Origin of the sequence: Xanthomonas sp. DAR33341 (assembly GCF_003992815.1) — a bacterium.
Classification (GTDB): Bacteria; Pseudomonadota; Gammaproteobacteria; order Xanthomonadales; family Xanthomonadaceae; genus Xanthomonas; species Xanthomonas cissicola.
This window is the reverse complement of sequence record NZ_QEYV01000042.1, coordinates 1-55996: the sequence shown is the minus strand read 5'-3', so window position 1 is coordinate 55996 and position 55996 is coordinate 1. Positions and strand designations below refer to the sequence as shown.

Here is a 55996-nt window from a genome sequence, read left to right as displayed (position 1 = left end):
CCGGGGCTTTGCCGATAACACCAGCGCAGGAGCGCACCTGGGCGCGACGTGGCGTTTATCGGCAGAGCCTCGTCGCGCCCGGGTGCGCTCCTACGACTGGCGCTGCGCTACAGCGCGCGGGTGACCTGCCCGCACAAGCCGATCTCTGCCAGCACCGCCTGGGCCTGGCTGAGATGCACGTCGGCCACGCAGACCTGCAGCACGCCGAAGGCGGGCAGCTCGCCGGCACCGCCCAGCAGCGATTCACCGAAGACGAACGCGGTGATGCCGGCATCTTCCAGAGCGTGCTTGGCCAGATGCGCATCGATGAGGTGACTGGCGCGGTAGGCGATCTGCATCTCAGCCGCGCGCTGCGCGTTCGCGCTGCGCGCCGTTGCGCCAGTCGCGTAGCGCCGGCAACGCGTCCAGCGCCGCCAGATAATCGCCGGCCGCTTCGAACAGCGGCACACCGTAGCTGAAAAAGCGCAGCGCCACCGGCGCGAACATCGCATCGACGATGCCGAAGTCGCCACACAGGAATTGCCCGGCGCGACCGTGTTCGGCACGCAGGCTGGCCCACAGCGCCTGGACGCGGGCGATGTCGCGCTCGGCGGCCGCGTCCCATTGCGCCGGGCCTGGCGTGCGGGCCAGATTCATCGGCAGTTGGCTGCGCAGGGCTGCAAAACCGGAATGCATTTCCGCCGCGGCAGCGCGTGCCTGCGCGCGTACGGCCAGGTCGGCCGGCCAGCCGCGGCCGGCCAGCCAACGCTCGTTGATGTACTCGCAGATCGCCAGCGAATCCCACACATGCAAGGCGTCGTCCCAGAGCACCGGCACCTGGCGGGTCGGCGAATACCCGGCTATGCGCGCCTGGAATTCGGGCGTCGCAAGCGGCAGCGCGACTTCCTCGAACGGCACCTTGAAGTGTCGCAACAGCAGCCACGGCCGCAACGACCAGGAAGACAAGGTCTTGTCGCCGATCACCAGACGGGGCAGTGGCATCGCAGGAGCGCTCCAACGGGGTCGGCGCAGCGTACGCGTCACGGCCGATGCCCGCCAGCCATGCCCGGCCGCAAGGCACGCCTTGTCCTGCAGCGCGCGCGCAAGGCAGCGCTTGCGGACCAAGCGCGTGAATGAGGCCAAGCCTGACCTGAAAGAGGGCCTTGTACCGTGGTTGCTGCGCACTGGGCGCCGACCGCCTGCTCGCCAGGCCCGCCTGCGCCGCCTGGCGCGCCTGGGTTGCATCGTGACGGCTGGCAGCGACCGAACCATGCATCGCCGGCGCAGCCTGCAGAGGCTATCCGGCACCCAGGCCACGCCGAAACCACTGGCCCCACGCCGCCCCTCCGCACCCCGCGCCTACCCCTAACCGGTGCCACCGCCTAAACTTGCGGTTTACCTATTGCTGATGCGCGCATGTCCGAGACCCTAGCCACCGACGCCACCGCCCCGGCGGAGAAGAAAGACTTCATCCGCCAGATCGTCCGCGAGGATCTGGCCAGCGGCAAGCACACGGTCATCCGCACCCGCTTCCCGCCCGAGCCCAACGGCTACCTGCATATTGGCCATGCCAAGGCGATCTGCCTGGATTTCGGCCTGGCCGCCGAGTTCGGCGGGCTGTGCAACCTGCGCCTGGACGATACCAACCCGGCCAAGGAAGACCCCGAGTTCGTGGTGGCCATCCAGGACGACGTGCGCTGGCTGGGCTATGACTGGGCGCAGCTGCGCCACGCCTCGGATTATTTCCAGGTGTATTACCTGGCCGCGCAGAAGCTGATCCGCGATGGTCATGCCTTCGTGTGCGATCTCTCCGCAGAACAGGTGCGCCAATACCGTGGCACGCTGACCGAACCCGGCCGCAATTCGCCGTTCCGCGAGCGCAGCGTCGAAGAAAACCTGGACCTGTTCGCGCGCATGCGTGCCGGCGAATTCCCCGACGGCGCGCGTACGCTGCGCGCCAAGATCGACATGGCCAGCGGCAATATCAACCTGCGCGACCCGGCGCTGTACCGCATCAAGCATGTGGAGCATCAGAACACCGGCAACGCCTGGCCGATCTACCCGATGTACGACTTCGCGCATTCGCTCGGCGATGCGGTGGAAGGCATCACCCACTCGCTGTGCACGCTGGAATTTGAAGACCACCGCCCGCTGTACGACTGGTGCGTGGACAAGGTGGACCTGGTCGGCCATCCGGAACTGCTGCAGCCGCTGCTGGACAAGGGCCTGCCGCGCGAAGCGGCCAAGCCGCGTCAGATCGAGTTTTCGCGCCTCAACATCAACTACACGGTGATGAGCAAGCGCAAGCTCACCGCGCTGGTGGAAGAGCAGCTGGTGGACGGTTGGGACGACCCGCGCATGTACACGCTGCAGGGCCTGCGCCGGCGTGGCTATACGCCGGCGGCGATGCGCCTGTTCGTGGACCGCGTGGGCATCAGCAAGCAGAACTCGCTGATCGATTTCTCGGTGCTGGAAGGTTGCCTGCGCGAGGATCTGGACGCAGCGGCGCCGCGCCGTATGGCCGTGATCGACCCGCTCAAGCTGGTGCTGACCAACCTGCCGGAAGGCCACACCGAAACGCTGCAGTTTTCCAACCACCCCAAGGACGACAGCTTCGGCACACGCGAGGTGCCGTTTGCGCGCGAGCTGTGGATCGAGCGCGAGGATTTCGCCGAGGTTCCGCCAAAGGGCTGGAAGCGCCTGGTGCCGGGCGGCGAAATCCGCTTGCGCGGCGCGGGCATTGCGCGCGTGGACGAGGTGATCAAGAACGCTGACGGCGAGATCGTCGAACTGCGCGGCTGGCTGGATCCGGAATCGCGCCCGGGCATGGAAGGCGCCAACCGCAAGGTCAAGGGCACCATCCACTGGGTCAGCGCGGCACACGCGGTGGAAGCGGAAATCCGCCTGTACGACCGCCTGTTTTCGGTGGAGAAGCCTGACGACGAGTCCGAGGGCAAGACCTACCGCGATTACCTGAACCCCGAGTCCAAGCGCAACGTGCGCGGGTACGTAGAGCCGAGCGCTGCGATGGCAGCGCCCGAGCAGGCGTTCCAGTTCGAACGCACCGGTTACTTCGTTGCCGACCGTCGCGACCATAGCGCAGCCACACCGGTTTTCAATCGCAGCGTGACCTTGCGCGACACATGGGCCAAGTAACCGCGCAGGACAGCGGCGCCCTTGCAAGGCGGGCGTCGCTGCTACCGAGATCGGGCGGCGGGTGCGCGGCTGCAGAGGCGGCATCTGCGTCATCACGCCCCTTCTCCGCCGCAGCGCCGATGCGTCGCACACTGCCAGTCACGCCGTGGATCGCTCCAGACCATCACGGTTTTGGCGGTGGTGCACGCACTGCGAAGACATCCCACTGCATTGCACCGTGCCATCGTTCCCACGCGGCGCTGTGCGCGTGGCCGACGACATCACAGCCGCTGGAACAGCGCACCGCTGCGGCGTCCCGGTGTTGCATACATCTGCAGCGCTCGTCTTGATCAACTCCCTGCCGCACGGCACGCTGCAATGCACGCCCTGAGGAACAGCACGATGCGTGAACGCTTGATGGTGGGTGTCGCCTGCGGAATCGGTGCGGGTGCGCTGTGGGGGCTGGTGTTTCTGGCACCGCAATTGCTGGGCGCTTTTACGCCGCTGCAATTGGCGGTGGCGCGGTATCTCTCGTATGGCGTGGTGGCGGCCTTGCTGCTGGCGCCACGCGCGCGGCAGACCGCTGGCCGGCTGGGCGCTGCCGAATGGTGGGCACTGGTGCGTTTGAGCCTGATGGGGAATCTGGTTTATTACGTGCTGCTTGGCAGCGCCGTGCAGTGGGCGGGCAGCGCGGCAACTGCGTTGATCATCGGGCTGTTGCCGGTGGTGGTCACCGTGATCGGGACGCGTGCCGCCGGTGCGGTGCAATTGCGACGTCTGGCCGCGCCCTGCGTGCTGTGCGTGATCGGCGTGACATTGGTGGCACTGGACACCGTGCAGGACGACTCCGGCCAGCAGGCGAACGATCGCCTGACGCGGATCGCCGGCCTGCTGTGCGCGGCGGGTGCGCTGGTGTCGTGGTCGGCCTATTCGATCGCCAACGCACGCTGGTTGCGGCGGCGCCCGGATCTGTCCGGGGGCGACTGGTCGCTGCTGACCGGCGTGGTGACCGGCGCACTGGCGTTGTTGCTGGCGCCGGCGGCCCTCATCGGCAGTGCAGCGCATGCACCGCTCGAGTGGGCCAGTTTCTGGGGCGTGTCGCTGTTGCTGGGCATCCTGGCCTCGATCATCGGCAACGCGCTGTGGAATCGTGCCAGCCGCGTGCTGCCGCTGACCCTGGTCGGGCAGATGATCGTGTTCGAGACGGTGTTTGCGCTGCTGTACGGCTTCGCCTGGGAAATGCGCCTGCCTACGCCACTGGAGCTGGCCGCCATCGCCTGCCTGCTGGTCGGCGTGCTGTGGTGCGCAGCACTGCATGCGGAAGCGAAATGACCTCGGCACCTGATGCGCGCATCGGCCTAGATTGCAGGCTGTGTCAGCCAGCGATGCCGCCATGTGCCTCCCACCACCATGCTTACGCCCACCTGCAAACACATGGCGCAGCGCGGTGTTTTCGCTGTCGATCGGCCTGACGGCCTGCTCGCCGCAGCAGCCCGTCTCGAACGCGGCGACCCCGGCCGAGGTGTTCTGTACGCTTCTTCCGGGTCGGCCAGATGACGATCTACCCAGCGATCGCCGCGACGAAAGCATGCAGCAACTGGATGTTGCCACGCGCTGCCACCGGGCACTGCGCAGACGGCGTTGACTACACCAAGAGCGGCTACCAAAACCTCGCGAGCAGCCGTCAGCTGGGGGTGGACGGCGCGGAGCAACCGAAGTGTACGGGTGGCGCATGCCGACCCGAGCAGCGGACGCGCCCGCCTAGCGGCTGCACAGTAGTCTTGTTAGCTGCTCCAAGGCTGCAGGTGTTTCGGTCACACGCCACGCCGTCGCTAGCGTCATCAGCCGCAACGCGCGCAAGACCTGGATCGCGTGATGGTCGTAACTGATCCAGCGCGCGCCACATCCGCGCATCCGGGGCTTACCATGGCCGCTCACCTATTCTGATCGGAGCGGCCGCATGTCGCGTCTTTTGTCCCGGTGTCTGAACATGCTATTGCTGCTGGCCTGTCTTGGGTCGACTGGCTGCGTGGCCGCACCACCGGCCGATACCGCCGCGCCGCCTCCGGCAACCGGCTCGACAAGCGGCCCGGCAGCCGGCAAAGCGGTCATCGTCACCACCACCTGCCGCACCGATGCCGATTGCACGGTGAAGAACGTCGGCAACTGTTGCGGTGCGTTTCCAGCCTGCGTCAACGTCAACAGCGCCACCGATCCCAAAGGCGTACTGGCGCAATGCCAGGCTGGCGGCATGATGAGCGTGTGCGGCTTCCGCGAGATCAGCGCCTGCCAGTGCGTCGCCGGCCAATGTGCCGCAAAGGACGCGCAGGCCGATACACTGCGCCCCGCCACTCCCCCTACAGAAACGGTCCACTGATGCTTCACGCGCACGTCCACCTCACCCTGCCCGACTGGATCCACGCGCATGTCGACGACAGCCGCGCCTATCCCGGCGATGAGGACAAGGTGGCCCTGGCGATCGAGCTGTCACGGATGAATGTGCGCGAAAGCAGCGGCGGCCCGTTCGGCGCGGTGGTGTTCGGCCCGGACCACCGCATCATTGCCGCCGCAGTGAACCGTGTGGTGCCGCAGACCACCTCGCTGGCGCATGCCGAAAACATGGCTTACATGCTCGCGCAACAGCGCTTGCAGACACCGCGTTTGAACGATGTGCTGTCGCCGGTGACGCTGGCTACCTCCGCGCAGCCGTGCTGCCAGTGCTACGGCGCCACCGTGTGGGCCGGCATCGACCGCCTGCTGATCGGCGCGCGCGCCGACGACGTGATGGCGCTGACGCAATTCGACGAAGGCCCATTGCCGGCCGACTGGGTGGGTGAACTGAGCCGCCGCGGCATCGAGGTGGTGCGCGACGTACTGCGCGACCAGGCGTGTGCAGTGCTGCGCAACTACGGCGAGGGCGGCGGTGACCATTACTGATGTCGCGGGCGCAGCGGGCGCCCTGCAGGTGCAGCGATGAGCGGCCTGCTGTGTTACTGCCGGCAGGGTTTCGAACCTGAGCTGGCCGCAGAATTGAGTGTGCGCGCCGCATTCGTCGGCATTGCCGGCTATGCGCGCACCCAACGCAACGACGGCTATGTATTGTTCGTCTGCGACGAAGCCGCGCAACTTGCAGCAAAACTGCAGTGGCGCGAGTTGATCTTCGCCCGGCAGAAGCTGGTGGTGATTGCCGAGCTGAAAGGTATCGACCCCAAGGACCGCATCACGCCGATCCTGGCCGCGTTGGACGGGCAGCAGCGCTTTGGCGATCTGTGGGTGGAACACCCGGATTCGGACGCGGGCAAGCCGCTGGCGGGCCTGGCGCGCAGCTTCGGCAATGCGCTGCGCCCGGCTCTGCGCAAGGCCGGCCTGCTCACCGACAAGCCGCAGCCGCGCCAACCTCGGTTGCACGTCTGTTTTCTCGACGGCGACCACGCCTTGCTTGCGGTGGCCGACCGCGCCGACAGCGCCCCGTGGCCACTGGGCATTCCACGCCTGAAATTGCTGCCGGAAGCGCCCTCGCGCTCTGCCCTCAAGCTCGACGAAGCCTTGCTGACGCTGCTCACGCCCGAAGAACGCGATGCACTGGTCAAGCCGGGCATGCGTGCGGCCGATCTGGGCGCTGCGCCCGGCGGCTGGACCTGGGTACTGACGCGGCAGCACGTGCACGTCACCAGCGTGGACAACGGCCCGCTGCGCGAGCATGTGCTGGAGACCGGGCTGGTGGAACACCTGCGTGCCGACGGCTTTCACTGGAAGCCCACGCAACCGCTGGACTGGATGGTCTGCGACATGGTCGAGCAACCGCGCCGCGTGGCCGAACGCATGGCGACCTGGGTGCGCGAAGGTTGGTGCCGCAACACCATCTTCAACCTCAAGCTACCGATGAAAAAGCGCTGGGACGAGACCCGTCTGTGCCTGGACCTGTTCGAGCAACAGGCCGAGAGATCATTGAGCGTGCGCGCCAAGCAGCTGTATCACGATCGCGAGGAGATCACGGTGCTGGCGATGCGGGATTGAGCTGAATCGGAATTCGGAAAAGGGTGGGACTGGGACGGAGAGTCATCAAGAGTGCTTCGATCATGCGATCGATCGGCGATGCAGTCCGCCGTGCGCTGGGCACCTGTTCTCGAATAAGAGCGGCTAACAAAACGTAGCGAGCAGCTGTCAGGTGGGCGCGGACGGCGCGCTCAGAACCGGAGTGTACGAGTGGTACATGCCGATTCCGAGCACCGGCCACGCCCGCCTGGCGGCTGCGCGGTCGTTTTGTTAGTCGCTCTAAGCCTGACTGAAGCATTTCACTCGCATAGCCGGCGCTCGTGGTCAGCCACGAGCGCGCAGCAGCGCTCACCAAGCAATGCAACGCGTCCGCACTGCATCGTGCAGCCTACGCTGAGCCAGCCCACTGCTCAGCGCATGCAGCGCCCGCACTCCGCCAATCGGCGGAGCCGGCCACCCTTACAGCACGATGCGCTTGCTGCCCTCGCGCGCCGAGCGATAGATCGCATCGACGATACGGATGTCGCGCAGGCCTTCTTCGCCCGGCGCACGTAATGGTGTGCCGTTCATGATCGCCAGCGCGTCTTCGTCCATCTGCAGCGCCTGCTGATGCGGCACCTTGGCGTCGAACACGCGTCCATCGCTGGCCTTGCCGGTCACGCCCTGATAGCTCTGGAACGGCGACAATTCGTACCAACCGCGCTCGCATTCGGCACGCAGCACATTCATGTTCTTGCCGAAGCTGGTCTTGCACTCGGCCCGGACCGCATTGGGAAACTCCAGGGTGAAGTCCATGTGCTCGTCGACTTCATCGAACAGATCGGGTCGGTCGGTCCAGCGTTTGGCGGTCACCGCCAGCGGCTCGGCACCCACGGTGTAGCGCGCGGCATTGAGCGGATACACGCCCATGTCGTACATCGCGCCACCACCGAACTGCGAACGCAACCGCCATGGGCGGTCGGCCTTGGCAGTGCCTTGATAACCGTTGTACCCGGCCTCGGCACGCACGCGTTGCATCGCACCGAACGGTTTTTCGCTGGCCATCGCAATCACGCGCCGCGTGTTTGGCTCATGCTGCATGCGGTAGCCGATCGTCAGCGCCACCTTGTTGCGTTTGCAGGCAGCAATCATCGCCTCGCATTCACCGGCATGCATCGCCATCGGCTTTTCGCACCACACGTGCTTGCCTGCGGCAGCCGCACGCAAGGTCAGCGGCGCATGCAGATGCGTGGGCGTGACGATGTACACCACATCGATGTCGTCGTTGTCGGCGATGCGATCGAAGTTCTCGTAGCTGTAGACATTGCGGTCGGCGATGCCGTACTTGGACTGCCACTGCGGAATCTTCGACGGCGTGCCGGTGACGATACCGGCGAGCTTGCAATGCTTGGTCAGCGCCAGACCGGGCGCGAGCTGTTCGCTGGCATAACTACCCAACCCGACCAACGCGACATTGAGCGGTTTTCCGGGCTTTTTCTTCGGCACTGCCCACGTCGGTGCAGCGAGCAGGATGCCTGCACCGCCAAAGGCGGCAAGCAAGCGGCGACGTGTGATCGATTCCACGGACATGCAAACCTCCTTAGCGAGTGTGGGCATACTGCTCGCGCACCTTACTTGATCGGGTGTGATCACCGCCATGGTGGCGCTGCACGTTCTGGCACACTGCTGGCGATCACTCAGGAGCATTGCGCATGACCGTCGTTGCCCATCTTGGCCGTTTGCCGCTGGCGCTGCTGTTGTCCAGTTCGCTCGCCATCGCTGCCGACAAACCGTTCGTTGCGCGCGATCTGATCGGCGATGGCGCATTCACGCACAATGCCGAAGGCCCGGCGACTGGTCCGGATGGCGCGCTGTACGCGGTGAACCTGGGCAAGGACGGCACCATCGCGCGCATTGCGCTGCAGGCGGACGGCAGCGCACCTGCCGAGGTGTTCGTCACCTTGCCCGAGGGAAGCACCGGCAATGGCATCCGCTTTCGCGACGGCACCATGTATGTCGCCGATTACACCGGCCACAAGATCCTGCAGGTCAACATGCAGACGCGCGCGGTGAGTACGTTCGCGGCGTTGCCCGAGGCAGATGGCCCCAACGATCTGGCGCTGGCGCCCGATGGCAGCTTCTACGCCAGCGATCCGAACTGGAAGGACAATAGCGGGCGCTTGTGGCACATCGGTCGCAACGGCGGGGTGCGGCTGCTGGAAGCAGGGATGACCACACCCAACGGCCTGGACGTCAGCCCCGACGGCAAACAGCTGTATGTCAACGAAAGTATGTCGCGCAAGGTGTGGGTCTACGACCGCGGCAGCGACGGCGGCCTGCGCAACAAACGGCTGCTGATCAGCTTTCCCGATTTCGGCATGGACGGCATGCGCTGCGATGCCGACGGCAATCTGTACATCGCCCGCTACGATGCCGGGAAAATTGCAGTGGTGTCGCCGCAGGGCAAGCTGCTGCGCACGGTTGCATTGAAGGGGCGCAAGGCCAGCAACGTGGCCTTCGGCGGCGCAGACGGAAAGCAGGTGTTCGTCACCTTGCAGGACCGTGGCGCAGTTGAAACGTTCAGGTCCGATCGTCGCGGGCGCGAAACCGGACATTGAAACTGGCGTGTGCGTCGCATTGGTTCTCAGGCCGCGCAACAGCGTGATGGCATCCTGCAGGTCACCTGTGGAGGACTCCCCATGCAACCGATCGAATTGAAGGACGCGGCCGCCTTCGGCAGCGAATTTCTGCGCCTAACCCTGTTGCAGGGGTTTCAGTCGCTGACCAAGCGTGACCTGGAATTGCTGATCTTCGTGCTGCTCGAACGCGATGGCGCCATCTCGCGCAACAGCTCCAACGCAGCGGTCGCTTTGCAGTTGCGGGTGACCTCGGCCAAGGTCAAGGCATTGCGGCGCGATGGCTATGCGCGTTGGCGCTCGCTGGTGCCCGAAGAGGGCGACGCCGCGATGCAGCGGATCGTTGCCAACGTGCTCACCGAAGACAATCTGCGCTCCGGCGCAAAACACGTCAGCGAACGCAGCCGCAAGGAAGGCTTTTTGGCGGTGCGCATCGAACATCCCGACGACGCGCAACAGTTCGAACAAGCCATTCTCGATGTCGGTGCGCTGCCGGTGTACGAACGCAATCGCGAAGTGGTCGCGGTGCGCTTCGACACGCTGCTGAAAATCGCCGAGCGCTGGGGCTACCTGCAACCGGATCCGCAAGCCACCGTTCGCGCATTGCAGAAGCTCACGCCCACCGCAGAAGAGGTGTCGGATCTGCTCAAGAAGGACATCGCGCAGCTGCGCTGGGACGACGTGCGTCGCGCACTCAACAGCCTGGGTGCCAAGGCGGTGACGAGCACGGCGGAGGGCGGCCTGAAGGGGCTGCTGAAGATCGTGTTCCCCTTCATCCCCGGCTGAGTGGCGCTCACCAGAGCACTGCGCGATGCGCTGCGCAGTGCTCGCTCAGGGCCACGACGCAACATCGCGACAAGGCATGTTCGCCCGCTGTGACCTTCGAAAAACGCATCCCGTCGCCAAGCGCCGCGCCATCGTCACGCACAGCGCGAGGCCGCCAGGCTCTATGCTTGTGGACTGTTCCGCATCAGGGGGATCTGATGACCACTCGCCGTATTGCCACACTCGTCTCCACGCTGTCGCTATTGCTCTGCACTGCCGCACAGGCGCAACAGGCGCCCACGCCTGCCAGCAGCATGCCGCTGATCGACGTGCCCAGTGCCATCCGCACCCAGCCGCTCTCCAGTGGCGAGGTCACCCATCAAACCGAACTGGAGCGCCCGCGCGGCCAATCCAGCGTGATCGTGCGTTCGATCCAGCCCAGCAGCGTGGTCGGCAGCTATCGCATCGATTTTGAGGCCATGGATACCGATGGCGATGGGCGCATCAGCCGTGCAGAGGCGCAGGCCAACCCTGCCCTGGCCGATGAATTCGACGCGCTCGACACCCGTCACAGCGGTTACCTGACCCGCGAACAGCTCGCCGGCTGGCTGATTCGCTGATCGTCGTATGGCAGGCGCGGCTGCACTACGCAACCGCGTACTGCGCTTCGCGTCATGCCATCGCACCCTCTTGCAGGGCCCGCTTGGGTCGGCTAGATTGTATTTAACGGATACAATCTGGACGGACCGATGACTGCTCGCCTTTCACTTGCCGCCGACCTTGGCTACCAGCTGCAACTGGCCGCCCTGGCCTCCAGCCACGCCGCGCGCCAGGAATTGGCCGAGCTACAGCTCACCCCGGCGCGTGTGACCGCGTTGATCCACATCCGCGACCAACCCGGCTGCGACCAGACCGAGCTAGGCAACCGTCTGCTGGTCAACCGCGCCGCCGGCATGAAGATCGCCAATGCGCTGGCCGAGCAAGGCCTGATCGAACGCCTGGCCGGCCGCGACCGTCGCAGCAAGGGCCTGTACCTGACCGACTCGGGCGAGCGCACGCTGCTGGTTGCACAGGGCTGCCTGGCGCGCGCAGGCGAACGCACCTGCACCGGCCTGCAGGCCAGCGAACAACAGACCCTGCTGCGCCTGCTCTGCAAGTTGAACGCCAGCGCTGCACTGGAGCGCGCCGCCGCGCCAGATAGCGCGTTGGCCGAAGCTTTCTGAGCCCATCGACACATCAGCACTCTCACGACTCGAAGGAGACGCCGCTTGAACGAGCATGACGTGGTATCGGTTCGCATCGAAAACCGCATCGCCTGGGTGAAGTTCGCTCGCCCCGACAAGCGCAATGCGATGAGCCCGGCGCTCAACCGCCGCATGATGGACGTGCTGGACGAACTGGAATTCGACGACAACGTCGGCGTGCTGGTGCTCGGCGGCGAAGGCACCGCCTGGTCGGCGGGCATGGACCTGAAGGAATATTTCCGCGAAACCGAAGCGCAGGGCCTGCGCGGCGTGCGGCGCTCGCAGCGTGAATCGTATGGCTGGTTCCGTCGCCTGCGCTGGTATCAGAAGCCGACCATCGCCATGGTCAACGGGTGGTGCTTCGGTGGCGGCTTCGGCCCGCTGTTCGCCTGCGACCTGGCGATTGCCGCCGATGAGGCGCAGTTCGGCCTGTCGGAAATCAACTGGGGCATCCTGCCCGGTGGTGGCGTCACCAAGGTCGCGGTGGAACTGCTGTCGATGCGCGATGCGATGTGGATGACGCTGACCGGCGAAATGGTGGATGGCAAGAAGGCGGCCGAGTGGCGCCTGGTCAACGAAAGCGTGCCCCTGGAACGCCTGGAAGCCCGCACCCGCGAGGTGGCCGAACTGCTGCTGCGCAAGAACCCGGTCGCGCTCAAGTACGCCAAGGATGCGGTGCGCCGCGTCGGCACCATGACTTACGACGAAGCCGAAGATTACCTGGTACGCATGCAGGAAGCGGCCAACTCGTTCGACAACAACGCCCGCAAGGAAGGCATTCGTCAGTTCATCGACGAGAAGAGCTACAAGCCCGGCCTGGGCGAGTACGACCTCAGCAAACACAGCGCGTAAGCGCGTCCTACGGCGTCCGAAGCGGTGCGCGGTGTGCGTGCATCGCTGGCGCTGCCAGTGGTTTTCTGCACCGAGGAGGGAGTATGGAAGCCTTGTCCGAAACGCTGCGCGGGATCGCCGCAAGGGGTCCACTGGGCCTGTTTATCGATGGGCAATGGCGCGCAAGCACCGGCGATCGCACCGTCGATGTGATCGCGCCGCACACCGAAGAACGGCTGCGGCGCTACACCGAACCCTCGCACGCAGATACCGAAGCGGCCATCGCCGCTGCACGCAGCGCATTCGACAACGGCCCCTGGCCGCAGCTCTCCCCGCAAGAGCGTAGCGTAGTGCTCAAGCGGGTGGCCGACCACTTGCGCGCACGCATGCCGGAGTTGGCCGAAGCATGGACGGGCCAGGTGGGCGCCACCCTCGGCTTCAGCAAGCGCGCGTCGCAGCAGGCGCCGGATCTATTCGATTACTACGCCGATCTGATTGCCACCCATGCATTCGTCCAACCGCGTGTGCGCCCCAGCGGTGGCCGCGTGCATGTGGTGCAGGAGCCGGTTGGCGTGGTCGCCGCAATCACGCCCTGGAACGCGCCACTGGTATTGCTGTGCTACAAGGTCGCCGCCGCACTGGCTGCCGGTTGCACGGTGGTGGCCAAGCCCTCGCCGGAAACGCCGATCGATGCCTATATCCTGGCCGAGTGCATCAGCGCCGCAGGCGTGCCCGATGGCGTGTTCAACCTGCTCCCCGCCGGCCGCGAGGTGGGCGAGCAATTGATCCGCCACCCGCACGTCGACAAGGTCAGCTTCACCGGCTCCACCCAGGCCGGCCGCTCGATCGGCATCGCCTGCGCCGAGCGCCTGGCACGGGTTGGCCTGGAGCTGGGCGGCAAATCGGCCGCAATCGTGCTTGAAGATGCCGACCTCGCGAAGATGCTGCCCACCTTGGTGCCTTACTCCATGCCGATCGCCGGACAGGTGTGCTTCTCATTGACGCGCGTCCTGGTGCCGACGCAGCGCCGCGAAGAAATCCTGCAGGCGTATTGCACGGCACTGAGCGCAGTGAAACTGGGCGACCCGTTTGCGGCAGACACCGGCATGGGCCCGTTGGCCTTGGGCCGCCAGCTCGAACGTGTGCAGTCCTACATCGCCAAAGGCAAGGCCGAGGGCGCACGCCTGGTCATGGGTGGTAGCCGTCCGGCACACCTGTCGCGCGGCTTCTTTGTCGAACCGACGGTGTTTGCCGAGGTGATGCCCGACATGGCCATTGCGCGCGAGGAAATCTTCGGACCGGTGGTGAGCTTCATCGACTACCACGACGAAGCCGACCTCATCGCCAAGGCCAATGCCAGCGACTACGGTTTGCACGGCACCATCTACAGCGAAGACGCCGAACGCGCCTATCGCATCGCGCGCCGCGTGCGCAGCGGCAGTCATGCGATCAACGGCATGTGGGTAGATATCAGCATGCCATTCGGAGGCTTCAAGCACTCGGGCATCGGCCGCGAAGGCGGTATCGAAGGCCTGCATGCCTTCCTCGAAACCAGAACCCTCTACCTGAGCTAGCGCACAGCCGATAGAACGCGCCCATGCCTGCGTGCTGGCATGGACATCGCCACCCGAGTGCGCACTGCTTGCCTGCTGTTCGCCGGCGTACGTGTGGCTGCACCCTGCATTCGCGCACCACGTTCTCCGCGCGGTCTAAACCTTTCGCACCCAGCCGCCGCACTCACACCCAGTCACTTCCCACTCTCCCAGAAGACCGTGCCATGGCCATGCCGACCGACTCGATCGCTTTCCACGCCCGTCTCTCGCCGCAACAGTTTGCCGCACGCGACCTAGTGCTGAGCCTCGAATGGACCTACGCCGAACTGGACGCGTTGGTGGGCCGCCTGGCGGCCTTGTTGCGCCGGCGTGGCTGCGTCGATGGAGAGCGGCTCGCGGTGCTGGCGCGCAATTCGGTGTGGCAGGTGGCCCTGCACTTTGCCTGCGGGCGGGTCGGCGCGATCTATGTCCCGCTCAACTGGCGCTTGAGCGCCAGCGAGCTCGATGCGCTGCTGCAACGCGCCGAGCCGCGTGTGTTGCTGGGCGACGATGTCGCGGCCGCTCGCACGGACATGGACGCCCTGGCGGACTTCATCGCCAGTGCCGATGCACTGGAGCCCGCCGACACGCCATCGATTCCGCCGGATCGTGTGAGCCTGATCCTGTTTACCTCCGGCACCTCAGGTCAGCCCAAGGGCGTGATGCTGAGCGAGCAAAATCTGCAGCACGCCGCGCATAACTTCGGCGTCACCACGCGCGTGGACGCACGCAGCAGCTTTCTGTGCGAAGCGCCAATGTTTCACATCATCGGGCTGGTCACCAATGTGCGCTCGGCGCTGGCGGTGGGCGGCTCGATCCAGGTGTCCAATGGCTTCGAGCCCAAACGCTCGTTGGGCTGGCTCGCCGATCCATCGCTGGGAATCACGCATTACGTCGGCGTGCCGCAGATGATGCAGGCATTTCGCAATCAGCCCGGCTTCGATGCGGCAGCGCTGCGCCATCTCACCGCATTGGTCAGCGGCGGTGCGCCGCACGCCAGCGACGATCTGCTTGGCTGGCTGGACGATGGCATCCCGATGGTCTGCGGCTTCGGCATGAGCGAAGCGGGCACGGTGTTCGGCATGTCGGTGAACTGCGATGTGATCCGCAACAAGCTGGGCGCGGCCGGCATCGCAACGCCGTCGGTGCAGACGCGCGTGGTCGATGACGAGGGCAACGACTGCCCGGCGGGCGTTCCCGGTGAACTGCTCTTGCGCGGCCCCAACCTCAGCCCCGGTTACTGGCGCGACCCGCAGGCAAGCGCCGAGGTGCTCGATGGGCAGGGCTGGTTCCGCACCGGCGATATCGTGCAGCGCGATGCCGACGGCTTCTTCTGGGTCGTCGACCGCAAGAAGGACATGTTCATTTCCGGCGGCGAGAACGTGTATCCGGCAGAGATCGAAGCCTTGCTCGCAGACCATCCGGACATCCGCGAGTGCGCAGTGGTCGGCCTGGCCGACCCGCAATGGGGCGAGGTGGGCTACCTGGCGATCGTGCCCGCCGCTGCGGCACCGGACCTGGAGGAGATCCTCAATTATCTGACCACCCGGCTGGCCAAGTACAAGGTGCCCAAGCATCTGCGGTTGGTGGACGCACTGCCGCGCACGGCAACCGGCAAATTGCAGAAAGCGCGCTTGAGGGACACCTTGGCCAGTGACACCTGATGTGCCATCGCATCCGGCGCGAATGCGCACCGCCAAGGGCACAACGGGCAGCCTGGGCTGCCCGTTGCTCTGGCGCGGCGCACGATCCACTGTCTGCAGCCGCGCTCGACATCCGTTGAGCGTTGAGGCAGCTCAGCAGGAATCGCGAAGCGCCGTGCGTTGCGCCGGCCTTACGCGATCACGCAGACGCATCCAGCAACACATCGTCTTCGCCAACGCGGTCGTCCACCCACACCGCGCCTTGTTCGGCCATGAGGGCGAGCTGGTGCTCCAGCTCGCGCATCAGCAAGCGCACGCCGGGCTTGTGCATTGCGCTCCCATCGCGATAGATCACTCCGCCTGCGCGCGCCTGCGAGGGTTGCTGCAACTGGAAGGCACGCAACTCGCCGCGTGCGATGTCGCCGGCCACCATCATGCTCGGCATCACCGCAATGCTGTCGGTACCGAGCAGGATTTCGCGTGTGAAGCTGGCCGAGCTGGAACGCAACTGGTCGCGCGTTGCAAGTCCGTGTTCGCGCATGACCTGCGCCACGTCGCGTTCGACATGCTGGCTCAAGGTCGGCAGCACCTGCCGGTAGGCCACCGCCTCGGCAATGCGCACCGGCCCATTCGCGAACAGCGGGTGGTCGCTGCGCGCCACCAGCGCAATCGGGTCCTGGTACAACACCTTGCGAATCAATGCGTCGTAGCGGGCCAGCGGATACAACCGCCCGACCACCAGATCGATCTCGTTACCGGCCAGCTTGGGCAACAGCTCATCGGTGCGGCCGTGCAGCAAGCGCACCCGCAGCGTGGGTTCGGTGCGATACAACGCGGCCAGCACCGCCGGCAGCAAACCGCTGGCCGCCACCGGCAAGGCGCCCACGGTGATCGTGAGCGCATCGTCCTGCAGCAGACCTTCGAAGGTGTCCTGCGCACGTCGCAGCTGCCCCAGCACCACATGCGCAGTCTGCACCAGCACCTCGCCCATCGCGTTGGGGCGCACGCCGCGCGAATGCCGCTCGAACAGCGGCGCACCGACGATCTCTTCGATCTCCTGCAAGGCGCGCGTGAGCGCGGGCTGGGTGACATTCAGGACGCGTGAGGCGCGCAACAGGCTTTTCTGTCGGTCCAGCGCTTCGATAACACGCAGGTGCCGCACCTTGATGCGATGTTCAAAGAACACGGAAGACATGGTCATGGGGGTGGGCCTTACGTTGGGAAGTCGGGTGATGCGGCGATGCGGCGCACAGCCAGTACGCATAGCTCAGCGCGCATGGGGCACACGCCGCGTCTGCATGAAGTCTTCGAACGATTCGCCGCGCATGATTGCGTAGACCTGCAGATTGGTCATGCGCACCACGCGCGCGAATTTTTCGATGACGAAGAAGTTGGCGCCGTACTGCACCAGGCCAAGCCAGTCGCGCGCACGGATCAGCGCCTTCTCCTGCTCGGTGAGGTCGGCTTCCTGCATCAATACTTCTGCATCCTGCAAGAAACGATCGCGCCACGGGGCGCGGATCATGTGCCAGAAAAAGCGGTTCAGGCGCAGCGCGCGATTGCTGGTGCGCAGATCGAACAGGTACGTGCCGCCGATCTGCTCCATGCCATGGGTTTGCGGATTCATCAGCACCTCCTCAGGCCGCGGCGGCAGTGCGCGCAAGCAGTTCGGCCGAACGCGGCGCGCCGGCTGCTTCTTCGCCCGGCTCGTACAGCACCACGGTCATCGCAGTGGTGGTCATCAGGTAGTAGTTCTGATGCAGCTTGCGGATCGGCCCATCCAGCGCGCCGCGCATCGCCAGCCACATGATCTGCTCCACGCTCTCCGCACCGCCCAGGCGAACGTAATCGGTGTGGGTGAGATGCGTGAGGGTCTCGGGCGCATGCTGGAAACGGTCCAGAAATTCCATGTCCCATTCGGTGTTGTTGAACCCGGTGCGTTCGCCATGGATCTGGTGCGATAGCCCACCGGTGCCTACCACCACCACCCGAAGATCTTCCGGATACGATTCGATCGCGCGGCGTACCGCCTGGCCCAGGCGATAGCAGCGCCGCGCGGTCGGCAGCGGATACTGCAGCACGTTGATGGCGATCGGCACCACCGTGCCCGGCCAGTCCGGCACATGCGGCCATAGCAGCGGCAGCGGCGCCGCGCAGCCATGGTCGATCGGCTTGTCCTGGAACACGGTCAGGTCGAATTCGTCATTGACCAGGCATTCGGCGATATGCGCCTGCAACTGCACGTCGCCGCGGATCGGCGGCAGGTTGCGCAGGCCCGCGCCCTCGTCGGCAACCGGAAAGCGCTCGCCCACGCCCAGCGCGAAGGTGGGATACAGATCGAAGAAGAACGTCGTGCAGTGGTCGTTGTAGAAGAACACCAGCACGTCGGCCTGTTGCTCGGCCAGCCACGCGGCCACTGGCGTGTAGCCGTCGAACAACGGCTTCCACACCGGGTCCTGCTGCTTGCCCTTGTCGTAGGCCACCCCGATGGTGGGAACGTGCGAGGTCCCGATACCGCCGATGATGCTTGCCATGTTGCGCTCCTGCGACGCGGGCCGGGCCCCGGTCAGGGCAGGCGCGCGTCAGTGGGTGATTCGGGATCTGCAACGCAATGGATCCCAACAAAGGGCGACCAACGACGCCGGATCGCCAAAACGGTATCCTTGGGATCCAAATTGCCATCAAGCGATCTCATCCGCAAGGTCTTTATACCTGTAAGTGAGAGTTTTCCCCGTCGAAGGAACGTGCGCTGCGGTATGGCGCGAGAGAATGGAGCCAATGGCGAACAACCACCGATTGCAAGCGATTCAGCAGCTACGCGAATTGATCCTGTGCGGCACCTTCGCGCCCGGCGAGCGCGTCACCGAGGCGGCACTGGCCGAGCGCCTGGCGATTTCGCGCACGCCGATCCGTCAGGCCCTGCCGGCGTTATGCCAGGAAGGCCTGCTGATGCAGGCGGGCAGCCGTGGTTACGCCGTGCGGCGCTTCAGCCAGCAGGAAAGCCTGGATGCCCTGGCGGTGCGCGCAATGATGGAAGGCATGGCCGCACGCACCGTCGCCGAACAGGGCGCCCCCGCCGAGCTGCTCGCCACGTTGCATGCCTGTCTGGGCGAAGGCGACCGCATCCTGGCCAGCCGCAACCTCTGCGCCGACGATGAGCAGGCGTATGGCGCAATGAACGCCCGTTTCCACCGCGCCATCGTGGAGGCGGCCAACAAGCCGATCCTGACCGAAACCGTGGAACGCTGCACATTGGTGCCGTTCGTCAGCCCGGTCAACGTCGTGTTCGGCCAACGCACTGCCGCGCTTGCCTACGACGATCTGTTTTACGGACACAGGCAACACGGCGCGATCGTTTCGGCCATCGAACAACGCGATGGCGCACGCGCGGAATCACTGTTCCGCGAACACGCCAACACGCAACGGCACAGCATGGGAATCTGAAATGCACGTGTTGCGGCGGTTGACCCATTACACGCGCTGTGCCGCATATTGATGGATGACGTGGAGTGCACAGCGCAAACAGCGCAAGCCGATCCACTCGGCACATTGCACCAGCTCCAACCCACACGCCGGCATGCGCCGGCAATGTGGGACGCGTGACCGGCGCGCGTTACAGCGAGTGCACGATCATCAGGTTATAGCTATTGCCTGCCACCGAGTTCTCGACCTCGATAGGGAGGTAAACATTGAAGTTGAGAAGGTTCTTTTCGTCGAACCGCCAGGACAACCCAGGGCCAACATAGAACTGCCTGCGCTTGCTGTCGGGGATGCTCTGGTCGTTGGTGCGGTTGTTCTTCAACTGCTGCAGGTAATACCCATTGATGCCCAGACGCAATTGTTCGGTAACCTTGACCGAGCTGGCGAAGTTTGCCCAGAGCACATCGCCGGCCTGGCCATTGCGAAAACGGAACCCGGGAATCGGCGGCACGCCACCGGCGCGGCTGGTGCGGAAGTTGTAGAGATAATTCAGCCGCCCGCTGATTTCCCAATTGTCGCTGGGTTGCACGGTGAAGGCCCAATGCGGTGCGACCGACCAGAAACCGGTACTCTGGTTGATGGCGATATCGCGATCGAACTTGCCCACGGGCGCGAAGGCGTCGATGGCAAACCGCTGGAAGAAGAACACCCGCCCATCGCGCATCACTGGTGGCATCTGCAGCGCCGGCCCGAACGAGATATCGCCCATACCCAAGCCATTGCTGCTCAAGCGCACCGGGCTATCGGCAGCGACGGAGGTGTCGTAATTGACCAGCGGCACGATCGCATTGAAGCTCAACGAACCACCGTTCCAGGTGTATGGCGTGACGTAGATGAGCTGAGTCAACGCGACGCTGACCCCAACCTTGGGGTCGCGGAACGCAGGCGAATTGTCGCCGCTGGCATTTTTGATCGCATCGAAATCGTAGTAACGCAGATACTCGATGGCCGTCCATCCAGGCTTCATGGAGCCGAAGCCATCTAGAAAACTGGTGCCCCCCAAATTGACGCCTTGCGGTGGCGCCGCGGTTTCCGGCACAGCCTGCGCCCACGCTGCTGGCGACGCTGCGGCCAGCAAGGCAGCGATGATCAATGCAGGTTGACGAGGCGACAGCGCACGCGACAACACCGAACCACAACGAGCAGACGAACGGACGCGTTCCACTAGGCGAATCTCCGATGCAAAGGGAATGGATGACTGCGATGCGACGCGACGTGGAGGGGGGAGAAAACGGGACCGCAAGACGGCGACGCGCGGTGTGCGCCATCAGGACCGCGATGGGTAAGGGTGTCGTCTGCAGCCCGAATGCGCTGACTCAGCCGGTGCCGATCCGCAGCAGCAGCGACCCGAGCCGTCGCTGGAACAACCAGCGCCCCTGCTCGAGCACCAGCACATCCTCGAAGCTGCCCAGCAATGCCGGCGATTGCGCCGTCCACGGCGGCGCTGCGGCGGTATCACCCGCGGTGTAAAGCAGTACGTGGCTGTGCGCGTGCGCCAGCGTGTGCGACTGGACGCTGACCAAGGTATCGAGCATCAGGTGGCACGTCGTGCGCGGCGCACGCTCGCGAAACGACTGCAAGATGGCCTCGCGCCCATGCACGGGCGCATCCGGTGCACTGGGGCGCGCGAACACACCATCGTCGGTGAACAACGCGGCGAGGCCGGCATGATCATGGCGATCGTTGTACAGCGCGAACCGGCGGATCGCTTGCTCGCAGGCGATGATGATCGAGGCGTCTTCGTGCATGCAGCGCTCCTCAAGACGTGACCAACGCAATCTCAATACCCGACGAACGACGTGTTTGGGCAGCAGTCGCCACGTCATGCCACGCGTTCGGCCGACGCGCCATCACGCGGCCTGCAACCAGTCGCGCAGCGCGTCGCTGACGGCGGCAGGTGCTTCGACCGGCGCCATGTGCCCGCAGTGCTCGAAGATCGCCAGCCGCGCCTGCGGAATGTGTCGTGCCATGTCCTGATGCCGCGCCAACGGGCTCCACGCGTCTTGTCGCCCGACTCCCAACAACGTAGGACACGTGATGTGCGCGAGCACCGGCCCCGCATCGGGGCGTTCCAGCAAGGCGTTGGTCTGCCCAGCAAAACTCTGCGCACTGTGCCGCTGCACCATGGCCATCAAGCCATCCATCAACTCGCTGTCGGCGCTGTGATCGGGGTGCAGCATCGGCGGCAGCCAGCGCTGCGCCAGCGCCTGCATCCCCTGGGCGTGCGCCAGTCGCACCAACGCAAGTCGTTCTTCGCGTTCGCCGGCGCGGCGCGGCGCGATGCCTGTATCCAGCAGGGCCAGCCGCAGCACGCGCGCGGGCGCCTGGCGCATGATGTCCAGCGCGACCCGTCCGCCCATCGAATGTCCCGCCAGCGCAAAGTGCGGCGGCGCGACGGCCAATACATGCGCGGCCATCTGCGTGATGCTGTCGAAGCCGGCGAAATCCATCACCTGCACGTCGGCCAGATCGCGCAGCGCGACGCGCTGCGGTTGCCAGATGGCGGCGTCGCACAGCAGGCCGCACAACAGCAGCACTGCCGGCTTGGACGAAGGAGGCGCAGACGAGGTCATGGCGCGACTGTAGCCACGGCAGCCACGCACGTCGTATGGAACCTGCTGCCTTCGCTATAGCATCAAAGGCATATCAAGGCATGACAGGCAGCCGCCGACGCCGATTGCGGCGGCTGGCGCGATTGGCTCACGCGCCGCCGGAGGCGCGCTTCCACAGCACATCGACCAACGGCGGCAACTTGCCGGCCAGGCCCAATACCGATCCGCGCAACAACGTCAGGTGCATTTCGTCGTTGGAAAACACCGTATTGATCGCATCGAAGCCGTAGGCGGCAACGGTGTTCTCGCTGCGCCGGGTACGTGCCCAGCGTTGCAGGCGATGCGGCGCGGCCCAATCGGCACGTTTGGCCATCGCCTCGCGCACGCGCTGCCGCAACGCCGCCACATCGCGCAGGCCCAGGTTGACGCCCTGCCCGGCCAGCGGATGCACCACATGCGCGGCATCGCCCAGGGTCAGCACGCGGCCGCTGACGTACTGCTGCACCAATTGCCGTTGCAGCGGGAAGGCGGTGCGTGCCGACACCACGCGTACCTCGCCCAGGCGCGCCGCGAAGGCCTGGGTCAACTCCCGCGAGAAATCGGCATCGTCCAGCGCCAGCACGCGCTCGGCGTCGGCATCCGGCAAGGTCCACACGATCGAACTGCGGCCATCGGCGAACGGCAGGAAGGCCAGCGGCCCGGTCGTCAGGAAGCGCTGCCAGGCGGTGGCCTGATGCGGGTGTTCGGTTTCCACGAAGGCGACCACGCCGCGCTGTGCGTAGGCATGCCGGGAGACCGGCAGCCCGGCGAGTTCGCGCAGGGTGGATGCTGCACCATCGGCGGCAATGGCCATTGCCGCTTCCAGCCGGCTGCCATCGTCCAGGCGCAGGCGCACGCTGGCAGCGTCCTGCTCCAGCTCGACCACGCGTGCCGGGCAATGCACTTGGATGCCGGCCGCATGCACGGCGGCCCACAAGCGGTCCACCAGCACGTCGTTTTCGATGATCCAGCCCAGTTGCTCGCGTCCCAGAGTGTCGGCATCGAAGCCCAGCTCTCCGCCTCCGCCAGCATCCCAGACCCGCATGCGCCGGTAAGGCTGCACGCGGGCGGCACGCACCGCATTCCACACGCCCAGGCTGTCGAGCAACGCGGCGTTGTCGGCGGCGAAGGCGTAGACGCGCAGATCGGGTTGATCGGGTTGATCGGGTTGATCGGCGTGCCAGCGTGCAGGCTCGCGCCCTTCGACCAGGGCAACGCTCAGCCCGGCATCGTTCAACGCCAACGCGCAGGCCGCGCCGACAACGCCACCGCCGACGATCACGGCCTCGCGCGTGCTGCGCCGGCTCATGCGCTGCTCCGGCACAGTTGCGGCACATCGCCACGGAAGCCCATGGCACCGCCCACCAGCATCGATTGCAGCGGGGCCGCCTGCGAGGTCGCAAACAAGCCCAGGCTACGCAACGGCCGCAGCAACGGCGCCGGGTTGCCGGTGAGCCGCGCCAGACCGCTGGAAAACCCGATGGTGTGCTCGCGGTCCACCCGCCGCCGCGCCAGATACTCGGCCAGCAACGCACCGGCACCGGCATCGCTGCGATCGTGCTCGATCAATTCGGCCAGCGTCAGCGCATCGCGCAACCCCAGGTTGAAACCCTGCGCGCCGATCGGATGCAGCGTCTGCGCCGCATTGCCCAGCAGCACCACGCGTTCGGCGATGAGGCTGTTGGCCAGCACCTGCACCAGCGGATAGGCACTGCGCTCGCCGCTGGCGACCAAGCGCCCGGCACGCCAGCCGGCTGCTCGCTGCAGGCGGGCCAGCCAGCCGGCGTCGTCGAGCGCAGCCACGGCTTCGGCCTCGGCGCGCGCCACGCAATGGATCGCGCCGTAATGGCGGTCGCCGCGCGGCAACAGCGCAGTTGGCCCATGCTCGCCAAAACGCTCCCAGGCCGTGCCATCGGGCGGTCGTGACGCACGCACGCGCGCCACGAACAGGGTCTGCAGGAAATCGTGGGCATCGGTACCGATATGCAGCAGCTCGCGCACCGCGCTATCGCTGCCGTCGGCGCCGACCACCAGTTTGGCCTGCACACGTTGCTCGCCCGCATCGGTGGCCAGGCGCACCGCGCGCAGATCGTCCTGCACCGGCTCTATGCCGATGCACCGCGCAGGCCGGTAACGGCGCAGATGGGTCAGTTCGTCCAGACGCGTTTGCAAGGCATCGCCGAAGTCGCGTGCCACCACCACCTGGCCGAAGGCGTCGCGGCCATAATCGGCCGCGTCCAGTTGCACGCGGCCGAAGTCCCCGGCGCGGCTGACATGGATGCGCCGGATCGGCCCGGGCGGGCTGCGCAGCTTGGCCATCACCCCGAGCGCACCCAGCGCGTTCACGGTGGCCGCGGCGAAACTGAGGTTGCGTTGATCAAACACTGCCGGCGGCGCACCGGCCGGAGTGGCCTCCACCAGCCCGACATCCAGGCCGAGGCGGTCCAGCGCAATCGCGAGGCTGGAGCCGACCAGGCCGCCGCCAACGATCAGAACGTCATGGGGATGTGTCATTCCCACATGATAAGCCTTCGCCCCCTGCGCGTTGCCGCCGGAGGGCGGGACATCTTGCCGCGCCCGCTGCCGCCTGCACCTTGCATGGCTTGCTCGCACTGCAGGGCTTCACGCCTTCCCCGAACGCATGCAGCCGCTGGCAAGACCTGGCGAGCAGTCGCCAGGCGGGCGTTGACGGCGCACCCAGAAACGGCGATGCAGGCGTGGTGCAGGCCGATTCCGGGCGCCGGCCACGCCCGCTTGGCACTGCGCAGTCGTTCTGCAGCTGCCGTGACCCAAGCCGCGGGCAGCACCACTTCCACGCTACACTCCAGGGCCTGTAATCCGGCCCGCTTCGCGCATGACTTCTCGTTCGCACGACACCCTGATTCTGAGTCTGCTCGCCGTGTTGATGGCGGCTACGCGGATCAATCACTTCGCGCCGGTTCCGGATGCGTCCTGGGCGGTGTTCTTCATCGGCGGATTTCATCTGGCTGCGCGCACCAGGCTGGCATTTCCGCTGCTGATGCTGCTGGCCGTGGCGGTGGACTGGCTGGTGATCACCGGCCAGGGGCTGAGCTTCTGGCAGCACTACTGCGTGTCGCCAGCGTACTGGTGCCTGATCCCGGCGTACTTCGCGATGTGGGCCGGCGGCGTATGGCTGCGCCGGCACTACCATGGCGCACAGTGGAGCGCGCTGGCGCGGCTGGTGCCGGCCCTGCTGATCGCCGTGGCGCTGTGCCAGCTGATCGCCCAGGGCAGCTTCTACCGGATCAGCGCCAGCGTGGCCGACCCGACCGTGGCCGGCTGGTCCAAGAATTACACCGACTGGCTGGGGCCATATCTGCGCAGTGCCGCGCTGTACGTGGCGGCAGCCGCGGTGATCCAGGTGGCTGCCGAGCGTCTGTCCGCACCGCGTCGCCAGCCCTACGCCGGCTAAGCCATGGGCAACCGTCTCTCTCGTATCTATACGCGGACCGGCGACGACGGCAGCCGGACCGGCAAGGATGCGTTGCGCGTCAACGCCTACGGCACCGTGGACGAAGCCAATTCGGCGATCGGCGTGCTGCTGGCCGCACCCGGCGTGCCGGAGCCGATCGCCGCACTGCTGACCACCGTGCAGCATCAGTTGTTCGACTTGGGCGGCGAGCTCTGCATCCCCGGCCACGCGGCCATCGACGCGACCGACATCCAGGCGCTGGAGACGCAGCTGGACGCCTTCAACCAGACGCTGCCCGCACTGCAGGAATTCATCCTGCCGGCCGGTGGCGAGGCCGCCGCGCGCTGTCATCTGGCCCGCACCATCGTGCGCCGGGCCGAGCGCGAGACCGTTGCGCTGTCGCGCCAGGAAGCGGTGCGCGGCGAGGCGATCGGCTACCTCAACCGCTTGTCCGACCTGCTGTTCGTGCTGGCGCGCGTGCTGGCGCGTGCCGATGGTCGGCAGGAAGTCCTGCGGCGGCACGACCGCCGACGCGGTTGAGCATGCGCCCGGGTCGGCGCAGAGGCTAGAGTTGCCCCATGTTGGTCTTTACCCATCCCGCCTGCCTCGGTCACGACGCCGGCCCTGAGCACCCGGAAAGCCCCGCCCGCCTGGAAGCGGTGGTCCAGGCCCTGCGCGGCGCATTCCCGGATCTGGACTGGCGCGAAGCGCCGTTGGCCAAGCTGGGCGACCTGTGCCGCGTGCACGAGCGCGAGCAGGTGGATGCGGTACTGGAAACCGCCTTCGACGGCTATCGTCAGCTGGACGTAGATACGCGCATGGTGCCGGCCTCGCGCGCGGCCGCCTTGCGCGCCGCCGGCGCCGGTATCGCCGCCGTCGATGCGGTGATGCAGGACCAGACCCGCACCGCCTTCTGCGCCGTGCGTCCGCCCGGTCACCACGCCACCGCACAGGTGTCGATGGGATTTTGCCTGTTCAACAACATCGCCGTGGCCGCCGCCCATGCGCGCGACCGGCATGGGCTGGAGCGCATCACCATCGTGGATTTCGACGTCCATCACGGTAACGGCACCCAGGCGATCTTCGAACGCGACCCCGCCGTGCAGTACCTGAGCACCCACCAGTCCGGGCTGTATCCGCATTCGGGCAGCGTCTACGAGCGCGGCGTCGGCAATATCCACAACCTGCTGCTGCCACCGGGCAGCGATGGACTGCGCTTCCGCAATGTCTGGGAAGACGAGATGCTGCCGCTCGTCGATGCCTTCCGCCCGCAGTTGATCCTGATCTCCGCCGGCTTCGATGCACATCTGCGCGACCCACTGGCCGACCTGATGCTGGACGACGACGATTTCGCCTGGCTCACCGGCGCGCTGCGCACCCTGGCCGACCGCCATGCACGCGGCCGCGTGGTCTCGATGCTGGAGGGCGGCTACGACCTGCAGGCGCTGCGCGAAAGCAGCGTGGCGCACGTGGCAGCGCTGCGCTGAACCCCGGCCGGGGCGCCGGTCGCGCCACCGGTGGCGATGAACCTCGCCCACCCGGCGCCGGCGCTCTTCATTGCCCCTATGCGGGGTATGCGGCAAGCTAGTCGCCATTTTATTGGTTGAACCCACGCGTGCGCCGAGCTCTCCGCCTGCTGCCCCTGCCTTTGAGCATCGCCATCTGCCTCCCGGCCATGGCTGCCGACAAGCCGTTGAACTGGGGACTGTGCCCGGCCGTAGACCCGCTACCCGGCTTCGACGGCGCCCCTGCCGCCGACCCCAAGGCGGCCGAAATGCGCCAGCAGTTGCCGACCGACATCGAAGGCGACCAGCTCTCCGGCACCAGCACCACCCCGCAATACCAAGGCAATGTTGCGTTGAAGCGCGGCGACCAGTTCCTGGGTGCCGACAACCTGCGCATGGACACCGAAACGGGCAACTACATCGCCGAAGGCAATGTCCGCTACCAGGACACCTCTTTCCGCATGGTCGCCGACCGCGCCGAAGGCAATCAGGATACCGACACCCACAAGGTCACCAACATCCAGTACCAGTTGGTGGAGCGCCGCGGCAATGGCGACGCCGAATCGGTGGACATGCAGGGCCAGGTCGGGCAAATGCATCGATCCACGTACACCACCTGCGACCCCTCGCAGCCGATCTGGCGCGTTCGCGCGCCCGAGATCGACGTCGACAACGAAGAAGGTTTCGGCACTGCACGCAACGCGGTGCTGCAGATCGGCAAGGTGCCGGTGCTGTACTTCCCGTGGTTCAAGTTCCCCATCGACGACCGGCGGCAGACCGGCCTGCTGTTTCCGCAATTCGGGTTGTCCGGTCGCAACGGCTTCGATTACCTGCAGCCGATCTATCTGAACCTGGCGCCGAACTACGACGCCACGTTGCTGCCGCGCTACATGAGCAAGCGCGGTTTCATGTTCGGCACCGAATTCCGTTACCTGTACGAAGGCGGTCGCGGCGAAGTCACCGGCAATTACCTGCCCAACGACAAGTTGCGCGACAAGGACCGCGGCAGCGTGTTCTACAGCGGCTACCACAACGTCAACACCCACTGGCAGGCGCGCAGCAGCATCTCCTGGGTCAGCGACACGCGCTACGTCGAAGATTTCACCAGCCGTCTGAACGGCATGGGCTCGGCTTCCAGTCTGCAAAGCACCGTGGGCATCTACGGCACCGGCGAAACCTGGACCGCAGGCCTGATGGCCGACCGTTGGCAGCTCACCGACTACACGCTGGACGAGCAGGCCCTGCCCTATAACCGGCAGCCGCGCGCGTATTTCACCTGGGAAAAGCCGTTTGGCATTTTCGAGGCGGGCGTCTACGCCGAAGCCGTGCGTTTCACCCATGACGACTCCTACTTCGTCCAGCCTCCGAGCCCCAGCGCTCCAGGCGACACAAACAACCGCGACGATAACGACGAGTACGTCCGTACCAATATCCGCAACAAGGAATATGGCAGCGGCGCGCGCCTGGACGTCAAGCCGTATATCTCGATGCCGCTGTCGGGCGCAGCGTGGTTCCTGACGCCCACCGTGGCATGGCGCTACACCGCGTACCAACTGGATTCCACGCTTGCCAACACCGCACCGCTGACCGGCAATCGCACCCCGTCGCGCAGCCTGCCGATCGCCTCGCTGGACGCCGGCCTGTATTTCGATCGCGAAACCTCGCTGTTCGGCACCAACTATCTCAATACGTTGGAGCCGCGCATGTACTACCTGTACGTGCCATACCGCGACCAGGACGATCTGCCGGTGTTCGACACCCGTCCGTTCACCTTCAGCTACGGCCAGCTGTTCCGCGACACCCGCTACACCGGTGCCGACCGCCAGAACGATGCCAACCAGCTGACCCTGGCGGTGACCTCGCGTTGGCTGCGCCAGGACGATGGCCGCGAAAAGCTCTCGCTGAGCGCGGGCCAAATCCTGTACTTCAGCGACTCGCTGGTGACCATCAACAACAGCAACAACTCGGCGGCCGGCAGCGAGCAGACCGTCGAGCAGGGCAAGTCGGCCTGGGTGGCCGACGCCAACTACATGATCAACGACCGCTGGTCGATGGGCGCCACCTACCAGTGGAACCCGAACTCGCGCAAGGAAGATCTGGCCAGCCTGCGCACGCGCTATCTGCTCAACAACGACGGCATCATCAACCTGGCGTATCGCTACCGTCGCAACCTCACCGACAACAGCGACCAGCTCAAACAGGCCGATTTCTCCTTCCTCTACCCGATCAACCCCAGCTGGAGCGCGGTCGGTCGGTATTACTACTCGCTGCTGGACCGCAAGCCGCTGGAAATCATCGGTGGCGTGCAATGGGACAGCTGCTGCCTGGCGGTACGCGGACTGGTGCGCCGATTCGTGCGCAACCGCGATGGCGAGATGGACAACTCGATCCAGATAGAGTTCGTGCTGAAGGGCTTGAGCTCGTTCGGGCAGAACACGGACCGCACTTTGCGCCGTGCTATTCTCGGCTATTACCGCGACGACCTCTACCTGGTCCCGCCCAGCAACACCACGACCAATCCGGACGATTACGATCCGAACCTGATTCCATGACCAAGCCTTTCTCTGTTGTTCTCGCCTCGCTGCTGGCCATCACCAGCACGGTTTCGCCGTTGGCCTCGGCACAGCAATCCCAGCCGCTGGATCGCATCGCTGCCATCGTCGACGAAGACGTGGTGCTGCAGAGCGAGCTCGATCGCGCCGTACGCAACGTCAAGTCGCAGTACGCCGGTCGCGAAAACCAGCTGCCGCCAGACGATGTGCTGCAGCGCCAGGTCCTTGAGCGCTTGGTGCTGGTCAAGTTGCAGGTCAGCCGCGCCGATGGCAACGGTATCCGCGTCAGCGACGAGGAGCTCAACCGCGCCATCGCTAGCATCGCCCAGCAGAACGGCACGACCGTGGATGGCTTGCGCCAGAAGCTGGCGGCCGACGGCATGGGCTACGCCGATTTCCGCGCATCGGTGCGCGACGAGATCATCGTGCAGCGCCTGCGCCAGAGCTTCGCGCAGAGCCGCATCAGCGTGAGCGAAGGCGAGGTGGATACCGCGCTGGCCCAACAGGCCGCCACCGGTAGCCAGTACCACCTGGCGCACATCCTGATCGGCTTGCCGGAAGGCGCAAATGCCGAGCAGATCGCCACCGGCCAGAAGAAGGTGGATGGCGTCAAAGCCTTGATCGACAAGGGCGAGCTGGATTTTTCGGCCGCTGCGGTGCGTTATTCCGATAGCCCCAATGCGCTGGAAGGTGGCGATCTGGGCTGGCGCAGCCTGGATGAAATTCCCAACGCATTCGCGCAGCTGATCCGCGACATGCAGCCTGGCCAGGTGGCCGGACCGCTGCGCGGCCCGAGCGGCTTCCAGTTGCTCAAGCTGGTGGAAATGCGCGACGCCAATGCCGGCGGCGAAAAGAAGATGGTCACCGAGTACCACGCACGCCACATCCTGGTGCGGATCGGCGACAACCAAAGCGAGGCGCAGGCCAAGGCCAAGATCGATACGATTCGCGCACGCATCGTCGGTGGCGCCGATTTCCAGGCGACGGCCAAGGAGTCCTCGGAGGACACCAACAGCCGCGGCCAGGGTGGCGATCTGGGCTGGTTCCCAGCCGACGCGTTCGGCCCGGACTTCGGCAAGCAGGTCGAAAGCTTGACCGACGGCGCGGTCTCCGAGCCGTTCCGTACCCAGGCGGGCTGGCACATCGTGCAGCGCGTCGGCAGCCGCCAGACCGACGTCAGCGCCGAGAATCAGCGCGCGCAGGTGCGCGAAACCATCGGTCGCCGCAAGCTGGAAGAAGAGTACAACCGCTATCTGCAGGAACTGCGTGGCGAAGCGTATGTGAGCTACCGCACCGGCGACCGCGCCGATGACAACGCCACTGCCGCTCCAGCCAAATCGCCAGACCCTGCAGCGCCCTCGCCGCCGCCGGCAAAGCCGACGCGCTGAGGGCGGGCGCCCGGATCGCATGATGGTCCCGTCGCTCGCGCTGGTGCCAGGCGAGCCGGCCGGAATCGGGCCGGAACTCTGCGTCCGGCTTGCCCAGCAGCCGCGCTCGGACGCGCATCTGATTGCCTACGCCGACCCAGATACCCTGCACAGCGCCGCAACGGCGCTGTCGTTGCCCGTGCGGCTGCTCGAGCCCGACCAGCCCGCACGCGCGCCCGGCGACCTGCCGCTGCATCCCATTCGCCAAGCCGTGGCCACGCGCTTCGGCGCCCCTGACCCAGCCAATGCCGCAGCGGTGATCGCCGGCCTGCGCAGCGCCGCGGCCGACTGCCTCGCCGGCCGCCTGCAGGGAATCGTCACTGGCCCGGTGCACAAGGCAGCGATCAACGCCGGCGGCATTGCCTACACCGGCACCACCGAACTGCTGGCCGAACAAGCCGGTTGCCCGGTGGTGATGATGCTGGCCAACAGCATCGTGCGCGTCGCGCTGGTGACGACCCATCTGCCGCTGCGTGCGGTGGCCGATGCGATCACCGCCGATGCCCTGCTGCAGTGTCTGCGCATCACCCATGCGGCGATGCAGCGCGACTTCGGCCTGGAGCACCCGCGCATCGCCGTGCTCGGCCTCAACCCGCATGCCGGCGAAGACGGTCACCTGGGCCGCGAGGAACTGGATATCGTCATTCCGGCGCTGGAGCAACTGCGCGGCGAGGGCATGCAGCTGATCGGCCCGCTGCCGGCGGATACCGCCTTCTTGCCGCAGAAACTGCGTGATTTCGACGCGGTGGTGGCGATGTATCACGACCAAGGCCTGCCGGTGCTCAAGTACAGCGGCTTCGAGCAGGCGGTGAATATCACCCTGGGCCTGCCCTACCCGCGCGTGGCGGTGGATCACGGGACTGCGCTGGAACTGGCCGGCCGCGGAATCGCGGACCCCTCCAGCCTGATGGCGGCCACTGCGTTGTGCGCGCGATTGGCGGCGCGCCGCTAAAACCACGCGTGCCTGCTCGCTGCGGGCATGCCGCATGATGCACGCCGCCTATCCGCCAAGCGCGGTGCGCGCGCAAACGACACCGCGTGCAGGCGCGGCCTCCGTTAAACTGCGCAGATGAATTCTTCTTTCAGCGCACCGGCCAAGAAGTCGCTTGGCCAGCACTTTCTTGCCGACCGGTATTACATCGACCGCATCGTGCAGGCGGTAGACCCGCGCGCCGGCCAGCATCTGGTCGAGATCGGCCCGGGCCAGGGTGCCATCACCTTTCCGTTGCTGCGCAAGCATGGCGCGCTGACCGTCATCGAATTCGATCGCGACCTGATCGCGCCGTTGACCGAAGCCGCGGCACCGATCGGCGCATTGCGCATCATCCACCGCGATGTGCTCAGCGTGGATTTCACTGCACTGGCCGATGGCACGCCGATCCGCCTGGTCGGCAACCTGCCCTACAACATTTCCTCGCCGATCCTGTTCCATGCGCTGGACCATGCCGCTGCCGTGGCCGACATGCACTTCATGCTGCAAAAGGAAGTGGTCGACCGCATGGCCGCCGGCCCCGGCAGCAAGGTGTACGGACGGTTGAGCGTGATGCTGCAGGCGTATTGCGAGGTGACTGCGCTGTTCGTAGTGCCGCCGGGCGCATTCCGGCCGCCGCCGAAGGTGGACTCGGCAGTGGTGCGGCTGGTGCCGCGCGATCCGGCCACGGTGCTGATCAACGACCGCCGCCGCTTCGCCGATGTGGTGCGCGCCGGGTTCGGGCAGCGCCGCAAGACCCTGCGCAATGCCTTGTCCGCCATTTGCGAACCGGCCCACTTCGACGCTGCGCAGGTGCGCCCGGATGCACGCGCCGAACAACTTGAGGTCGCCGATTTCATCCGGCTGGCCAATGTCGAGCTGGCTTGAGCGCCGTTCCCACACCGTTTTATTTAGACTTTCGCCATGCAAGATGATCCGCGCTACCGGGTCGAGGTCGAGGTATCGCCCCGCTTCCTCGCCCATCAATCCACCCCTGACGAAGGCCGCTATGCCTTTGCCTACAGCATCCGCATCCAGAATGCGGGCGCGGTGCCTGCGCGCCTGGTCGCGCGCCATTGGCAGATCACCGATGGCAACGGACGCACCGAGCAGGTGGATGGCGAAGGGGTGGTCGGCGAACAGCCGTGGCTGCGCCCGGGCGAAGCGTTCCATTACACCTCTGGCGTACTGCTGGAGACCGAGCAGGGACAGATGCAAGGCCACTACGACATGGTGGCCGACGATGGCACCGAATTTATCGCCCCGATCGCCGCCTTCGTGCTGAGCGTGCCCAGGACGCTGCACTGATGGAAGCTGGAGTGAGGGAGCGCGCGCAATGAGTGTCTGGGCCATCGGCGATCTGCAAGGGTGCTACGACATCACCCAGCGGTTGCTGGAGAAGATCAATTTCGACCCCGCCCAGGACACGCTGTGGTTCTGCGGCGATCTGGTCAACCGCGGCGGGCAATCGCTGGAAACCCTGCGCCTGGTGCATTCCTTGCGCGCGCACAGCGTGGTGGTGCTGGGCAATCACGACCTGTCGCTGCTGGCGATCGGCGCGCGCTCGGAAGAAGAGCAGCGCAAGGTCAACCCGGATCTGCTGCGCATCGTGATGGCCGAAGATCGCGATGCGCTGCTGGACTGGCTACGCATGCAGAAGCTGGCGCACGTGGACCGCGAACTGGGCTGGATGATGATCCACGCCGGGCTGGCGCCGAAGTGGACCACGCAGATGGCCGAAAAGCATGCACGCGAGGTCGAGCAGCAACTGCAGGGCGGCGGCTATCGCAAGCTGCTGCGCAATATGTACGGCGATCAGCCCGGCTGGTCGCCGGGCCTGAGCGGCTATGACCGTAGCCGCGCCATCATCAATCTGTTCACCCGCATGCGCTATTGCACTCCGCGTGGGCGCATCGCCACCGACGACAAGGGCACGCCGGGCACGCAGGCGCAGGGCCTGTATCCATGGTTCGAAGTGCCGGGACGGGTCGAGCGCGACCTGAAGATCGTCTGCGGGCATTGGTCCGCGCTGGGCCTGACGATCACCCAGGGCGTCCATGCGATCGATACCGGTGCGGTCTGGGGCGGCAAGCTGACCGCGTTGCAGCTGGATACCGACGAACTACGGGTGGTGCAGGTGCCGGGAAATCCGATCACGCATCCGCCGAAAACCGCGCAGCGCCCGCGGCAACCGCGTCGCCGGCAGCGGCAGCGTGGTGGCGACCAAGCGCAGACCGGGCCCGCTCCGACACCGGCATCGACCGGTCCAGCCGGCGGCTGATCCGGCGCTCTTGCGAGCGCTATGCCGTCGCGCCGCCTGCCCGGCACGGGAGTGCTGGGCGGCTTGCAGGCGATACCGCCTATCGGCCGGGTGCGGCCGCAGCTGCCGCGTTGTGCGTTGTGCGTTGTGCGTTGCACGTTGCAACGGCGCCGGTCGCCCGGGCCGCTCCGGACGCAATGCCGGCCGCCTGTCAGGCCTGCCGCAATGCGTCGACTGGCGCTGGCAGACGCGGCATCGCCGCCAGCAACGCACGCGTATAGGCCGCACGCGGCTGTGCGAACACCTGCTCGGCCGGTCCCGCCTCCTGAACCTGTCCGTGCCGCATCACCAGGATGTCGTGACTGACCTGACGGATCACGCCGAGGTCGTGCGAGATGAAGAGGTAGGCCAGCCCCAGGTGTGCCTGCAGATCGGCCAGCAGGTCGAGCACCTGCGCCTGGACCGATACGTCGAGTGCCGACACCGCTTCATCCAGGACGATCAGGCGCGGCTCGGTGGCGATGGCGCGCGCGATCGCCACGCGCTGGCGCTGGCCACCGGAGAGCTGCAGCGGGAAGCGGTCGGCCAGCGCGGTACCGAGCCGTACCAGTTCGAGCAGCTCGGCGATCCGGGCGCGCTGTGCAGCACGCGGCAGGCCGACCGCATCCAGCGCGTCGCCGAGAATGCGGGCCACCGTCCAGCGGGGGTCGAACGAACTCAGCGGATCCTGGTAGACCGCACTGATCGCACGCCGCCACGGCCGACGTTGCGCTTCGGACACGCGTGCGGCGGCGCTGCCGATCCAGGGCCGGCCGTTCAGCCGTACCTCGCCTGCATCCGCCTCGGTCAGCCCCAGAATCAGCCGTGCCAGGCTGCTTTTGCCGGAACCGGATTCGCCGACCACCCCCAGCGTGCGCCCGGCCTGCAACACCAGATCGACCCCATCGACAGCCAGACGCGCCTCGCCATCCGGACCGCGATAGGCCTTGCGCAAGCCGCGCACCTCCAGCAACGGCGGTGTCGGTGCGTTGGCGGGCTCTGCACTGGCCAGGGCAGTCGCAACGCGCGGCCCGCGGCCGCCGGGAATTGCCGCGAGCAGCGCACGCGTATAGGCATGAGCCGGCCGCTGCAGCACCTGCGCGATCGGCCCCTGCTCGACCACCTCGCCGTGGCGCAGTACCACCACCTCGTCGGCCAGTTGCGCCACCAGCGCCAGATCATGGCTGATGACCAGCAATGCGCCACCGCGTCGCTTGATCGCCTGCAAGGCCGCCAGCACCTGCACCTGCACGGTGGCGTCCAGTGCGGTGGTCGGCTCGTCGGCGATCAGAATGCCGGGTGCGTTGGCCAGCGCCGAGGCGATCAACGCGCGTTGGCGCAATCCGCCGGAAAGCTGGTCCGGGCGTTGGCGTGCGCGCAAGGCCGGTTCCGGCACACCGGCTTGTTGCAGCAGCTCCAGCACCCGTTCGCGACGGCGTGCGCGATCGCCCCAGCCGTGTGCGGCCAATGCTTCCTCGATCTCGCGGCCGACCGGGCGCAACGGGTCCAGCGATACCAGTGCGTCCTGCAGAACGAAGCCGATGTCCTTGCCGCGTAACTCCTGCCATTGCCGCTCGCTGTAGCCGCGCAGATCGCGGCCGGCATGCGCCAGCACGCGCGCGCTGACCTGCGCGTGCGCACCGGCCAGGCCGACCAGGCTGCGCGCACTGACGCTCTTGCCCGAGCCGGATTCGCCGACCAAGGCCACCGCACGCCCCGGCGCCAGGCTGAAGGACAGTTCGCGCACCACCGTGAGCGCAGGCTGGCCGGGCCGTGCGAACGTGACGGTGAGGCCATCCACGCGCAGCAGCGGCGTGCTCATGGGCTGCGTCCTTCCAGACGCCGCTGCAACCAGCGTCCGAGCACGCTGGTGGACAGCGTGGTGAGCACGATGAACACGCCGGGGAAGAAGCTCATCCACCAGGCCAGGGCGACGAAGTCGCGCCCCACCGACAGCAGGGTGCCCCACTCCGCCGCCGGTGGCGGCTTGCCCAGCCCGAGAAAACTCAGTGCCGACGCCCACACGATGATCTGGCCCACGCCCAGGGTGACCGTGACCAGCAGCGGCCGCATCGCATTGGGCAGGATGTGCCGCAGCACGATCCGCCACGGCCCATGGCCAAGCACGCGCGCCGCTTCCACGTAGCCGGAACCGCGCACCGTCAGCACCTGCGCACGCACCATGCGTGCATAGCCGGGCGCACAGCCCAGACCGGTGGCCACGATCACCGGCCCCAGCCCGGCCCCGAACACCGCGACCAGCAGCAAGGCCAATACCAGCGACGGAAACGCGAACAGCACGTTCAAGGCAGCGCCGATGCAGCGATCGAGCAACCGCCCGCCGAGCCCGGCGGCCAGCCCCAAGACGATGGCCACACTCATCGCCAGGGCGGTGGCGGCCACGCCGATCGCCAGCGATTCACGCGCGCCGTAGACCACGCGTGCCCACAGATCGCGGCCGGAGGCATCGGTGCCGAACCAGTGCGCCCAGCTCGGCGCCTGGAACGCCTGCCGCGGCGCCACCGCCAGCGGGTCGGCGCCGGCGAACAGGGCTGGCGCCAGCACCAGCGCGAGCAGCAAGCTGAGAAAGGCAGCCGCCAACGCGGGCCCGGGAGGCAGCGCGATCAGCCAGCGCAGTGCGCCACGGACACGCGCGCACAGCGCGCAGGGAGGGAGCGCACGAGACAGCGTTGCGGTATTCATCGGGACTCTCCGGACAGACGCGGATCGACCAATCGCTGCAGGGCGTCGATCGACAGGTTGGCGATCACATAGACCGCCGCGATGAACAACACGATGCCCATCGCCAGCGGCAGATCCTGCGCCTGCACCGCGTAGAACAGCTGCCGGCCAACGCCTTTGCGCGAGAAGATCACCTCGGTGACCACCGCACCGCTGATGGTGGCGCCGATTGCCCAGCCGGACAGACTCAGCCCCGGCAGCAAGGCGTGCCGCAGGGCGTGACGCAGGCGGACGGCCCCCTCGCCCAGGCCGCGGGTGCGCGCCGACAACACGAACGGCTGTTCCAGCGCCAGCGCCATCGACTCGCGGGTGACCTGCGCCAGGAAGCCGGCCAGCGGCAACGCCAGCGTCAGTGCCGGCAGGATCAGGCTGCGCAGACCATCGCTGCCGGCCGGCGGCAGCACCCGCAGGCCGAACGCGAACACGGCCAGTAACACCAGTCCGAGCCAGAACTGCGGCAATGCGGCCGACACCGTTTCGAGCGTGGAAAAGAGCCGGTCGCGCCAGCCGCGGCGCACGCTCGGCAGCACCGACGCCAACGCCAGCAGCCAGGCCAGCAGCAAGGCTGCGCCAGTCAGCTGCAGGGTCGCCCCGGCCTGCTCGCGCAGCACCTGCACCACCGGCAGGTGCTGGGAATAGGAGGTGCCCAGGTCGCCTTGCACCAGCCGGCCCAGGTGCGCCACGTACTGCCGGAGCAATGGCTGGTCGAGCCCGTACTCGCGGCGTACCGCGGCCAGCGTCTCGGCGGTTGGATTCGCGCTGGAGCCGCCCAGGATCGCCAGCGCCGGATCGCCCGGCATCAACCGCAACACCAGGAACAACAACGTGGCCGCAGCCCACAGCACCAGCGCCGCACCGAGCAGATGCGTTGCCAGCGCGCGCAGCTGGCGCAGCCATGGGGCATGGCGGAGTCTCTCGCTCGCAATCGCGTTCATTTGCTCACCCAGGCGTCGTACAGCGTGGTGACCTGCAGCGCTGGCTCCAGCGCCACGCCGTGCGCGGTCTTGTAGACACCCAGCCGCGTGCTCTGCGGATAGGTGGTGAGTTGCAGGAACTGGCCGGACGCGATGCGCTGGGCCTGGTGGTAGAGCTGCGCACGCTGCTGCGGGTCCTGGGTGGCCAGCGCCTGCGCCACCACCGCATCGAACTGCGCATCCGCAAAGCCTGCTCCATTCTGGTGGAAGCCGCCCTTGCCGCCGACCGGGGCCAGGAATTGCGAGCCGAAGATGATCCGCAGCACGTCGGCGGTATTGGTGTTCCAGTAGCCCACGCGCACGTCGTAGTCCCAGGCTGCCTGGCGCTGCTGCAAGAGCGCGTCGCTGAGCAGGTGCAGCCGTACCTCGAAACCGGTGCCGCGCGCGGTGGCCTGCACCTGCTCCCACAGCGTCTGTTCGGCCGGCCAGGTCTGGCTGCGCATCAGCACATCCACGCTCAGGCGGCGGCCGTTCTTGCTGCGGTAACCGGCGCCATCGCGCCGGGTCCAGCCGGCCTGATCGAGCAGGCGGTTGGCGCGTGCCGGGTCGTAGTCGGCGGCGTGTTCGAAGTCGGCGCTGTAGAACGGCGTGCCGGGACTGAGCGGGCCGCCGGCGCGCGCGAATTCGCCGAAGAACACGCTCTGCAAGGCGCCCTCGACATCGGCCGAGCGCAGGAAGGCCTCACGCACGCGGATATCGTCGAACGGCGCGCGGGTCAGGTTGAGCGTGCCGTTGGTGGGGTTGCCGGGCCGATTGGCGACCAATAGCGAGAGCTCGGGATTGATGCGCGCCGGCGCGTGCGCTTCGGGCGGCAGGGTGTCGATGACATCGACCTCGCCAGCCTGCAACGAGGCGAAGCGCACCGACGGTTCGGCGATGAATTTCCACACCACCCGATCCAGATAGGCCGGGCCGTTGTGGCGGGCGGTCGGCGGCGCCCAGGCATACTCCGGATTGCGCACCAGCACCAGCTGGTTCTGGCGGTCCCAGCGCTCCACCTTGAACGGCCCGGAGCCGACCGGCTGCTGACAGTTCTGCTCGCGCGAACGGGCCAGCGCGGCCGGCGACTGCAAGCCGAGAAACCCCTGCGCCATGACTTCCAGAAATGCCGCGTACGCACTGTCGAGATGCACGATTGCGGTATGCGTATCGACGATCTCGGTGCGGCGGTACTGGCGGATGTAGCCGCCGGCGGTGCTGGACTGGGTATGCGGATCGGCGATGTGGTCCAGGTTGGCCTTGAGCGCTTCGGCGGTGAACGGCGTGCCGTCGCTGAAGCGCACGTCCTCGCGCAGGTGGAAGGTGTAGGCGGTCCCGTCGGCGGAGACCTCCCAACTGCGCGCCAGCCACGGCCCGATCCGGCCCCGCGCATCCATCGATACCAGAGAATCGAGGTATTGGCGGGCCACGAACACCTGCGGCATGTCTCCCTGCACATGCGGGTCCAGGCAGGTGGGCTCGCGGTCGGTGGCGTAGATCAGCGTGCCGCCCTGGCGCGGAGCGGTGCCGGCGGCACCCGCCGACGCCGCGGGTTGCTGGCGACAGCCGGCCAGTGCCAGCACCGCCAACGCCACGCCGAGCGCCGCCTTCATCCGCCGCTCCCGGCTGCCGCCAACGGCGCCGGAAACCGCAGCGGCGGCGGTGGCACCTTGAGATTGGCGGGGTCGCGATAACGCGCACCGAAATGATCGTCCGGCAAGCGTGCCTGGCCTGCGCCGAACAGCCGTTCGCGCAGCGTCTCGCCATCGCGATACGTCTGGCGGAAGCGACCGCGCCGGCGCAGTTCCGGCACCACCAGTTCGATGAAATCGCGTGCGGTCTCGAACGACAGATACTGGCGCAGGTTGATGCCGTCGATGTCGTCTTCGTCGAGCCAGCGCTCGATGGTGTCGGCCACGCCGGTCGGCGTGCCGGCAACGAAATACCGCTCGCGGTCGAACGCCTCCAGCCGCGTCAGCACCTGTCCGACCGTCCACTGCGGGTCGAAGCCGGCCAATACGCCACGGCCGATCCCGCTGGCGCTGCCCTTGCCGCGCCCGCCGACGATTTCGCCGATTACCAGATCGCGAGGATAGGCAAGCAGATCGATGTCCGACTGCGCGTGCACCAGGCCGCCGCGCACGCTCATCAGCGCGCGGTAGCTGTCGAGTTTGGCCGCGACCTCTGCATCGGTCCGGCCGACGATCACCCCGGCCTGCACCACGAACCGGATCGCGCGCGGATCGCGCCCCTGCGCTTCCACGCGCGCGCGGGTCTTGGCGATATTGGCGCGCACGTCGGCGGCGGTCAGCCCGCCGGTGAACACCACTTCGGCATGCCGCGCGGCGAATTCCAACCCGGCCGCCGAGCCGGAAGCCTGGAACAGCAGCGGCGTGCGCTGTGGCGAGGGCTGGCTCAGATGCGGGCCGGCGACCTTGAAGTAGGCGCCGTGGTGATCGATCTGGCGCACCTTGGACGGATCGGTGTAGATGCGCCGCTCACGGTCCTGGATCACCGCATCGTCGTCCCACGAGCCTTCCCACAGCTTGTACAGCACGTCCAGATATTCATCGGCGATCTCGTAGCGTTGATCGTGCGGCACCTCGCCTTCCAGGCCGAAGTTGCGTGCCGCATTGGGCAGGTAGGAGGTCACGATGTTCCAGCCGACCCGGCCGCGGGTCAGGTGATCGAGGGTGCTCATGCGCCGTGCGAACGCGAACGGCGGCTCGTAGGTGGTGGAGAAGGTCGCGCCGAAGCCCAGATGCCTGGTCACCTGCGCCATCGCCGGGATCAACAGCAGCGGATCGTTGCTGGGAATCTGCACCGCCTCTTCCAGCGCGGCCTTCGCACCGTGCCCGAAGCTGTCGTAGGCGCCGATCACATCGGCCAGAAAGATGCCGTCGAAGGTGCCGTATTCCAGCAGCTGTGCCAGTTCGGTCCAGTACTCCAGATCGTTGAACCGGTGCCGGTTGTTGTCCGGATGCGCCCACATGCCGTGCACGATGTGACTGACGCAGTTCATTTCGAACAGGTTGACGTGCAATTGTTTGGGGTCGGCATTGCCGCTCATGCAGTCGCTCCCGTCGACACGCTCGCATCTGCGCCGGCCGCACTCTGGGATGTGGTGCCGGCGAACCACGCCTCGCGTGGACGACGACCGTTCAATCGCCAGTCGCCAAGCGCACGTTCGCGCAGGATCGCCGGGTTATGCGAGGCAATGGTGCGCGCGTTGCGCCAATGCCGGTCCAGCGCACGCTCACGCGCGGTCGCCGAGGCGCCACCGACCTCGAAGACCAGCGTGCTGGCCTCCAGCACCAGTGGCAACACCACCTGCTGGCCGTGATAGGCGGCCAGATCGGCGGCGATGTAATCGGCCTCTGACGCGGTGCCGGCATGATGCGCGAGGTGGGCCTGCTGCAACGAGACGCCGACCTGCTCCACCACCGCGTCTGCAGCGAAGGCCAGGCTCGACAAGCGGCCGACCACCCGCTGCACCAGTGGATCGTCGGCCGGCCGCGTTTGCCCGGGCACGCCGAATACGCGGGTGCGGGCGCGCACGAATTCCACGCCATCGCGCAGCACCGCACGCGCGATCCCGGTCAAGGTCGCCAGGTGCACGCTCTGGTAGAACGCGGTGAGATAGTTGTCCGGCCGCGCCTGCCCGGCGGGATGCCGGTGCAGCACACGCTCGTCCTGCAGCCGCACCGCCCTGAAATGGGTGCTGCCGCTGCCGGTCAGGCGCTGGCCGAAGCCGTCCCAATCGTCGATCCGCGTCACCCCCTGAGCATCGGCAGGCACCGCGAGCGCGAGCTGGTCGCCACCGTCCACGGCGGCCGCCAGGATCCAGTCGGCGTAGAGCGTGCCGGTGGAATAGAACTTCTCGCCATCCAGCTGCCAATGCGCCCCGTCGCGACGCAGCGTCAGCGTGTTCTCGGTGGCCGGGCCGCGCTCGGCCATGGCCGCCCCGAAGAGCGCGCCGGCGGCCACGCGCGGAAACCAGCGCGCGCGTAACGCCGCATCGTCTGCAGTACTGCCGTACAGGCCTTCCACGAAGCCGAAATGCGCACGCAGGATCTGCGGCAGATTGGAATCGGCTTCGCCGAGCCGGGCCAATAGTCGCAACAGCTGCGGCAGGCTCGCACCGAGGCCGCCGTGGGCCTGCGGCACGCGCACGGCGCCGAAGCCGGCCGCCCGCAGCCAGGCAACCGGCTCATGAGCCAGGATGCGCTCGCGCTCGCGCGCCAGTGCGCCCTCGGCGATGCGCGCAAACACCGGATCGAAGCGCTGCGCCAGCGCCGCATCGGTCGGCGCGCCGAGCTGCGGCGACGTATCGGAGGGAAAGACAGCTTGAGCATTCATGGGGAGCTCCAAAGGTAGGGAATAGCGATCCAGGGGCTGCCGGGATGCGTGCGGCCCCAGGCGTAACGCGTGGCCGGCGGCATGGCCGCACGCCGATGCCGCAGGGCCTGCTGCTGCGTCGCGCTGCCGGCGTTGTCGAACGCGGGCTCGCGGTGGCGCGGACACGGCCGTGTCCGCGGATCCGCACCGAGCTGCGCGCAGAGCGTGGCCGAAACGCGACGATTGCCCAAACCGCGCATGTTGCTCTTCAACCCGTCGGCGCCAGCTGCGGCCAACGCAACGACGCCGGGCTGATACGCCAGCACATCCTGTCTGGTCGCGACGCGTCGCCGCCGCTGCTGCAGATCGATCGGGATCGCGCCACCCGCTACAGCGTGCAGAGCGGCGTGCGCAGCGTCCTTCGCCGCCACGCCGTCAGCATCGACCCGCATCGCGGCCAGCACGCCAACGTGCGTAGCGACCGCATCGCCGGCCACCGCAGGGCATGCATCGCCCATGCATGCCACTGCCAGCCGACCGCCGCACTGCGAAGGAAAGGTCGTACGGTGATGCAAGTGGGCTTGTCGACCTCTTGCGGTTTCCAGCAATGCCATTCGTATCGCTCCAGGTGTTGGATCCCGCTGCGCGCCGGTGGTATGCGTGGCCTCATCGCAGTCCGCGCGCCCATTGCAGGCCCATTGCAGGCCCATCGCATGCCCATCGCATGCCCATCGCATGCCCACGCCAGCAGGACGGAACTGCAGCAATTGCCGCGTCGACGCAGCAATATCCGTAATCAATTTCGATCATGACCTGTCATCAGCCGCTGATCCAGCGTCCACACAGCAGCAAAATCCATTTACTGATAATCCCCGGAAATCACCTGATGGCATGCACATTTGCAACGACCTCGGAAACGCGACGAACACATGCGCTCATCGGCGACGGCAAGCAGCGGCCGCACTCAAAAGCGCAGCGATGCGCCGGCAAAAACGCTGAAACCGTCGCCGACATAGAACACATTGGAATCGCGCCCTTGCAGGTCGTAGGCGGTGCTGGTGGCAGTGGCGTAATGTTTGTTCGCCAGGTTGCGTAAATCGACCCAGGCGCTCCAGCGCCCGCTCGGCAAGCCGTAACCGAGCTTGGCGCCCAGCAAGCCGTAACCGGGCGCCCTGAGCGTATTGGCGAAATCGACGTAATAGCTGGACGCTGCGCGCACATTGAGATGCGCATAAAAGCCGCTGCCATGCGCGTATTGCAACTCGGCCTGATAGACCTGCCGCGGCAAGCCGGGCAACGCATTCTGCGCGAACGCGGCATCGCGGCGGTAATGAAAGTCGTTGAGGGTATAGGCCTGGCGCAGACTCAACCCGCTGCCATCGTCGCCGTCCCATACGCGCGTACTCAGCGCGGCCTCGATGCCCTGATGCACGGTCGGCCCGGCGTTGGCGTTGGCCACCACCGCATCGGTACTGGCAGTGGCCTGCTGGGTCACCACGGTCAGCAGTTCGTCGTTGATCCAGGAGCGGTAGATGGTGAGGCTGCCATCGAAGATGCCGTGGCTACCGCGGACGCCCGCTTCGGCGGTGGTGGCTTTTTGCGGCACCAACGGCCGCGCGAACGGTGTGGCCACCCCGCCGCCGCTGATCTGCCAGGTGACCGGCGGATCGATCGAGCGGCTCACATTGGCAAATGCCTGCAGATCCGGCGTCAGCCGATAGCGCAGCCCCAGGCGTGGGGCTGCGTACCATGTATCCAATGCATAACGCTGCGGATACACGCTGGTGTTGGCGGTGGTCGACTGCACCACGCGCACGTCCCGATCGATATTGATCAGCGACACGCCTGCCGACAGCCATGAGGACGCATCCAGTTGCAACTCGCCACCGAGCGCCAGAACGGTGTCGCGCGACCCGGTATAGCGCACCTCCTTGAGCAGGCGCCAGCTGTCGCGGTCGTGGGTGCGCGCATCGCCGAACGCCAGCCGCGTATCGCTCCAGGTCACGCTGGTGTCCAGGTTGCGGCCGAACAAGATGTCGCCGCTGCGCAAGTAACGCACGCTGGTGTTGATGTCGGTCGATCGCCACAGGTTCGGCGTGGTGGAATAACGCCAGCTGTTGTAGAGCGGATAGTTGTTGAGGTCCACCCCCAACTCCAGGCGCGCGTCATCGTCGAAGACATAGGTGGTTTTGCTACCCACCAGCGTGGTGCCGCCTTTCTTGCGGCCATAGGGGGCCGGGTTGGCACGCGAGCCGCTGTTGATCTGCGCCAGGGTCAGCGTGCCGCCGTTGATCAACTCTTCTTCGCGGTAACGCAGCAGCAGGCGCGTATCCAGGCGCGGGCCGAAGCGATACCCAAGATTGGCGACCAGCTCGCGGCCGTTGGTGTCGGTAAGGTCCTGGTAGCCGTCGCGGCTGTTGTGCAGCAGCGACACGTACCAATCGAAATTCCCTGCCGCACCGCCGTTGCTGATCTGCTGCTTGCGATAGCCGTAGCTCCCCGCCTCTACCCGCAGATATGTTCCCGGTGAGGTCTGCCCGGTGTGGGTGACGAAGTTGATCGCGCCGCCAAGACTGGTGGCCGCATATTGAAAGGCGTTGGCGCCGTACAGCACTTCGGTGTAATTCACTCCGGCGATGCTGAGCAGATCTTCCTGGGTTCCCCCGGGACCGGTGATCGGCAGACCGTCGAACAGAAACTTGGTGCCCAGCACGTAGCCGCCATAAAAGGTATTCAGGCCGGAGCCGCGAATGGAGATCTTGGCGGCCGCGTTGCCGCTGGTGGACTGCGCGAATACGCCCGGCTGGAAAGCCAGCACGTCTTCGGCGCTGGCAGCGCGCCCACGTTCCACCTGCTCGTTGTCCACCAGCGCCGTGTTGCCGGCAACCGTCTGCAAGGCTTGCTCGGCTTGCGCCTGTTCCGGCTTGCGCTCGGCCTTGATCGTCACCGCCTGCAACGTGTGCACCTGTGCATCGGTCTCGGCATCGGTCGGCTGCGCTTGCGCCGGCAGCTGCGCCGAAGCGGCCATCACCCAGGCAATCGCCGAGTACAGCACTGCGCGTCTGTTCGTGGACATCGTGTTCTCCGCTTGATCGTCTGCGCATCGTGGCGCGGCTGGATGCTGCACACGCACATCGCGTGCCAGCGACGCGCCAAGGCCGTCGCACATGGAATCACGCGCAAAAATGCCGTCGATAACGCTCAGCATCGTGCCTGCAGGGCGGCGAAATGCTGATTCGGTGTTTCTCCACCAACATTTTTCGCGCGGTCATTTCCGCGCGCACTATCGTCATGCCACAAACGCCATGAGCAACGCCCGGCGCAAGCCGAAAAACCCGAGATTTCAGGGTTTTTTCATCAGGTCATTCTCAAATCTGATAAGCGATCGACGCATTTGAGCGCCCTGTGCCATTGCCATGTCCTCCGCCGTGCAGTCAGATGGAATGCCTCGCTGTCGGCACACGAACAGCCTGCAGCTGCCAGCGTGTGTTTGTGCAGCAACACCATCGGTGTGCGGGCGCCACGCAGGGTCGCGTGACCGCCCGCCATCGTCATCGTCATCGTCATCGTCATCGTCATCACAGGATTCTTCGCATGCGCAGTCCGTTGAATGTCGTCGCCGTTTCCGGCAGCACCTCGCGCCCATCGCGCAGCCTGGCATTAGCCGAGGCGACCCTGGCCGAACTCGGGCAGCGCGTGGCAATCAGGCCCAGCATCATCCAGCTGGGCGATATCGCCCGGCCGCTGGGCGCCGCCCGGTGGCGCAGCGAGTTGGACGAGGCCGCGGAGCAGGCGCTGCGCCAGATCGAATCGGCCGACCTGTTGCTGGTGGTCGCACCGGTGTATCGCGGCTCGTATCCGGGCTTGCTCAAGCATCTGTTCGATCTGATCGATATCAATGCGTTGATCGATACACCGATCCTGCTCGCGGCAACCGGCGGCAGCGAGCGGCATGCGCTGGTGATCGATCACCAACTGCGCCCGCTGTTTTCGTTCTTCCAGGCGGTGACCCTACCGATCGGCATCTACGCCACCGAGACGGATTTCCACGAGTATCGCGTGGTCAACCCTGCCGTGCGACAGCGCATCGAGCTGGCCGCAGAGCGCGCCGCGGGCGTGCTTGGCGCGCGCACCGATGCGTTGTTGCGCATTGCCTGACTGCACGCTGCAGATGCAGATGCAGATGCAGATGCAGATGCAGATGCACGCACAGGATGCGGACTTTTCCAAACCACGGGGGCCAGCCAATCGCCGCAGCTGCCGGTGCCCCAGAAGACAGCCGCCTGGTCGAAACCGAACACGCTTGCAACGAACTCCCCATTCAATCCCTGCACATGATGTGCGGGCTGCTGCGAGGGACGCGCATGACCGAGACCCACCATGGACATGTTCTGGTTCATCCCCACCCACGGCGATAGCCGCTACCTGGGCACCAGCGATGGCGCACGCCAGGTCAGCGCCGAATACGTCACCCAGGTGGCGGTCGCCGCCGATACGCTGGGCTATGAGGGTGTACTGATTCCGACCGGCCGTTCCTGTGAGGATCCGTGGGTCATCGCATCGAGCCTGATCAATGCGACGCGCCGGCTGAAGTTTCTGGTCGCGCTGCGTCCCGGCCTGATGGCGCCCGCGCTGGCCGCGCGCACGGCGGCCAGCTTCGACCGCCTCTCCGGCGGGCGCCTGCTGGTGAACCTGGTCACCGGCGGCGACCGCGGCGAACTGGAAGGCGATGGCGTCTTTCTGGACCACGCAGAACGCTATGAAGCATCGGCAGAATTCATCCGCATCTGGCGCGAGATCATCGCCCACAGCCACAGCGGCGAGAGCTACGACTTCGACGGCAAACATCTGCAAGTGAAGGCGGCCAAGCTGTTGTATCCCACCGTGCAGAGGCCGTATCCGCCGGTGTGGTTCGGTGGCTCTTCCGACGCTGCGCACGATCTGGCCGCCGAGCAGGTCGATACCTATCTGACCTGGGGCGAACCACCGGATGCGGTTGCGGAAAAGATCGCCTCGGTCCGCAGCAAGGCCGCGGCGCTGCGGCGCACGCTTACCTTCGGCATCCGCCTGCACGTGATCGTGCGCGAGACCGAGGCAGAAGCGTGGGCGGCGGCCGAGTCGCTGATCAGTCATCTCGACGACGAAACCGTGGAACGCGCGCAAAGTGCATTTGCGCGCATGGATTCGGTCGGCCAGCGACGCATGGCCGCACTGCACAGCCGCGGTCAGCGCCGTACCCGCGCCGATCTGGAAGTCAGCCCCAACCTGTGGGCTGGCGTCGGCCTGGTGCGTGGTGGTGCCGGCACCGCGCTGGTGGGCGATCCGCAGACCGTGGCCAAGCGGATCGAAGAATATGCCGCGCTCGGCATCGATACCTTCATCTTCTCGGGCTACCCGCATCTGGAAGAAGCCTACCGTTTCGCCGAGCTGGTGTTCCCGCTGCTGCCGCGCACGGTCAAGCAAAAACTTCCTGGCCAGGCACTGAGCGGACCCTTCGGCGAAGTCATCGCCAACACCATCGTGCCGCGCGCTTCGGCGCGCTGACGGGAGCACTCATGAAGCGTCGCAACCTGCTCAAATTCGGAACCCTCGCCGGCGTCGCGCTCGGCGCCCCGCCGTTGCTGTCCGGCACCGCCTTCGCGCAAACCAAGGGTGCAGTGCCCAAACAACTGCGCATGGACTACGCGTATTACTCGCCGACTTCGCTGGTGCTCAAACACTTCGGCTGGCTGGAGGAAACGCTCAAGGCGCAGGGCACCCAGGTCAAATGGGTGCTGTCGGCCGGCAGCAATCGCGCGCTGGAATATCTGGGCGGCAACAGCATCGACTTCGGCAGCACCGCTGGCCTGGCCTCGCTGCTGGCGCGCGCCAACGGCAATCCGATCAAGGCCGTGTATATCTACTCGCGCCCGGAATGGATCGCGCTGGCGGTCGGCAAGAATTCGCCGATCCGGCAGCTGACCGAACTCAAAGGCAAACGCATCGCCGCCACCAAGGGCACCGACGCCTACCTGTTCCTGTTGCGCGCGTTGCGGCAGGCCGGGTTGAGCAAGAGCGCGGTGGATATCGTGCATCTGCAGCATCCCGACGGGCGCACTGCACTGGAACGCGGCGATGTGGACGCGTGGTCCGGCCTGGACCCGCACCTGGCCGCGAGCCAGATCGAGGCCGGCTCGCGCTTGATCTACCGCAACACCGCCTTCAATTCGCGCGGCTTCTTGAATGTCAGCGAGACGTTCGCCTCCGCGTACCCCGAGCAGATTCCGCTGGTGATCCAGGCCTACGAAAAAGCACGCACGTGGGCGATCGCGCACCCGGGCGAACTGGCCGCGCTGATCGCCGCAGAGGCCCGGCTGTTGCCCCAGGTCGCCACGCTGCAGCTGCAGCGCACCGACCTGCGCAATCCGGTCATTGGTCCGGAAGAGAGGGCAGCGCTGCAGAGCGCCGCGCCGATTCTGCTCGAAGAGGGCCTGGTCCGTCCCGGCACCGATCTGGGCAAGGTGCTGGCTGGGCTGATCGATCCCAGCTACGCCAAGCGCGCAGGCGTGGCGCAGGCCTGAGCACGGCGATGAACGACACCTCCTTGCGCGTTTCCGCCTCCGTGGCCGGCACCCCGCCGCGACCGCGTCTCAGGCTGCCCGCCAGCAGCCTGGGCTGGCTACTGCCGCTGATCTTCTTCGCCGGGCTCGAACTTGCCTCGGCGCTGGGCTGGACACCGAGTTACCTGCTACCGCCGCCCAGCCAGATCCTGCGCACGCTTGCCGACGAGGCGAGCCGCGGACTGGCCAGTCATGTTGGCGCCAGTGTGTTGCGGGTGCTGGCGGGCTTCTCCATCGGCGCCGGGCTCGGCCTGCTGGTCGGTGTGGCGGTGGGCCTGAGCCGCTGGCTGGAACGCCTGCTCGATCCCAGCTTCCAGGCGCTGCGCGCAGTGCCCAGCCTGGCCTGGGTGCCGTTGCTGCTGCTGTGGATGGGCATCGACGAGGCGCCCAAGATCACCCTGATCGCCATCGGCGCGTTCTTCCCCGTGTATCTGGGCGTGGTCGGCGGCCTGCGCCAGGTCGACCGCACGCTGGTGGAGCTGGGCGAAAGCTACGGGCTGTCCAAACCACGCCTGGTGCGGCGCATCCTGCTGCCGGCGGCGCTGCCGTCCATCTTCACCGGGCTGCGCACCAGCCTGAGTCTGGCCTGGATGTTCCTGGTCGCCGCCGAGCTGATCGCTGCCACCCGCGGGCTGGGTTATCTGCTGAGCGACGGGCGCGAAACCTCGCGACCGGACATCGTGATCGGCGCCATCGTATTGCTCGCACTGCTCGGAAAACTCAGCGATGGCCTACTCAAGAGCATCGAATCGCGCACCTTGCGCTGGCGCGACAACCTGCAGAATCGTAGCGCGCCCGGCCACCCTGGGAGCCCTAGGTGAGCAGCTCCGGCCTGCAGCTGCACATCGCCGGCAAACGTTTCGGCACGCGCCAGGTGCTGCGCGATATCGACCTGCAGCTGGCACCCGGCGAGATCGTCAGCTTGATCGGCGCCAGCGGCTGCGGCAAAAGCACCCTGCTGCGTATCCTGGCCGGCCTGGAGCGCGACTACGCCGGCGAGGTGGCGCTGGATGGCGCCCGTGTGCGTGGCGTGGACCGGCAGATCGGCTTCATCTTCCAGGAGCCGCGGCTACTGCCGTGGCTGGATGTGGCCGCCAATGTCGCTTTCGCCGACGAGGTCGATCTATCGCCGGCGGCCGCGCGGCAATCTGCGCGCGTGCAGCAGTTGCTGGCCCAGGTCGGCCTGCTGGATTACGCAACCGCGCTGCCCAAACAGCTGTCCGGCGGCCAGGCGCAGCGCGTGGCGCTGGCACGCGGGCTGTACCGGCAACCGCGCGTGCTGCTGCTCGACGAACCCTTCAGCGCGTTGGATGCCTTCACCCGCATCAAGCTGCAGGACCTGCTGCTGCGCCTGGCCGGCGAACATGGCTTCAGCGTGCTGCTGGTCACCCACGACATCGACGAAGCGGTCTACCTGAGCGACCACGTCATCGTCATCGGTGGCCAGCCCGGAACGATCGCGCATGCCCAGCGGCTGGAGCTGCCGCGTCCGCGCGATCGCCAGGCGCATGAGGCGGCGCTGCGGCAGGCCCGCCAGGACCTGCTTGCGGCCTTGCACAGCCTCCATGTGTTCTGAACGCTGGCCGGTGCTGGAATGCCCTCCCGGATGCGACATGCCCAGCTGGCGATCTTCCGCACTACGTGCCGACCATTGTCCGGTCAGCGCCCCACTCCTTCGCATCTGCACAAGGCCACCGCACATGACCAGCCGCCAACCGCAACCGACCCTGCTCAATCCGCTGCAGACCGCCCAGCGCCTGGCTGCCGGGTTCGCCGACACCGCGATCGAGCGCGATGCGCGCGGCGGCACTCCCAAGGCCGAGCGCGATGCATTGCGCGACAGCGGCCTGCTCGCGCTCAGCATTCCGGTGCAGTACGGCGGCCTCGGCGCAAGCTGGAGCGAGGTGCTGCAGGTCGTGCGCACCTTCGCCAAGGTCGACAGCTCCATCGCGCATGTGTTCGGCTTCCATCATCTGATGCTCGCCACCGTGCGGCTGTTTGGCCAGCCCGCGCAGTGGCAGCCGTGGCTGGAGCAGACCGCGCGCAAGCAGTGGTTCTGGGGCAATGCGCTCAACCCCCTGGATACCCGCACCGTCGCCGTGCAATGCGAAGGCTGGCGCGAATTTTCCGGCAGAAAGAGTTTCTGTTCCGGCGCCATCGATTCGCAAATGCTGATCGCCTCGGCCCTGGACGAGCGCAGCGGCAAATTGTTGATCGGTGCGATTCCCACCGCGCGCAGCGGCATCACGCTCGGCCACGATTGGGACAACATCGGCCAGCGCCAGACCGACAGCGGCAGCACCACCTTCGAGCGCGTCCGCGTGGAAGAAAGCGAGCTATTGCTGGATCCCGGTCCGTTGAGCACTCCGTTCGCCTGTCTGCGCCCCTTGATCGCGCAGTTGCTGTTCGCGCATCTGTTCCTGGGGATTGCCGAGGGCGCATTCGAGGAAGCGCGCAGCTACACCCTGGGCGAAGCCCGCGCCTGGCACCGCTCCGGGGTCGAACAAGCCAGCCAAGACCCCTACATCCTGGCCCATTACGGCGAATTCTGGCTGGGCCTGGAAAGCGCCCGGCTGCTGACCGACCGCGCTGCCGGATTGCTCGACGCCGCCTGGCGCAAGGAGCATGCGCTCGGCCGCGACGAGCGCGCGCAAGTCGCCTTGGCGGTGGCCGCCGCCAAGGTCGCCACCACACGCGTCGGGCTGGAGGTGTGCAGCAAACTCTTCGAGGTCACCGGCGCGCGTGCCACGCATGCCGCGCTGCGGCTGGACCGCTACTGGCGCAACCTGCGCACCCAGACGCTGCACGATCCGGTCGATTACAAGCTGCGCGAACTCGGCGAATGGGCGCTGCGGCAACAGCCACCCACTCCCAGTTTCTATTCCTGAGCCCGACGATGCGTCACCTGCATTTCCGACTCGGACCTCGCGTCCCGCCGTGTTGAACCGACGCCGCCTCGCGCCCTTCCTCCCCCACGCACGAGCCCGTCCCATGTCCGATGTCCGCTTGCTCACCCTGCCTGCAGCGCAGCAACACGCGCTCACCGGCAACGCCGTGCGCGCCACCGCGCACGTGTTCGAAGACCCATCTTCCCAGGCATTGCTGACGCACCTCGAACGGGTTGCGCCAAGCGAAGCCAGCGTGCTGATCGTCGGCGAATCCGGCACCGGCAAAGAGCTGGTCGCACGTCACATCCATCATCGCAGCGCGCGGGCCCGCCACCCGTTCGTGGCGGTCAACTGCGGCGCCTTCAGCGAGTCGCTGGTCGATGCCGAACTGTTCGGGCATGAGAAAGGTGCGTTCACCGGCGCCCTGAGCGCCAAGGCCGGCTGGTTCGAGGAGGCCAACGGCGGCACCTTGTTTCTGGATGAAATCGGCGACCTGCCGATGCCGATCCAGGTCAAGCTGCTGCGCGTACTGCAGGAGCGCGAAGTGGTACGGCTGGGCTCGCGCCGCAGCGTGCCGATCGATGTGCGCGTACTGGCCGCCACCAACGTGCCGCTGGACCACGCCATCCAGCATGGGTATTTCCGCCAGGACCTGTTCTATCGCCTCAACGTGGTGGGCGTGGAGCTCAAGCCGCTGCGCGAACGTCCCGGCGACATTCCGCCGCTGATCCGCCACTTCGTCGATATCTACAGCCAGCGCCTGGGACACGGCCGCGTGACCATCAGCGCGGATGCCGAGCACCTGTTGGTCGAGTACCCGTGGCCAGGCAATATCCGCGAGCTGGAGAACGTCATCCACCACACCCTGCTGATCCACCGCGACGGCGTGGTGCGCGCCGAAGACATCCGTCTGTCGCAACTGCGCTTGCCAGGCCAGGCCGGCGGCGACCCCCACGAAGACGGCCAGGCCCTGCTCGAACGCGCCTTCGACAGCCTGTTCGAAAGCGCCGGTGGCGCGCTGCATGCGACGGTGGAAGATCAACTGTTCCGTGCCGCGTATCGGCACTGCCATCACAACCAGGTCAAGACTGCCGCGCTACTGGGACTGAGCCGCAACATCGTGCGTGCGCGGCTGATCGAACTGGGCGAGCTGGTGGTGAACAAACGCCTGGGGTAGTCACGCCTGGCTGCTTGCGAGACCACGCTGCGCATAGCGCGGCTCACACGGCGCGCTGCGAGGGTGCGGTCACCGCACACGCGGCGCGCTTGGATCGTTCACGCAAAGGCGTCAACGCCGCCGATAGTCCACATAGTCGAATGCGAACGCATGCCGGGCATCGGCCGCGTGCGATTGGCGCTGCACGGCCTCCCACAGCGCAGGGTCGATCGGCGGGAAATGCGTATCGGCGCCATCCACTACCGTGTCTACTTCGGTCACCGCCAGCAGATCGGCACGTTGCATGGTCAGCCGATACACCTCGCCGCCGCCGATCACGCACAGCTCCTGCGCGCCATCCTGCGCAGCGCGCTCGATCGCCTGTTCCACCGATGCCACCGCATGCATGCCCTCGAACGGCACCTGCCCCGAACGCGTCAGCACCAGGTTCAATCGCTCCGGCAACGCACGCCCCAGCGATTGCGCCGTCTTGCGCCCCATCAGGATCGGCTTGCCCAGCGTCAGCGCCTTGAAGCGCTTGAGATCGTCGGGCAGTTTCCACGGCAGGTCGTTGTCGCGACCGATGGCGTTGTTGCGGTCGAAGGCGACGATCAGGGTCAGTTTCATCGGTCCGGATACAGCGTGTCGTAGATTTTCATCGCCGCGTGCCGGCCCATCATTCCAAGGCAGAAAGCCGCAAGGTACAACACGGCAATCACCGCCAGCGCCGCCGAAGACTGCCCACCGAAGACGTTCGTCAGCTGCAGGGGTTCACCCTTGTACAAGGCAATACCGAAAAAGCCGATCGGTGCGATGAGCAGGATGCTCGTGAGATTCACCAACAGGCTGGCCTGCATTGCCATCAGCGAATCAGCCAGTTTTTCCCGTGCCTTGATCGAATGCTTGGCCATCACAGTGCTGCCGTCTCAAGTGGATACCAGCGGACCATGCCGCAACTCGCTCGTCACACCGCCACCGGCGCCTTGATCGCCGGATGCGGGTCGTAGCCTTCGATGGCGATGTCTTCGAAGCGGAACGCGAACAGGTCGGTGACCTCGGGATTCAAACGCAAGCTGGGCAGCGCGCGCGGTGTGCGCGTCAGCTGCTCGCGTGCCTGCTCGAAGTGATTGGAATACAGGTGCGCATCGCCCAGCGTGTGCACGAAATCGCCAACGCCCAGGCCGGTGGCCTGGGCCACCATGTGCGTCAGCAGCGCATAGCTGGCGATATTGAACGGCACGCCCAGAAAGATATCGCCGCTGCGCTGATAGAGCTGGCAACTGAGCTTGCCGTTCACCACGTAGAACTGGAAAAGGCTGTGGCAAGGCATCAGCGCCATCTGCGGCAGCTCGCCGACATTCCAGGCGCTGATCAGCAGACGACGCGAATCCGGATTGCGCTTGATCTCATCCACCAGCCACTGCATCTGGTCGATCTCGACACCGTCCGGGCCGGTCCAGCGCCGCCACTGCTTGCCGTACACCGGACCGAGATCGCCGTTGTCGTCGGCCCATTCGTCCCAGATGCGCACCTGATGGTCGCTGAGGTAGCCGATATTGGTGTCGCCCTTCAGGAACCACAGCAACTCATGGATGATCGAGCGCAGGTGCAGCTTCTTGGTGGTCACCAACGGAAAGCCGTCGTTGAGATCGAAGCGCATCTGCCAGCCGAACACGCTGCGCGTGCCGGTACCGGTGCGGTCGGACTTCTCTGCGCCGTGGTCCAGCACGTGCTGCAACAACTCCAGGTACGGCTTCACTTGGCAGCCTCCACGCCCGCGGGCACCGGCAGCACCGGCTGCAACACCGGCGCGCGGCGCGACATCGCCAGCAGCACCAGGCCAACCGCAACCAACGGCAGGCTCAGAATCTGGCCCATCGTCAGCCAGTTGAAGGCCAGGTAGCCGATCGGTGCGTCGGGTACGCGCACGAATTCGACGATGAAACGGAACACGCCATACAGCAATGCGAACAGACCGGAGACCGCATACCGTGCGCGCGGCTTCATCGAGAACGTCCACAACACCACGAACATCACGACCCCTTCCAGCGCAGCTTCATAGAGCTGCGAGGGGTGGCGTGCGAACTGGTTCAACGCGCCGGCGGCGTACTGCGCCTGGATCTGCGCGGGCAACCGGTCGGCCAGTTCCGGCGCATGCGGAAAGATCACGCCCCAGCCGGCCTGGGTGAATTTTCCCCACAATTCGCCGCCGACGAAATTGCCGAGCCTCCCGAAACCAAGACCCAGCGGCACCAGCGGGGCGACAAAGTCCATCACATCGAAGAAGTGCAACCGGTGCTTGCGCGCCCACAACCAACAAGCGATCAACACGCCAAGCAGGCCGCCGTGGAAGCTCATGCCGCCTTCCCAGACCTTGAACAGGATCAGCGGATTGGCCAGGAAGGTCTCGAACGCATAGAACAGCATGTAGCCGATGCGCCCACCCAACACCACGCCGAGCATGCCGTAGAACAGCAGGTCGGAAAAACCATCCATGTCTACCCCGGGCAAGCGACCGCGCAGGATGCGCGAACGGCCCAGGGCCCAGGCCGAGAAAAACGCCGCCAAGTACATCAAGCCGTACCAGTGCACCTGCACCGGGCCGAGCGAGAAGGCGATGGGGTCGATGGCGTGCAGATAGATCATGCGGACCGCGTATCACGTAGAGCGAGGCCGCTATTCTGACACCTCGCACGCGCTCAGCCTAAAATCCGCGGCAGGTCAGGTAGCTCGTCTTCATGCTGCGCGCCGTCGGTGGCCGGGAAATGTTCGGCCAACAGCTCGGTCGCCGCCTCGATGCCGGCCAGGACAGCCGCTTCGTGCTGGCCTTCGCGCAGGAACTGCTGCATGCGCCGGCACACTTCTGCCCAACGCGCTTCCGGCACCCGGCTGCGCAGGCCGCGATCCGCCACCACCTCGATGGCGTGGTCGGCCAGCAGCAGGTAAATCAGCACCCCGTTGTTGGCTTCGGTATCCCAGGTCCGCAGCTGGGCGAAGGCCTGCTCGGCGCGCTGCCGCGCGCTGTGCCCGCGCCACAACGCCTCCAGTGGCAGGTCGGCCTCGACCGCGACCATGATCTGGCCGGTGTGCGAGCGCTCGCTGGCCGTCACCGCCGCTGCAATGGCGTCCATGCATGCGGCTGGAAATGTGCGCTGCGCCGAGGGCGCGAAGAGATGCCTGAGCCACCGCATTACCAGCTCCCCGAGGCGCCACCGCCTCCTGATGACCCGCCGCCACCGCCCCAGCCACCACCGCCGCCGAAA

54 protein-coding genes, 3 other RNA genes and 1 pseudogene are annotated in these 55996 nt (G+C 66.3%); 31 read left to right on the top strand and 27 right to left on the bottom strand.

Going from position 1 to position 55996, the window contains the following annotated elements; genetic code table 11:
• Positions 1-107: 107 nt before the first annotated feature.
• Both EO156_RS22040 and EO156_RS22035 read right to left on the bottom strand, forming a co-directional pair.
• Complete coding sequence (locus EO156_RS22040) at positions 108-338, bottom strand: DUF2007 domain-containing protein (protein WP_005917243.1); 231 nt, start codon at positions 336-338, stop codon at positions 108-110.
• 1 nt (position 339) lies between these two features.
• Positions 340-981, bottom strand: coding sequence for a glutathione S-transferase family protein (locus tag EO156_RS22035; RefSeq protein ID WP_016851504.1), 642 nt, complete (start codon positions 979-981; stop codon positions 340-342).
• A 414-nt stretch (positions 982-1395) separates the two neighbouring features.
• On the opposite strand from EO156_RS22035, the gene EO156_RS22030 reads away from it, so the two are divergent.
• The 3 genes and pseudogenes from EO156_RS22030 (at position 1396) to EO156_RS22020 (ending at position 4446) form a co-directional block, all read left to right on the top strand.
• Entirely contained in the window at positions 1396-3135 is a 1740-nt protein-coding gene (locus EO156_RS22030; RefSeq protein WP_005917248.1) for a glutamine--tRNA ligase/YqeY domain fusion protein, read from the top strand.
• Positions 3136-3297: 162 nt separating this feature from the next.
• A pseudogene (locus EO156_RS24485) lies at positions 3298-3505 on the top strand (hypothetical protein).
• 11 nt (positions 3506-3516) lie between these two features.
• Positions 3517-4446: a DMT family transporter gene (locus EO156_RS22020; protein ID WP_005917251.1), complete on the top strand. Its 930-nt coding sequence runs from the start codon at positions 3517-3519 to the stop codon at positions 4444-4446.
• A 326-nt stretch (positions 4447-4772) separates the two neighbouring features.
• Here EO156_RS22020 and EO156_RS22015 read toward each other — a convergent pair.
• Positions 4773-4848: non-coding RNA, sX9 sRNA (locus EO156_RS22015), on the bottom strand.
• Between the two features lie 262 nt (positions 4849-5110).
• Here EO156_RS22015 and EO156_RS22010 point away from each other — a divergent pair.
• From EO156_RS22010 to rlmM, 3 genes are read left to right on the top strand one after another with little or no spacing between them, the layout of a single operon-like run.
• On the top strand, positions 5111-5491 hold the full coding sequence (locus EO156_RS22010; RefSeq protein ID WP_029828133.1) for a hypothetical protein: 381 nt from the start codon (positions 5111-5113) through the stop codon (positions 5489-5491).
• Positions 5491-6051, top strand: a complete 561-nt coding sequence (locus tag EO156_RS22005; RefSeq protein ID WP_003487499.1) for a nucleoside deaminase — start codon at positions 5491-5493, stop codon at positions 6049-6051. Before EO156_RS22010 ends, EO156_RS22005 begins: the two co-directional genes overlap by 1 nt.
• A 36-nt stretch (positions 6052-6087) precedes the next feature.
• The gene (gene rlmM, locus EO156_RS22000; protein ID WP_016851506.1) at positions 6088-7131 is read left to right on the top strand and encodes a 23S rRNA (cytidine(2498)-2'-O)-methyltransferase RlmM; all 1044 of its coding nucleotides are present in this window, start codon (positions 6088-6090) and stop codon (positions 7129-7131) included.
• 121 nt (positions 7132-7252) lie between these two features.
• On the opposite strand, the gene EO156_RS21995 is transcribed toward rlmM, so the two are convergent.
• Both EO156_RS21995 and EO156_RS21990 read right to left on the bottom strand, forming a co-directional pair.
• A non-coding RNA gene (locus EO156_RS21995) (sX9 sRNA) lies at positions 7253-7329 on the bottom strand.
• A 240-nt stretch (positions 7330-7569) separates the two neighbouring features.
• Positions 7570-8679: a Gfo/Idh/MocA family oxidoreductase gene (locus tag EO156_RS21990; protein WP_005917260.1), complete on the bottom strand. Its 1110-nt coding sequence runs from the start codon at positions 8677-8679 to the stop codon at positions 7570-7572.
• Between the two features lie 122 nt (positions 8680-8801).
• Between EO156_RS21990 and EO156_RS21985 the strand changes: the two genes are divergently transcribed.
• From EO156_RS21985 to EO156_RS21955, 7 genes are all read left to right on the top strand, one after another.
• Positions 8802-9707 carry an SMP-30/gluconolactonase/LRE family protein gene (locus EO156_RS21985; protein WP_016851358.1) on the top strand — a complete coding sequence of 302 codons (906 nt, stop codon included), beginning with the start codon at positions 8802-8804 and terminating at the stop codon, positions 9705-9707.
• 81 nt (positions 9708-9788) lie between these two features.
• Positions 9789-10511 carry a hypothetical protein gene (locus EO156_RS21980; protein ID WP_003487491.1) on the top strand — a complete coding sequence of 241 codons (723 nt, stop codon included), beginning with the start codon at positions 9789-9791 and terminating at the stop codon, positions 10509-10511.
• Positions 10512-10708: 197 nt separating this feature from the next.
• The gene (locus tag EO156_RS21975) at positions 10709-11110 is read left to right on the top strand and encodes a hypothetical protein (RefSeq protein WP_015472545.1); all 402 of its coding nucleotides are present in this window, start codon (positions 10709-10711) and stop codon (positions 11108-11110) included.
• Between the two features lie 129 nt (positions 11111-11239).
• Positions 11240-11713: a MarR family winged helix-turn-helix transcriptional regulator gene (locus EO156_RS21970; RefSeq protein ID WP_003487488.1), complete on the top strand. Its 474-nt coding sequence runs from the start codon at positions 11240-11242 to the stop codon at positions 11711-11713.
• Positions 11714-11758: 45 nt separating this feature from the next.
• Entirely contained in the window at positions 11759-12586 is an 828-nt protein-coding gene (locus tag EO156_RS21965) for a p-hydroxycinnamoyl CoA hydratase/lyase (RefSeq protein WP_005925862.1), read from the top strand.
• A gap of 83 nt (positions 12587-12669) precedes the next feature.
• On the top strand, positions 12670-14139 hold the full coding sequence (locus EO156_RS21960) for an aldehyde dehydrogenase (RefSeq protein ID WP_016851357.1): 1470 nt from the start codon (positions 12670-12672) through the stop codon (positions 14137-14139).
• Positions 14140-14342: 203 nt separating this feature from the next.
• Positions 14343-15821 (top strand): AMP-binding protein, encoded by a 1479-nt coding sequence (locus tag EO156_RS21955; RefSeq protein ID WP_016851356.1) that lies wholly within the window; start codon positions 14343-14345, stop codon positions 15819-15821.
• A gap of 178 nt (positions 15822-15999) precedes the next feature.
• Here the strand turns inward: EO156_RS21955 and EO156_RS21950 are convergent, their stop codons facing one another.
• The 3 genes from EO156_RS21950 to EO156_RS21940 all read right to left on the bottom strand — a co-directional run bounded on the left by EO156_RS21950 (position 16000) and on the right by EO156_RS21940 (position 18334).
• Positions 16000-17001 carry a LysR substrate-binding domain-containing protein gene (locus tag EO156_RS21950; RefSeq protein WP_005925852.1) on the bottom strand — a complete coding sequence of 334 codons (1002 nt, stop codon included), beginning with the start codon at positions 16999-17001 and terminating at the stop codon, positions 16000-16002.
• 66 nt (positions 17002-17067) lie between these two features.
• The gene (locus EO156_RS21945; RefSeq protein WP_003487477.1) at positions 17068-17427 is read right to left on the bottom strand and encodes a protocatechuate 3,4-dioxygenase subunit alpha; all 360 of its coding nucleotides are present in this window, start codon (positions 17425-17427) and stop codon (positions 17068-17070) included.
• Between the two features lie 10 nt (positions 17428-17437).
• Positions 17438-18334, bottom strand: a complete 897-nt coding sequence (locus tag EO156_RS21940; protein WP_003487475.1) for a gallate dioxygenase — start codon at positions 18332-18334, stop codon at positions 17438-17440.
• Between the two features lie 235 nt (positions 18335-18569).
• Between EO156_RS21940 and EO156_RS21935 the strand changes: the two genes are divergently transcribed.
• Positions 18570-19244, top strand: coding sequence for a GntR family transcriptional regulator (locus EO156_RS21935; protein WP_016851354.1), 675 nt, complete (start codon positions 18570-18572; stop codon positions 19242-19244).
• Between the two features lie 169 nt (positions 19245-19413).
• Here EO156_RS21935 and EO156_RS21930 read toward each other — a convergent pair whose 3' ends face one another.
• From EO156_RS21930 to EO156_RS21905, 6 genes are all read right to left on the bottom strand, one after another.
• A complete protein-coding gene (locus tag EO156_RS21930) occupies positions 19414-20445 on the bottom strand; it encodes a transporter (protein ID WP_029828127.1) in 1032 nt (343 codons plus the stop codon).
• Between the two features lie 151 nt (positions 20446-20596).
• A complete protein-coding gene (locus EO156_RS21925; RefSeq protein WP_011050589.1) occupies positions 20597-21028 on the bottom strand; it encodes a nuclear transport factor 2 family protein in 432 nt (143 codons plus the stop codon).
• Between the two features lie 102 nt (positions 21029-21130).
• Entirely contained in the window at positions 21131-21853 is a 723-nt protein-coding gene (locus EO156_RS21920) for an alpha/beta fold hydrolase (protein ID WP_003487465.1), read from the bottom strand.
• Positions 21854-21980: 127 nt separating this feature from the next.
• Positions 21981-23180, bottom strand: a complete 1200-nt coding sequence (locus EO156_RS21915; protein ID WP_033482920.1) for a UbiH/UbiF family hydroxylase — start codon at positions 23178-23180, stop codon at positions 21981-21983.
• Positions 23177-24385, bottom strand: coding sequence for a 2-octaprenyl-6-methoxyphenyl hydroxylase (ubiH, locus tag EO156_RS21910; RefSeq protein WP_029828124.1), 1209 nt, complete (start codon positions 24383-24385; stop codon positions 23177-23179). The genes EO156_RS21915 and ubiH overlap by 4 nt, the downstream gene beginning before the upstream one ends.
• A 134-nt stretch (positions 24386-24519) precedes the next feature.
• Positions 24520-24597, bottom strand: a non-coding RNA gene (locus EO156_RS21905) — sX9 sRNA.
• 128 nt (positions 24598-24725) lie between these two features.
• Here EO156_RS21905 and EO156_RS21900 point away from each other — a divergent pair.
• From EO156_RS21900 to EO156_RS21860, 9 genes are all read left to right on the top strand, one after another.
• On the top strand, positions 24726-25304 hold the full coding sequence (locus EO156_RS21900) for a hypothetical protein (RefSeq protein WP_016850346.1): 579 nt from the start codon (positions 24726-24728) through the stop codon (positions 25302-25304).
• Positions 25305-25307: 3 nt separating this feature from the next.
• Entirely contained in the window at positions 25308-25844 is a 537-nt protein-coding gene (locus EO156_RS21895) for a cob(I)yrinic acid a,c-diamide adenosyltransferase (protein WP_033482890.1), read from the top strand.
• A gap of 38 nt (positions 25845-25882) precedes the next feature.
• A complete protein-coding gene (locus EO156_RS21890; RefSeq protein WP_005925835.1) occupies positions 25883-26791 on the top strand; it encodes a histone deacetylase family protein in 909 nt (302 codons plus the stop codon).
• A 116-nt stretch (positions 26792-26907) separates the two neighbouring features.
• Positions 26908-29361, top strand: a complete 2454-nt coding sequence (gene lptD, locus EO156_RS21885; RefSeq protein WP_016850344.1) for an LPS-assembly protein LptD — start codon at positions 26908-26910, stop codon at positions 29359-29361.
• Entirely contained in the window at positions 29358-30749 is a 1392-nt protein-coding gene (locus EO156_RS21880; protein WP_016850343.1) for a peptidylprolyl isomerase, read from the top strand. Before lptD ends, EO156_RS21880 begins: the two co-directional genes overlap by 4 nt.
• Positions 30750-30768: 19 nt before the next feature.
• Entirely contained in the window at positions 30769-31740 is a 972-nt protein-coding gene (gene pdxA, locus EO156_RS21875) for a 4-hydroxythreonine-4-phosphate dehydrogenase PdxA (RefSeq protein WP_029828122.1), read from the top strand.
• A 117-nt stretch (positions 31741-31857) separates the two neighbouring features.
• Entirely contained in the window at positions 31858-32646 is a 789-nt protein-coding gene (rsmA, locus tag EO156_RS21870) for a 16S rRNA (adenine(1518)-N(6)/adenine(1519)-N(6))-dimethyltransferase RsmA (RefSeq protein ID WP_003487450.1), read from the top strand.
• Positions 32647-32682: 36 nt separating this feature from the next.
• On the top strand, positions 32683-33066 hold the full coding sequence (apaG, locus tag EO156_RS21865) for a Co2+/Mg2+ efflux protein ApaG (protein WP_003487449.1): 384 nt from the start codon (positions 32683-32685) through the stop codon (positions 33064-33066).
• A gap of 28 nt (positions 33067-33094) precedes the next feature.
• Positions 33095-34039 (top strand): symmetrical bis(5'-nucleosyl)-tetraphosphatase, encoded by a 945-nt coding sequence (locus tag EO156_RS21860; protein ID WP_003487447.1) that lies wholly within the window; start codon positions 33095-33097, stop codon positions 34037-34039.
• 190 nt (positions 34040-34229) lie between these two features.
• On the opposite strand, the gene EO156_RS21855 is transcribed toward EO156_RS21860, so the two are convergent.
• Genes EO156_RS21855 through EO156_RS21830 form a run of 6 tightly spaced genes read right to left on the bottom strand, consistent with a single transcriptional unit; the run spans position 34230 to position 42111 of the window.
• Positions 34230-35879: an ABC transporter ATP-binding protein gene (locus tag EO156_RS21855; RefSeq protein ID WP_015472548.1), complete on the bottom strand. Its 1650-nt coding sequence runs from the start codon at positions 35877-35879 to the stop codon at positions 34230-34232.
• Positions 35876-36760, bottom strand: coding sequence for an ABC transporter permease (locus tag EO156_RS21850; protein ID WP_003487441.1), 885 nt, complete (start codon positions 36758-36760; stop codon positions 35876-35878). The genes EO156_RS21855 and EO156_RS21850 overlap by 4 nt, the downstream gene beginning before the upstream one ends.
• Positions 36757-37734, bottom strand: a complete 978-nt coding sequence (locus EO156_RS21845) for an ABC transporter permease subunit (protein ID WP_005925814.1) — start codon at positions 37732-37734, stop codon at positions 36757-36759. The genes EO156_RS21850 and EO156_RS21845 overlap by 4 nt, the downstream gene beginning before the upstream one ends.
• Positions 37731-39365, bottom strand: a complete 1635-nt coding sequence (locus tag EO156_RS21840; protein WP_029828118.1) for an ABC transporter substrate-binding protein — start codon at positions 39363-39365, stop codon at positions 37731-37733. The genes EO156_RS21845 and EO156_RS21840 overlap by 4 nt, the downstream gene beginning before the upstream one ends.
• Complete coding sequence (locus EO156_RS21835) at positions 39362-40822, bottom strand: LLM class flavin-dependent oxidoreductase (RefSeq protein ID WP_003487435.1); 1461 nt, start codon at positions 40820-40822, stop codon at positions 39362-39364. The genes EO156_RS21840 and EO156_RS21835 overlap by 4 nt, the downstream gene beginning before the upstream one ends.
• On the bottom strand, positions 40819-42111 hold the full coding sequence (locus EO156_RS21830; protein ID WP_029828116.1) for an acyl-CoA dehydrogenase family protein: 1293 nt from the start codon (positions 42109-42111) through the stop codon (positions 40819-40821). The genes EO156_RS21835 and EO156_RS21830 overlap by 4 nt, the downstream gene beginning before the upstream one ends.
• 95 nt (positions 42112-42206) lie before the next feature.
• Here EO156_RS21830 and EO156_RS24065 point away from each other — a divergent pair, with 95 nt between their 5' ends.
• Positions 42207-42902 carry a hypothetical protein gene (locus tag EO156_RS24065; protein ID WP_154666336.1) on the top strand — a complete coding sequence of 232 codons (696 nt, stop codon included), beginning with the start codon at positions 42207-42209 and terminating at the stop codon, positions 42900-42902.
• 152 nt (positions 42903-43054) lie between these two features.
• On the opposite strand, the gene EO156_RS21820 is transcribed toward EO156_RS24065, so the two are convergent.
• Both EO156_RS21820 and EO156_RS21815 read right to left on the bottom strand, forming a co-directional pair.
• Positions 43055-45166: a TonB-dependent receptor gene (locus EO156_RS21820; protein WP_230577992.1), complete on the bottom strand. Its 2112-nt coding sequence runs from the start codon at positions 45164-45166 to the stop codon at positions 43055-43057.
• A gap of 281 nt (positions 45167-45447) precedes the next feature.
• Positions 45448-45669 (bottom strand): hypothetical protein, encoded by a 222-nt coding sequence (locus EO156_RS21815; protein WP_029996029.1) that lies wholly within the window; start codon positions 45667-45669, stop codon positions 45448-45450.
• Positions 45670-45684: 15 nt separating this feature from the next.
• Here EO156_RS21815 and msuE point away from each other — a divergent pair, with 15 nt between their 5' ends.
• The 7 genes from msuE (at position 45685) to EO156_RS21780 (ending at position 52754) form a co-directional block, all read left to right on the top strand.
• Positions 45685-46248, top strand: coding sequence for an FMN reductase (gene msuE / locus EO156_RS21810; RefSeq protein ID WP_016850163.1), 564 nt, complete (start codon positions 45685-45687; stop codon positions 46246-46248).
• A gap of 222 nt (positions 46249-46470) precedes the next feature.
• Complete coding sequence (gene ssuD / locus EO156_RS21805; RefSeq protein ID WP_003487423.1) at positions 46471-47634, top strand: FMNH2-dependent alkanesulfonate monooxygenase; 1164 nt, start codon at positions 46471-46473, stop codon at positions 47632-47634.
• Between the two features lie 11 nt (positions 47635-47645).
• Entirely contained in the window at positions 47646-48650 is a 1005-nt protein-coding gene (locus EO156_RS21800; RefSeq protein WP_016850164.1) for an aliphatic sulfonate ABC transporter substrate-binding protein, read from the top strand.
• 8 nt (positions 48651-48658) lie between these two features.
• Positions 48659-49510: an ABC transporter permease gene (locus EO156_RS21795; RefSeq protein WP_016850165.1), complete on the top strand. Its 852-nt coding sequence runs from the start codon at positions 48659-48661 to the stop codon at positions 49508-49510.
• Positions 49507-50265 (top strand): ABC transporter ATP-binding protein, encoded by a 759-nt coding sequence (locus EO156_RS21790; RefSeq protein ID WP_016850166.1) that lies wholly within the window; start codon positions 49507-49509, stop codon positions 50263-50265. The genes EO156_RS21795 and EO156_RS21790 overlap by 4 nt, the downstream gene beginning before the upstream one ends.
• Positions 50266-50389: 124 nt before the next feature.
• The gene (locus tag EO156_RS21785; RefSeq protein ID WP_016850167.1) at positions 50390-51577 is read left to right on the top strand and encodes an acyl-CoA dehydrogenase family protein; all 1188 of its coding nucleotides are present in this window, start codon (positions 50390-50392) and stop codon (positions 51575-51577) included.
• A 103-nt stretch (positions 51578-51680) separates the two neighbouring features.
• Positions 51681-52754 carry a sigma-54 dependent transcriptional regulator gene (locus EO156_RS21780; protein WP_016850168.1) on the top strand — a complete coding sequence of 358 codons (1074 nt, stop codon included), beginning with the start codon at positions 51681-51683 and terminating at the stop codon, positions 52752-52754.
• A 111-nt stretch (positions 52755-52865) separates the two neighbouring features.
• Here EO156_RS21780 and EO156_RS21775 read toward each other — a convergent pair whose 3' ends face one another.
• Genes EO156_RS21775 through EO156_RS21755 form a run of 5 tightly spaced genes read right to left on the bottom strand, consistent with a single transcriptional unit; the run spans position 52866 to position 55924 of the window.
• Complete coding sequence (locus tag EO156_RS21775; protein WP_005925793.1) at positions 52866-53360, bottom strand: dihydrofolate reductase; 495 nt, start codon at positions 53358-53360, stop codon at positions 52866-52868.
• Positions 53357-53644, bottom strand: coding sequence for a hypothetical protein (locus EO156_RS21770; protein WP_016850169.1), 288 nt, complete (start codon positions 53642-53644; stop codon positions 53357-53359). Before EO156_RS21770 ends, EO156_RS21775 begins: the two co-directional genes overlap by 4 nt.
• 53 nt (positions 53645-53697) lie before the next feature.
• The gene (locus EO156_RS21765) at positions 53698-54492 is read right to left on the bottom strand and encodes a thymidylate synthase (RefSeq protein ID WP_016850170.1); all 795 of its coding nucleotides are present in this window, start codon (positions 54490-54492) and stop codon (positions 53698-53700) included.
• Complete coding sequence (gene lgt, locus EO156_RS21760; protein WP_011050571.1) at positions 54489-55379, bottom strand: prolipoprotein diacylglyceryl transferase; 891 nt, start codon at positions 55377-55379, stop codon at positions 54489-54491. The genes EO156_RS21765 and lgt overlap by 4 nt, the downstream gene beginning before the upstream one ends.
• A 53-nt stretch (positions 55380-55432) precedes the next feature.
• Positions 55433-55924 (bottom strand): TPM domain-containing protein, encoded by a 492-nt coding sequence (locus tag EO156_RS21755; RefSeq protein WP_016850171.1) that lies wholly within the window; start codon positions 55922-55924, stop codon positions 55433-55435.
• Positions 55925-55996 lie beyond the last annotated feature (72 nt).

Coding starts and splice junctions, on each gene's coding strand:
- EO156_RS22040 (WP_005917243.1), bottom strand. CDS start 338: ATGCAGATCGCCTACCGCGCCAGTCACCTCATCGATGCGCATCTGGCC.
- EO156_RS22035 (WP_016851504.1), bottom strand. CDS start 981: ATGCCACTGCCCCGTCTGGTGATCGGCGACAAGACCTTGTCTTCCTGG.
- EO156_RS22030 (WP_005917248.1), top strand. CDS start 1,396: ATGTCCGAGACCCTAGCCACCGACGCCACCGCCCCGGCGGAGAAGAAA.
- EO156_RS22020 (WP_005917251.1), top strand. CDS start 3,517: ATGCGTGAACGCTTGATGGTGGGTGTCGCCTGCGGAATCGGTGCGGGT.
- EO156_RS22005 (WP_003487499.1), top strand. CDS start 5,491: ATGCTTCACGCGCACGTCCACCTCACCCTGCCCGACTGGATCCACGCG.
- rlmM (WP_016851506.1), top strand. CDS start 6,088: ATGAGCGGCCTGCTGTGTTACTGCCGGCAGGGTTTCGAACCTGAGCTG.
- EO156_RS21990 (WP_005917260.1), bottom strand. CDS start 8,679: ATGTCCGTGGAATCGATCACACGTCGCCGCTTGCTTGCCGCCTTTGGC.
- EO156_RS21985 (WP_016851358.1), top strand. CDS start 8,802: ATGACCGTCGTTGCCCATCTTGGCCGTTTGCCGCTGGCGCTGCTGTTG.
- EO156_RS21980 (WP_003487491.1), top strand. CDS start 9,789: ATGCAACCGATCGAATTGAAGGACGCGGCCGCCTTCGGCAGCGAATTT.
- EO156_RS21975 (WP_015472545.1), top strand. CDS start 10,709: ATGACCACTCGCCGTATTGCCACACTCGTCTCCACGCTGTCGCTATTG.
- EO156_RS21970 (WP_003487488.1), top strand. CDS start 11,240: ATGACTGCTCGCCTTTCACTTGCCGCCGACCTTGGCTACCAGCTGCAA.
- EO156_RS21960 (WP_016851357.1), top strand. CDS start 12,670: ATGGAAGCCTTGTCCGAAACGCTGCGCGGGATCGCCGCAAGGGGTCCA.
- EO156_RS21955 (WP_016851356.1), top strand. CDS start 14,343: ATGGCCATGCCGACCGACTCGATCGCTTTCCACGCCCGTCTCTCGCCG.
- EO156_RS21950 (WP_005925852.1), bottom strand. CDS start 17,001: ATGACCATGTCTTCCGTGTTCTTTGAACATCGCATCAAGGTGCGGCAC.
- EO156_RS21945 (WP_003487477.1), bottom strand. CDS start 17,427: ATGAATCCGCAAACCCATGGCATGGAGCAGATCGGCGGCACGTACCTG.
- EO156_RS21940 (WP_003487475.1), bottom strand. CDS start 18,334: ATGGCAAGCATCATCGGCGGTATCGGGACCTCGCACGTTCCCACCATC.
- EO156_RS21935 (WP_016851354.1), top strand. CDS start 18,570: ATGGAGCCAATGGCGAACAACCACCGATTGCAAGCGATTCAGCAGCTA.
- EO156_RS21925 (WP_011050589.1), bottom strand. CDS start 21,028: ATGCACGAAGACGCCTCGATCATCATCGCCTGCGAGCAAGCGATCCGC.
- EO156_RS21920 (WP_003487465.1), bottom strand. CDS start 21,853: ATGACCTCGTCTGCGCCTCCTTCGTCCAAGCCGGCAGTGCTGCTGTTG.
- EO156_RS21915 (WP_033482920.1), bottom strand. CDS start 23,180: ATGAGCCGGCGCAGCACGCGCGAGGCCGTGATCGTCGGCGGTGGCGTT.
- ubiH (WP_029828124.1), bottom strand. CDS start 24,385: ATGACACATCCCCATGACGTTCTGATCGTTGGCGGCGGCCTGGTCGGC.
- EO156_RS21900 (WP_016850346.1), top strand. CDS start 24,726: ATGACTTCTCGTTCGCACGACACCCTGATTCTGAGTCTGCTCGCCGTG.
- EO156_RS21895 (WP_033482890.1), top strand. CDS start 25,308: ATGGGCAACCGTCTCTCTCGTATCTATACGCGGACCGGCGACGACGGC.
- EO156_RS21890 (WP_005925835.1), top strand. CDS start 25,883: ATGTTGGTCTTTACCCATCCCGCCTGCCTCGGTCACGACGCCGGCCCT.
- EO156_RS21880 (WP_016850343.1), top strand. CDS start 29,358: ATGACCAAGCCTTTCTCTGTTGTTCTCGCCTCGCTGCTGGCCATCACC.
- pdxA (WP_029828122.1), top strand. CDS start 30,769: ATGATGGTCCCGTCGCTCGCGCTGGTGCCAGGCGAGCCGGCCGGAATC.
- rsmA (WP_003487450.1), top strand. CDS start 31,858: ATGAATTCTTCTTTCAGCGCACCGGCCAAGAAGTCGCTTGGCCAGCAC.
- apaG (WP_003487449.1), top strand. CDS start 32,683: ATGCAAGATGATCCGCGCTACCGGGTCGAGGTCGAGGTATCGCCCCGC.
- EO156_RS21860 (WP_003487447.1), top strand. CDS start 33,095: ATGAGTGTCTGGGCCATCGGCGATCTGCAAGGGTGCTACGACATCACC.
- EO156_RS21855 (WP_015472548.1), bottom strand. CDS start 35,879: ATGAGCACGCCGCTGCTGCGCGTGGATGGCCTCACCGTCACGTTCGCA.
- EO156_RS21850 (WP_003487441.1), bottom strand. CDS start 36,760: ATGAATACCGCAACGCTGTCTCGTGCGCTCCCTCCCTGCGCGCTGTGC.
- EO156_RS21845 (WP_005925814.1), bottom strand. CDS start 37,734: ATGAACGCGATTGCGAGCGAGAGACTCCGCCATGCCCCATGGCTGCGC.
- EO156_RS21840 (WP_029828118.1), bottom strand. CDS start 39,365: ATGAAGGCGGCGCTCGGCGTGGCGTTGGCGGTGCTGGCACTGGCCGGC.
- EO156_RS21835 (WP_003487435.1), bottom strand. CDS start 40,822: ATGAGCGGCAATGCCGACCCCAAACAATTGCACGTCAACCTGTTCGAA.
- EO156_RS21830 (WP_029828116.1), bottom strand. CDS start 42,111: ATGAATGCTCAAGCTGTCTTTCCCTCCGATACGTCGCCGCAGCTCGGC.
- EO156_RS24065 (WP_154666336.1), top strand. CDS start 42,207: ATGCCGCAGGGCCTGCTGCTGCGTCGCGCTGCCGGCGTTGTCGAACGC.
- EO156_RS21820 (WP_230577992.1), bottom strand. CDS start 45,166: ATGTCCACGAACAGACGCGCAGTGCTGTACTCGGCGATTGCCTGGGTG.
- EO156_RS21815 (WP_029996029.1), bottom strand. CDS start 45,669: ATGACGATGACGATGACGATGACGATGACGATGGCGGGCGGTCACGCG.
- msuE (WP_016850163.1), top strand. CDS start 45,685: ATGCGCAGTCCGTTGAATGTCGTCGCCGTTTCCGGCAGCACCTCGCGC.
- ssuD (WP_003487423.1), top strand. CDS start 46,471: ATGGACATGTTCTGGTTCATCCCCACCCACGGCGATAGCCGCTACCTG.
- EO156_RS21800 (WP_016850164.1), top strand. CDS start 47,646: ATGAAGCGTCGCAACCTGCTCAAATTCGGAACCCTCGCCGGCGTCGCG.
- EO156_RS21795 (WP_016850165.1), top strand. CDS start 48,659: ATGAACGACACCTCCTTGCGCGTTTCCGCCTCCGTGGCCGGCACCCCG.
- EO156_RS21785 (WP_016850167.1), top strand. CDS start 50,390: ATGACCAGCCGCCAACCGCAACCGACCCTGCTCAATCCGCTGCAGACC.
- EO156_RS21780 (WP_016850168.1), top strand. CDS start 51,681: ATGTCCGATGTCCGCTTGCTCACCCTGCCTGCAGCGCAGCAACACGCG.
- EO156_RS21775 (WP_005925793.1), bottom strand. CDS start 53,360: ATGAAACTGACCCTGATCGTCGCCTTCGACCGCAACAACGCCATCGGT.
- EO156_RS21770 (WP_016850169.1), bottom strand. CDS start 53,644: ATGGCCAAGCATTCGATCAAGGCACGGGAAAAACTGGCTGATTCGCTG.
- lgt (WP_011050571.1), bottom strand. CDS start 55,379: ATGATCTATCTGCACGCCATCGACCCCATCGCCTTCTCGCTCGGCCCG.
- EO156_RS21755 (WP_016850171.1), bottom strand. CDS start 55,924: ATGCGGTGGCTCAGGCATCTCTTCGCGCCCTCGGCGCAGCGCACATTT.